The sequence below is a fragment of the Micromonospora sp. NPDC050417 genome (assembly GCF_044458865.1).
In the GTDB taxonomy this organism is placed as follows: Bacteria; Actinomycetota; Actinomycetes; order Mycobacteriales; family Micromonosporaceae; genus Micromonospora_G.
The window spans coordinates 1-57,671 of sequence record NZ_JBITIH010000030.1; the positions used below are offsets into that span (position 1 = coordinate 1).

47 protein-coding genes (1 of these 47 running past the window's edge) are annotated in these 57,671 nt (G+C 71.0%); 16 read left to right on the forward strand and 31 right to left on the reverse strand.

From position 1 onward, the window contains the following. Nucleotides 1–1,168: 1,168 nt before the first annotated feature. Entirely contained in the window at nucleotides 1,169–1,651 is a 483-nt protein-coding gene (locus ACIBF5_RS29125; RefSeq protein ID WP_396816106.1) for a hypothetical protein, read from the reverse strand. A gap of 216 nt (nucleotides 1,652–1,867) precedes the next feature. Here ACIBF5_RS29125 and ACIBF5_RS29130 point away from each other — a divergent pair, with 216 nt between their 5' ends. Next, entirely contained in the window at nucleotides 1,868–4,315 is a 2,448-nt protein-coding gene (locus tag ACIBF5_RS29130; protein ID WP_396816107.1) for a beta-glucosidase, read from the forward strand. A gap of 67 nt (nucleotides 4,316–4,382) precedes the next feature. On the opposite strand, the gene ACIBF5_RS29135 is transcribed toward ACIBF5_RS29130, so the two are convergent. After that, nucleotides 4,383–5,117 (reverse strand): 16S rRNA (uracil(1498)-N(3))-methyltransferase, encoded by a 735-nt coding sequence (locus tag ACIBF5_RS29135; RefSeq protein WP_396816108.1) that lies wholly within the window; start codon nucleotides 5,115–5,117, stop codon nucleotides 4,383–4,385. A gap of 56 nt (nucleotides 5,118–5,173) precedes the next feature. Between ACIBF5_RS29135 and ACIBF5_RS29140 the strand changes: the two genes are divergently transcribed. Then, nucleotides 5,174–8,017 (forward strand): DUF6493 family protein, encoded by a 2,844-nt coding sequence (locus ACIBF5_RS29140; RefSeq protein WP_396816110.1) that lies wholly within the window; start codon nucleotides 5,174–5,176, stop codon nucleotides 8,015–8,017. 116 nt (nucleotides 8,018–8,133) lie between these two features. Next, on the forward strand, nucleotides 8,134–8,631 hold the full coding sequence (locus tag ACIBF5_RS29145; protein ID WP_396816111.1) for a GNAT family N-acetyltransferase: 498 nt from the start codon (nucleotides 8,134–8,136) through the stop codon (nucleotides 8,629–8,631). 190 nt (nucleotides 8,632–8,821) lie between these two features. Here the strand turns inward: ACIBF5_RS29145 and dnaJ are convergent, their stop codons facing one another. Next, a complete protein-coding gene (gene dnaJ / locus ACIBF5_RS29150; RefSeq protein ID WP_396816178.1) occupies nucleotides 8,822–9,952 on the reverse strand; it encodes a molecular chaperone DnaJ in 1,131 nt (376 codons plus the stop codon). A gap of 154 nt (nucleotides 9,953–10,106) precedes the next feature. Continuing rightward, entirely contained in the window at nucleotides 10,107–11,129 is a 1,023-nt protein-coding gene (gene hrcA / locus ACIBF5_RS29155) for a heat-inducible transcriptional repressor HrcA (RefSeq protein ID WP_396816113.1), read from the reverse strand. 253 nt (nucleotides 11,130–11,382) lie between these two features. Here hrcA and ACIBF5_RS29160 point away from each other — a divergent pair, with 253 nt between their 5' ends. Next, the gene (locus tag ACIBF5_RS29160) at nucleotides 11,383–11,979 is read left to right on the forward strand and encodes a DUF4870 domain-containing protein (protein WP_396816114.1); all 597 of its coding nucleotides are present in this window, start codon (nucleotides 11,383–11,385) and stop codon (nucleotides 11,977–11,979) included. A 68-nt stretch (nucleotides 11,980–12,047) separates the two neighbouring features. Here ACIBF5_RS29160 and hemW read toward each other — a convergent pair whose 3' ends face one another. Further along, on the reverse strand, nucleotides 12,048–13,271 hold the full coding sequence (gene hemW, locus ACIBF5_RS29165) for a radical SAM family heme chaperone HemW (RefSeq protein ID WP_396816115.1): 1,224 nt from the start codon (nucleotides 13,269–13,271) through the stop codon (nucleotides 12,048–12,050). Nucleotides 13,272–13,288: 17 nt separating this feature from the next. Between hemW and ACIBF5_RS29170 the strand changes: the two genes are divergently transcribed. Beyond that, complete coding sequence (locus ACIBF5_RS29170) at nucleotides 13,289–14,074, forward strand: enoyl-CoA hydratase family protein (RefSeq protein ID WP_396816116.1); 786 nt, start codon at nucleotides 13,289–13,291, stop codon at nucleotides 14,072–14,074. Between the two features lie 180 nt (nucleotides 14,075–14,254). Continuing rightward, nucleotides 14,255–15,115, forward strand: a complete 861-nt coding sequence (locus ACIBF5_RS29175) for a hypothetical protein (protein WP_396816118.1) — start codon at nucleotides 14,255–14,257, stop codon at nucleotides 15,113–15,115. A gap of 17 nt (nucleotides 15,116–15,132) precedes the next feature. On the opposite strand, the gene ACIBF5_RS29180 is transcribed toward ACIBF5_RS29175, so the two are convergent. The 5 genes from ACIBF5_RS29180 to ACIBF5_RS29200 form a co-directional block, all read right to left on the reverse strand. Next, nucleotides 15,133–15,777 carry an MOSC domain-containing protein gene (locus tag ACIBF5_RS29180; RefSeq protein ID WP_396816119.1) on the reverse strand — a complete coding sequence of 215 codons (645 nt, stop codon included), beginning with the start codon at nucleotides 15,775–15,777 and terminating at the stop codon, nucleotides 15,133–15,135. Between the two features lie 106 nt (nucleotides 15,778–15,883). Beyond that, the gene (locus ACIBF5_RS29185; protein ID WP_396816120.1) at nucleotides 15,884–16,165 is read right to left on the reverse strand and encodes a GlsB/YeaQ/YmgE family stress response membrane protein; all 282 of its coding nucleotides are present in this window, start codon (nucleotides 16,163–16,165) and stop codon (nucleotides 15,884–15,886) included. Between the two features lie 81 nt (nucleotides 16,166–16,246). Beyond that, nucleotides 16,247–16,777 (reverse strand): NUDIX domain-containing protein, encoded by a 531-nt coding sequence (locus ACIBF5_RS29190; protein WP_396816121.1) that lies wholly within the window; start codon nucleotides 16,775–16,777, stop codon nucleotides 16,247–16,249. Next, nucleotides 16,774–18,669, reverse strand: a complete 1,896-nt coding sequence (lepA, locus tag ACIBF5_RS29195; RefSeq protein ID WP_396816122.1) for a translation elongation factor 4 — start codon at nucleotides 18,667–18,669, stop codon at nucleotides 16,774–16,776. Before lepA ends, ACIBF5_RS29190 begins: the two co-directional genes overlap by 4 nt. Before the next feature lie 293 nt (nucleotides 18,670–18,962). Beyond that, nucleotides 18,963–19,496 (reverse strand): DUF4240 domain-containing protein, encoded by a 534-nt coding sequence (locus ACIBF5_RS29200; protein WP_396816124.1) that lies wholly within the window; start codon nucleotides 19,494–19,496, stop codon nucleotides 18,963–18,965. A 140-nt stretch (nucleotides 19,497–19,636) separates the two neighbouring features. Between ACIBF5_RS29200 and ACIBF5_RS29205 the strand changes: the two genes are divergently transcribed. Both ACIBF5_RS29205 and rpsT read left to right on the forward strand, forming a co-directional pair. Further along, entirely contained in the window at nucleotides 19,637–20,623 is a 987-nt protein-coding gene (locus tag ACIBF5_RS29205; RefSeq protein WP_396816126.1) for a phosphotransferase, read from the forward strand. 145 nt (nucleotides 20,624–20,768) lie between these two features. After that, entirely contained in the window at nucleotides 20,769–21,038 is a 270-nt protein-coding gene (gene rpsT / locus ACIBF5_RS29210; RefSeq protein WP_396816128.1) for a 30S ribosomal protein S20, read from the forward strand. Between the two features lie 157 nt (nucleotides 21,039–21,195). On the opposite strand, the gene ACIBF5_RS29215 is transcribed toward rpsT, so the two are convergent. The 4 genes from ACIBF5_RS29215 to ACIBF5_RS29230 all read right to left on the reverse strand — a co-directional run bounded on the left by ACIBF5_RS29215 (nucleotide 21,196) and on the right by ACIBF5_RS29230 (nucleotide 26,465). Continuing rightward, nucleotides 21,196–22,134: a hypothetical protein gene (locus ACIBF5_RS29215; RefSeq protein WP_396816129.1), complete on the reverse strand. Its 939-nt coding sequence runs from the start codon at nucleotides 22,132–22,134 to the stop codon at nucleotides 21,196–21,198. Continuing rightward, nucleotides 22,131–23,105, reverse strand: coding sequence for a DNA polymerase III subunit delta (gene holA, locus ACIBF5_RS29220; RefSeq protein WP_396816131.1), 975 nt, complete (start codon nucleotides 23,103–23,105; stop codon nucleotides 22,131–22,133). The genes ACIBF5_RS29215 and holA overlap by 4 nt, the downstream gene beginning before the upstream one ends. Nucleotides 23,106–23,241: 136 nt before the next feature. Continuing rightward, nucleotides 23,242–25,686, reverse strand: coding sequence for a ComEC/Rec2 family competence protein (locus ACIBF5_RS29225; RefSeq protein WP_396816133.1), 2,445 nt, complete (start codon nucleotides 25,684–25,686; stop codon nucleotides 23,242–23,244). Further along, entirely contained in the window at nucleotides 25,683–26,465 is a 783-nt protein-coding gene (locus ACIBF5_RS29230; protein ID WP_396816135.1) for a helix-hairpin-helix domain-containing protein, read from the reverse strand. Before ACIBF5_RS29230 ends, ACIBF5_RS29225 begins: the two co-directional genes overlap by 4 nt. A 134-nt stretch (nucleotides 26,466–26,599) precedes the next feature. Here ACIBF5_RS29230 and ACIBF5_RS29235 point away from each other — a divergent pair, with 134 nt between their 5' ends. Next, the gene (locus ACIBF5_RS29235; protein WP_396816137.1) at nucleotides 26,600–27,286 is read left to right on the forward strand and encodes a maleylpyruvate isomerase N-terminal domain-containing protein; all 687 of its coding nucleotides are present in this window, start codon (nucleotides 26,600–26,602) and stop codon (nucleotides 27,284–27,286) included. 28 nt (nucleotides 27,287–27,314) lie between these two features. Here the strand turns inward: ACIBF5_RS29235 and ACIBF5_RS29240 are convergent, their stop codons facing one another. From ACIBF5_RS29240 to pepN, 5 genes are all read right to left on the reverse strand, one after another. Continuing rightward, nucleotides 27,315–28,157, reverse strand: coding sequence for a DegV family protein (locus tag ACIBF5_RS29240; RefSeq protein WP_396816138.1), 843 nt, complete (start codon nucleotides 28,155–28,157; stop codon nucleotides 27,315–27,317). A 151-nt stretch (nucleotides 28,158–28,308) separates the two neighbouring features. Further along, complete coding sequence (locus ACIBF5_RS29245) at nucleotides 28,309–28,938, reverse strand: histidine phosphatase family protein (RefSeq protein ID WP_396816140.1); 630 nt, start codon at nucleotides 28,936–28,938, stop codon at nucleotides 28,309–28,311. After that, the gene (gene rsfS, locus ACIBF5_RS29250) at nucleotides 28,935–29,333 is read right to left on the reverse strand and encodes a ribosome silencing factor (RefSeq protein ID WP_396816142.1); all 399 of its coding nucleotides are present in this window, start codon (nucleotides 29,331–29,333) and stop codon (nucleotides 28,935–28,937) included. The genes ACIBF5_RS29245 and rsfS overlap by 4 nt, the downstream gene beginning before the upstream one ends. A gap of 101 nt (nucleotides 29,334–29,434) precedes the next feature. After that, nucleotides 29,435–30,028: a nicotinate-nucleotide adenylyltransferase gene (gene nadD, locus ACIBF5_RS29255; RefSeq protein WP_396816143.1), complete on the reverse strand. Its 594-nt coding sequence runs from the start codon at nucleotides 30,026–30,028 to the stop codon at nucleotides 29,435–29,437. 106 nt (nucleotides 30,029–30,134) lie between these two features. Continuing rightward, on the reverse strand, nucleotides 30,135–32,672 hold the full coding sequence (gene pepN, locus ACIBF5_RS29260; protein WP_396816144.1) for an aminopeptidase N: 2,538 nt from the start codon (nucleotides 32,670–32,672) through the stop codon (nucleotides 30,135–30,137). A 69-nt stretch (nucleotides 32,673–32,741) separates the two neighbouring features. Here pepN and ACIBF5_RS29265 point away from each other — a divergent pair, with 69 nt between their 5' ends. Next, a complete protein-coding gene (locus ACIBF5_RS29265) occupies nucleotides 32,742–32,960 on the forward strand; it encodes a DUF397 domain-containing protein (protein WP_121156475.1) in 219 nt (72 codons plus the stop codon). Nucleotides 32,961–33,042: 82 nt separating this feature from the next. Here ACIBF5_RS29265 and ACIBF5_RS29270 read toward each other — a convergent pair whose 3' ends face one another. Together ACIBF5_RS29270 and ACIBF5_RS29275 are read right to left on the reverse strand one after the other, a co-directional pair. Then, on the reverse strand, nucleotides 33,043–33,924 hold the full coding sequence (locus tag ACIBF5_RS29270) for an NAD(P)-dependent oxidoreductase (RefSeq protein WP_396816145.1): 882 nt from the start codon (nucleotides 33,922–33,924) through the stop codon (nucleotides 33,043–33,045). A 158-nt stretch (nucleotides 33,925–34,082) separates the two neighbouring features. After that, nucleotides 34,083–36,329: an FUSC family protein gene (locus tag ACIBF5_RS29275; protein ID WP_396816147.1), complete on the reverse strand. Its 2,247-nt coding sequence runs from the start codon at nucleotides 36,327–36,329 to the stop codon at nucleotides 34,083–34,085. Nucleotides 36,330–36,695: 366 nt separating this feature from the next. Between ACIBF5_RS29275 and trpS the strand changes: the two genes are divergently transcribed. Then, a complete protein-coding gene (gene trpS, locus ACIBF5_RS29280; RefSeq protein WP_396816149.1) occupies nucleotides 36,696–37,709 on the forward strand; it encodes a tryptophan--tRNA ligase in 1,014 nt (337 codons plus the stop codon). Between the two features lie 70 nt (nucleotides 37,710–37,779). Here trpS and ACIBF5_RS29285 read toward each other — a convergent pair whose 3' ends face one another. The 8 genes from ACIBF5_RS29285 to ACIBF5_RS29320 all read right to left on the reverse strand — a co-directional run bounded on the left by ACIBF5_RS29285 (nucleotide 37,780) and on the right by ACIBF5_RS29320 (nucleotide 47,565). Continuing rightward, nucleotides 37,780–38,235, reverse strand: coding sequence for a GNAT family N-acetyltransferase (locus ACIBF5_RS29285; RefSeq protein ID WP_396816151.1), 456 nt, complete (start codon nucleotides 38,233–38,235; stop codon nucleotides 37,780–37,782). A 101-nt stretch (nucleotides 38,236–38,336) separates the two neighbouring features. Next, nucleotides 38,337–39,836, reverse strand: coding sequence for a GTPase ObgE (obgE, locus tag ACIBF5_RS29290; protein ID WP_396816153.1), 1,500 nt, complete (start codon nucleotides 39,834–39,836; stop codon nucleotides 38,337–38,339). 114 nt (nucleotides 39,837–39,950) lie between these two features. Next, on the reverse strand, nucleotides 39,951–40,208 hold the full coding sequence (gene rpmA / locus ACIBF5_RS29295) for a 50S ribosomal protein L27 (RefSeq protein WP_396816154.1): 258 nt from the start codon (nucleotides 40,206–40,208) through the stop codon (nucleotides 39,951–39,953). A gap of 42 nt (nucleotides 40,209–40,250) precedes the next feature. Next, on the reverse strand, nucleotides 40,251–40,565 hold the full coding sequence (gene rplU / locus ACIBF5_RS29300; RefSeq protein WP_121156480.1) for a 50S ribosomal protein L21: 315 nt from the start codon (nucleotides 40,563–40,565) through the stop codon (nucleotides 40,251–40,253). Nucleotides 40,566–40,727: 162 nt separating this feature from the next. Next, entirely contained in the window at nucleotides 40,728–41,336 is a 609-nt protein-coding gene (locus tag ACIBF5_RS29305) for a hypothetical protein (protein WP_396816155.1), read from the reverse strand. 175 nt (nucleotides 41,337–41,511) lie between these two features. Next, the gene (locus tag ACIBF5_RS29310; protein WP_396816156.1) at nucleotides 41,512–44,583 is read right to left on the reverse strand and encodes an Rne/Rng family ribonuclease; all 3,072 of its coding nucleotides are present in this window, start codon (nucleotides 44,581–44,583) and stop codon (nucleotides 41,512–41,514) included. Between the two features lie 144 nt (nucleotides 44,584–44,727). After that, nucleotides 44,728–45,441, reverse strand: coding sequence for a TIGR03936 family radical SAM-associated protein (locus tag ACIBF5_RS29315; protein WP_396816179.1), 714 nt, complete (start codon nucleotides 45,439–45,441; stop codon nucleotides 44,728–44,730). A 147-nt stretch (nucleotides 45,442–45,588) separates the two neighbouring features. Continuing rightward, on the reverse strand, nucleotides 45,589–47,565 hold the full coding sequence (locus ACIBF5_RS29320) for a TIGR03960 family B12-binding radical SAM protein (protein WP_396816158.1): 1,977 nt from the start codon (nucleotides 47,563–47,565) through the stop codon (nucleotides 45,589–45,591). Between the two features lie 178 nt (nucleotides 47,566–47,743). On the opposite strand from ACIBF5_RS29320, the gene ACIBF5_RS29325 reads away from it, so the two are divergent. Both ACIBF5_RS29325 and ACIBF5_RS29330 read left to right on the forward strand, forming a co-directional pair. Continuing rightward, nucleotides 47,744–49,078, forward strand: coding sequence for a hypothetical protein (locus ACIBF5_RS29325; protein WP_396816160.1), 1,335 nt, complete (start codon nucleotides 47,744–47,746; stop codon nucleotides 49,076–49,078). A gap of 81 nt (nucleotides 49,079–49,159) precedes the next feature. Beyond that, nucleotides 49,160–50,632: a cryptochrome/photolyase family protein gene (locus ACIBF5_RS29330; protein ID WP_396816162.1), complete on the forward strand. Its 1,473-nt coding sequence runs from the start codon at nucleotides 49,160–49,162 to the stop codon at nucleotides 50,630–50,632. Nucleotides 50,633–50,708: 76 nt separating this feature from the next. Here ACIBF5_RS29330 and ACIBF5_RS29335 read toward each other — a convergent pair whose 3' ends face one another. Beyond that, a complete protein-coding gene (locus ACIBF5_RS29335; protein WP_396816164.1) occupies nucleotides 50,709–51,401 on the reverse strand; it encodes a lysophospholipid acyltransferase family protein in 693 nt (230 codons plus the stop codon). Between the two features lie 207 nt (nucleotides 51,402–51,608). Then, on the reverse strand, nucleotides 51,609–54,782 hold the full coding sequence (gene ileS / locus ACIBF5_RS29340) for an isoleucine--tRNA ligase (protein WP_396816165.1): 3,174 nt from the start codon (nucleotides 54,780–54,782) through the stop codon (nucleotides 51,609–51,611). 434 nt (nucleotides 54,783–55,216) lie between these two features. On the opposite strand from ileS, the gene ACIBF5_RS29345 reads away from it, so the two are divergent. From ACIBF5_RS29345 to ACIBF5_RS29355, 3 genes are all read left to right on the forward strand, one after another. Beyond that, complete coding sequence (locus ACIBF5_RS29345; RefSeq protein WP_396816166.1) at nucleotides 55,217–56,248, forward strand: ArsR family transcriptional regulator; 1,032 nt, start codon at nucleotides 55,217–55,219, stop codon at nucleotides 56,246–56,248. A 130-nt stretch (nucleotides 56,249–56,378) separates the two neighbouring features. Next, nucleotides 56,379–57,521 carry an ABC transporter ATP-binding protein gene (locus tag ACIBF5_RS29350; RefSeq protein ID WP_396816167.1) on the forward strand — a complete coding sequence of 381 codons (1,143 nt, stop codon included), beginning with the start codon at nucleotides 56,379–56,381 and terminating at the stop codon, nucleotides 57,519–57,521. Next, on the forward strand, nucleotides 57,518–57,671 hold the 5' end (the start) of the coding sequence (locus tag ACIBF5_RS29355; protein WP_396816168.1) for an ABC transporter permease. 620 nt of this gene lie beyond the right edge of the window; only the first 154 of its 774 coding nucleotides appear in the window; its start codon is at nucleotides 57,518–57,520; its stop codon lies beyond the right edge, outside the window. Before ACIBF5_RS29350 ends, ACIBF5_RS29355 begins: the two co-directional genes overlap by 4 nt.

Sequence of the window (57,671 nt, forward strand, 5' to 3'; positions counted from 1 at the left end):
CGGTCTTACCCAGTGGATCTTGTCCGGTGCCCCGCTGACTCCGAAAAAGTTACCGGATGACTGGTTCAACGCCAAATCGATCAACACAACTGGGTATCGAACCCCGTGGCCCGGACGGAATCGTGGATGTACGGGTCGAAGCGACCAGCGCCGCCACGACAACGGCCAACTGTTCGGTGGCCGTCCGCGGGTGGCAGCCCGGTAGCTCTACCGGGATCCCCGAATCCGCTAAGACGGATCCCAGTGGAGTGGCAGTGATACGACCGGACGAACCGCCGCAAATTGGGTGTGCTCGTACCGGCCGCGGCAAGCAGAGCAGCCACTCGTCGCAGCCCTGCCACAGGTGAACGGCGGCGGCTCCGCCACGTACGGCCGGGGTTCGTCGCCGGTCCATGGCCGCGCGTCTGTCGACGTGCCGGCAAACCGGGGGTCCACACGTCGGCGCAGATCACGTTCGCCGACCCCATCGCCGCCAGGCCGAACGCGTTCTCCCCGGCGGCCGTCCGCGTCTCGTCGCCTCAGTTGTCGAGCACCTGATCCCTCGCCGGGTTCCCCGTCACCACGGGAGGTCAGCGTGGCGCCGCCGCCCCTCGCCGCCGCGTATTCCCACTGCGCCTCGCTGGGCAGCCGGAACGGCAACAGGTCGTCCAGGTCGTCTTCGAGCCGGGCCGTGCCGGTCTCCGCCCGGCGTACGCGTCCTCGTACTCGGGCAGCCAATGCCGGACCTGCGCCACGGTCAACGGGTGCCGGGCGGTCAGGAACGGCGTCACCCGCGTTTCGCGTACGGACTGTGCGTTTCCGACGCCAGCGAAAACGGCTCAACGGTGTCCCCGACCCCAACCGCTGCGCTCGATGGCTCGTACCGCGTTCGGCTCCGGCGTCGGACACGCCCATCCGGAACATGCCGCCTGGAACCCTCCGAGGCACCACGCCCGACCGGGCCTGCCGCCATGCCGAGCGCCCGGCCACGATCTCCCCGGTCCACATGCCCCGAACCGCTCGCAGCACGGTCGCCGCCAGCGCGGCGTCCCGATCAGGCGCTGGGACCATGGGTCGCGTGGCGGTCTTCACCGAGTGAGTCGTACCTCCCTTCTCGCCAAACCCGATCCGCCGGGGATCACCGAGCTTGACGTCTCGCCGCCCACTGGAAGCCCTTGGGACCCATGAATCAGCCGCCGATTCGGGGAGATTTTTCAATGAGTTCGGTTTGAATCGGTTCCTTGCCGTTCAGATAAAGGACGTATCCCGCGTCTTCGTCGTCGGACATCTCCACCGGAACCAGCTCTAGTACGCAATCCGGCCGAGGCAGAAACCCAAAATCGGCCGGGGGGTCAAATTTCTCGACTCCCGTCACCCTAACTTTGGTCGGCGGGATCCCCACCAGGCACAGTTCGCCCGCTTCCAGCTCCGCGGCATCGGGCTCAAGACGCCAGGGTGTATTGGACCAGTCACGACCATCTGGTTCCCGGGGGAAACCTACCGTTCCGTCCCATGAATTCTGCGAGTCTGGGTCGACTTCACGCCATGGCCACTCGACCAGCACACGCCGAAGAGTTGTTTTCACGACGAGCGCGTCGAACGCGTTGGCCCGAATCATGAGCAGGTCTCCGACTGCGTAACCCAGCACTTCGAGCAGTTTGACGCTCTCCACACCTACCAACCCCCGCCCAGAGGTACAAGATCCGTATCGGCGGCGACGTCGGTCGTGGCAAGGATCCAGCCCTGCCCGCGCACCCTCCGCCGCGCCGCACCGTCCCCAGAGGTTAATAAGGGGCCCTTCCTCTACCGAAAGCGATAACAAGGGGCCCTTCCTTACCCCGAACCTGGCTGGCAGGATCGACCGGAGTCGACTTTCGGGGGCGGTGTGATGACGGCAACGGCGACGACATCGGTGGCGGAGGCGGCGATCGAGCGGGCGTTGGGCGCGCTCGACCTGGAGAGCAAGGTACGGCTGCTCTCCGGCCAGGACTGGTGGACACTGCCGGCGCTACCGCAGATCGGGCTGGCCTCGCTGGTCATGTCCGACGGGCCGATCGGCGTACGCGGCATCGGCTGGCGGCCGGACGACCCGTCGGTGGCCCTGCCGAGCCCGACCGCGCTCGCCGCCACCTGGGACCCCGTACTGGCCCGGACCGCCGGCCGGCTCCTCGGTCAGGAGGCGCGACGCAAGGGCGTACACGTGCTGCTGGCGCCGACGGTCAACCTGCACCGCAGCCCGCTCGGCGGCCGACACTTCGAGTGCTACTCGGAGGATCCGCTGCTCACCGGCGAGATCGGCGCCGGTTACGTGACCGGGGTGCAGGAGCAGGGTGTCGGCACCACGGTCAAGCACTTCGTCGCCAACGACTCGGAGACGGACCGGTTCACCGTCGACGTACGGGTCGACGAGCGCACCCTGCACGAGCTGTACCTCGCCCCGTTCGAGCGGATCGTCGCCGCCGGCGCGTGGGGCGTGATGGCCGCGTACAACGGGGTCAACGGCTTCACCATGACCGAACACAGCGGGCTGCAACACGACCTGCTCAAGCGGGACTGGGGCTTCGACGGGTTCATCGTCTCCGACTGGACCGCCGCCCGGTCCACCGTCGGCGCGGCCAACGGCGGACTCGACGTGGTGATGCCCGCCCACGGCGACCCGTGGGGTGCGGACCTGGTCGCCGCGGTCCGCGCCGGCAACGTCGCCGAAGAGGTGATCGACGAGAAGGTACGCCGGGTGCTGCGACTCGCCGCCCGCGTCGGACTGCTGGACGGCGTACCCCCGGCTGTCGAACCCGGCGACCGGCCGGCGCCGCTGCACGGCCCGAACGTGGCCCGCGACATCGCGTCCCGCTCCTTCGTGCTGGCCCGTAACGCCGACCAGGTCCTGCCGCTGGACCCGACCGAGCTGCGCCGGGTGGTGGTCTGCGGCGCGCTCGCCGACGACGCCCGGATCCTCGGCGGCGGCAGCGCCCAGGTCACCCCGGCCCGGGTGGTCTCCCCGCTCGCCGGGCTGACCGCCGCCCTGCCCGACGTCGAGGTCACGTACGCGATCGGCGCCGACCCCCGACCGAAGCTCCCCGCGGCCACCGGTGAACAGTGGTCGCCGATCGGCGCCACCCTGCGCGACGCCGACGGGGAGGCGCTCTACCAGGCCGAACTCGGCACCGCCACCGTCCGCTGGATGGGTGACCTGCCGCCCGGAGTCGACCAGACCGCGTTGACCACGATCGAGCTGACCGCCCGCTGCACCCCGCGCGTCAGCGGCGAACACCAGCTCTCGATCAACGGCTTCGGCGTGTTCACCCTCGCCGTCGCCGGCACCGAGATCTTCGACGGGCCGGTCTTCGACGAGGACCAGGACTTCACGGTCGCGTTCCTCTCCCCGTCCGAACGACGTTTCCCGATCACCCTGGCCGAGGGCGAACCGGTCGACGTGGTGCTCACCCAGCGGGTTCCCGAGGGCATGACCGGCTTCGTCGGCTTCAGTCTCGGCCACCTCGAACCGACCGCCGACCCGGACACACTGCTCGACGCGGCGGCCCGGGCAGCCGCCGACGCGGACGTCGCGGTCGTGGTCGTCGGCACCACCGAGGAGGTCGAGTCCGAGGGCTTCGACCGGACCACCCTGGCCCTGCCCGGACGGCAGGACGAGCTGGTCACCCGGGTCGCGGCGGCCAATCCGCGTACGGTCGTCGTGGTCAACTCCGGCTCCCCGGTGCTGATGCCCTGGGTCGACCAGGTTTCGGCGATCCTGCTCACCTGGTTCCCCGGCCAGGAGGCGGGGACGGCTCTCGCCGAGGTACTGCTCGGGATGGCCGAGCCCGGCGGGCGGGTCCCCACCACCTGGCCCCGCCGGTTGGAGGACGTACCTGTGCTCTCCACCACCCCGACCGACGGGACCCTCTCGTACGACGAGGGTGTGTTCATCGGCTACCGGGGCTGGCGGGCCGAACCGCTCTTCCCGTTCGGGCACGGCCTCGGCTACACCACCTGGGCGTACGAGTCACTGCGGATCGAAGCGGCCGACGACGCCGGTGCCCCGGTGGCGGTGGTGGAGCTGTGTAACACCGGCACCCGGACCGGTCGTGAGGTGGTGCAGCTCTACGTCGGCCCGACCGAACCCGATCCGGAGCGTCCGACCCGGCAACTTGCCGGCTTCACCACCGTCACCGTCGAGCCCGGCGAGACAGTCTCCGTACGGGTGCCGTTGGCGGCGCGCGCCACCCAGATCTGGGCCGGTCAGTGGCGGACTGTTCCCGGTCGCTACACCGTCCAGGCGGCCCGGGGCGTCGCCGACGTACGCCTGACCGCCACGTTCGACGTCACCACCAACTGACACCCCTCCGGTTAGGAAGGGCCCCTTATACATCCGCAAGCGATAACAGGGGGCCCTTCCTTACACCTCACCAGCGGGCGAGGCGGGTGGAGAGGACGGCGAGGGCTGCCACGCCGGCGGTCGACGTACGCAACACCGCCGGGCCGAGCCGTACGGTCCTCGCCCCGGCGGCCTCGTACGCCGCCACCTCGTCCGAGGTGATGCCACCCTCCGGCCCCACCACCAGCACGATTTCACCGGCCGTTGGCAACTCCACGGTGGAAAGCGCCAGGGTCGCCTCCTCGTGCAGCACAAAACCGGCCGCCGCCCCGGAGATCCGCTTCGCCACCCGCGCGGTCGACTCGTCGGGTGCCCCGGCGACCACCGGCAACCACGGACGGCGGGCCTGCTTCGCCGCCTCCCTGGCGGTCGCCACCCACTTCTCTCGGGCCCGGCCGCCCCGCTCGCCCCGCCACTGCACGACCGAACGGGCCGCCGCCCAGGGCACGATCTCGTCCACCCCGACCTCGGTCATCGCCTGTACGGCCAGCTCACCCCGGTCGCCCTTGGCGATCCCCTGGACCACGACGAGACGCGGGTCGGGCGCGTCGTCGTACCCGAAGGAGGTGACCCGCAGATCCAGGGTTCCCCGGCCGACGGCGTCGACCACCGCCGTCGCCGTGCCGCCCCGCCCGTCCGCGAGCAGCAGTTCCTCGCCGACCCTCAACCGCTGCACCGTCGAGGCGTGATGCCCCTCCGGCCCGTCGAGGGTGCACGAGTCACCCGTGGGCAGGGCTTCGACCAGGAACAGTGGCAGCGACACGTGCACAGGCTAGCCGGTCGTGCAGTGCCCCGGACCGGGTCGGCTACGGTCACCGGGTGCCCGCCCCCGACCTGATCGCCGACCTGCTCGCCCTCTCCGAATCCGCGCTCGTCGACCGGCTCTGCACCCTCGACGGCGCCGAACGGGAGACCCTGCGCCGACCGGCACGGCAGGCGATCGAGGAGTACTACCGGCACCTGCACAGCGAGGGATCACACCGCTTTCGTCCGTCCGACGGCGACCGGCTGCGCCTGATCCTGGTGGCGACCGCACCCGCCGCCGATCTCTGGTGGCCACAGGCCAAGCGGTCCGCCAGCGCCAGCGCCACCGCTGCCGCTGCCACTGCCACCGCTGACGCCGACGCTGACGCTGACGCCGAATGGAAGGTCGCCCGCAGCCGGGGGCAACGTTTCCTGGACGCGCTCGCCCGCGCCGCCCTCCGGCGGATGTCCGAGTTCACCTCTCACAGCCCCGTTTTCGACGAGATCCGTGCCCAGGAGCGCGCCGGCTCGATCACCCTGGCCATGGACGACACCTACGTACTAGCCATGATCAGTGGGCTCACCGGCCGCTTCCAGAACGAACAGAGCAAGGCCGATCTGCTCCGGGCCGACCCGGAACTCGTCGACCGGGCCTTCTGGCGAATCTTCGAGGTCGAGGGAAACCGGGAGGTGAGTCTGACCAACGTCGACCGGTTCCTCGGCCCTGAAACCCAGTCCTGGCAGGAGGCGGTGCTGGAACTCGCCGCCAACGGCACCATCGACCGACAACGGGTGCTGGACGCCACCATCGCCGCCCTGGCCAAGGGCTTCCCGCAGTATCGCGCCGGCTGGTTCAGCCGGCTCCACGAGGCCCTCCGCCCCACGGTGGACGAAGCCGCCAGCCGGCAGGACGCGTACGCGGGACTGCTGCGCAGCCCGCTCGGCCCCACCGTCGCGCTGGCGCTCGGCGCACTCACGACGCTCGACAACGCCGGCCGACTCGACGACACACTCACCAACGTCGGCCTGGCCGCCGCCGTGCACGTGTCGGCCCGCACCACCGCCACGAGAGCGGTCCGGCTCGCTGGCCGGATCATGCGCCGAAACACCGCCGCCGGCCTCGACATCCTGGCCGCCGCCCTGCGCCACCCGCACGCCGACGTGCAGTCTGCCGCCCTTACGGAACTCCGCCGGCACGACAGCCCCTCGGCCCGCGCCGAGGTCGAACGTCACCTCGACCACCTGGCCCCGAGCACCGCCGCGACGGCCCGGCAGTGGCTGGGACTCGCCGGCGCCTCAGCCACACCGGAGAACACCGCACCCGCCCCGGTCCGACCGGACCCGGCACCCGCCGCCGTGGTCGCTCCGCCCTCATCGGTACGCCCATCCGGGCCGTACCCCGTCGTACCGATGCAGATCGCGCCGGAACGGGTCGCGCCAACGCAGATCGTCCCGGAGCGGATCGTGCCAATCACCGAGCCGGCGGAACTGGCCGAAGCGCTCGCCGTCCTGCTGGCCCATCCCGACGATGCCGAACTCGGTGAACGCTGCCTCGGCGCGGCGGCCCGCCTCGGCGCCGACCCGTCCCGCTACGGCCCACTGACCAAACGAGCCCACCGGCTGCACCGGGACTCCCTCGCCGTCAACATGTACGGCCACCCACTCGGCGTCACCGCCCTGGTGCTGGCCTGCGCCGGCGAGCGGCAGCGGGGCCACTGGCGTCCCACCCGCTACGACGCGATCATCGCCGGTCGGTTCGTCGAGGTCACCAATCTGCTGCTCGCCGGTGGGCGCCGCCCGCTCGCCGCCGAACCGACCCATCACGGGGGTTGGGTCGACCCGGACGTGCTGATCGAACGTCTGAGCACCACACCCGACCCGATGCCCCTGGACACCGTCGCCGCACTGCTCCGCCTCGGCCCGCACCCCGCCGAGCCGGCCACCCTCGCCGCCCGTGTCGACCACCTGCCACAGCGGCTCCGCCGGCCACTGGCGTACGCCCTCGGCGGCCAGCCCCCGACCGAGCCCGTCCCCGACGACCACCCGCTCTGGATCGCCGCCGCCCGCGCCCGCGCCCCGTACGACGACGACCCGTGGCTGCGTGGGCTGCCGACCGGCCCCGAACGGCCCGCCCTCGACGTCGGAGGAGCCGGGCAGGCACCCCGCTGGACCGTCGAGGTGACCCAACCCCGGTACGGCGGCCAACCCGCCCGCGCCTGGGTCCTGGAGGCGAAACCCACCTCCACCCCGCCCGGCGAGACCGACACCGCAGACCCACTCCGGCCGACGGTGTCACTGTCCCAACTGCACGTCAGACCGTGGGGATCCGGCCCGTACCCGGCGATTCCCCATCCCCACCCGGGCTGGGCCAGCCTGATCTGGCCGGGCAACATCGACGCGATACTCACCCTCGGTCTGGGCTCGTTGTGGAACACGGTCCACGACATTGCCACGCGGGATGCCGTACCCACGCTGGCGCTGCTCGCCGGCACCGCCGCCGCCCCGTCCGCGCTCGGCAGCGACCTGCTCGCGGCCGGCTTCGCCTCGGCCTTCCTGGACGTACGCACCGCCGCCGTCGACGCCGCTGCCGTACTGCTGCCGCAGAGGATCGCAGCGGCCGAACTCGCCGCCGCCATGGTCCGGTTCGCGCCGGCCGTACCGCTGAACCGCTGGACCAGCGCGCTGACCGACCTCTCCACGGCCCTGCCCGTTGATCAGGTCCGGGCCCTACTCACGGCACTCCTCCCCCACCTGGATCGGAGCATCCGGGGCCTGCACGGCCTGGTCGAACTACTTCGGGACGAACACCTGCGCTGGGCCGTCCCGGTGACCGACCCGCCCCTGCACGCCTGGCTCACCGCCCTGTCGAAAGGCAGCTCGAAGACCGCGAAGGCCGCCGCCACCCTGACCGCCCGCTGAGCGCCGGCGATCGCGCCAGCACCGACGCGATCGCCGCACGGCAACGAGGTCAGTCCGCCGGGCACACCCGCTCCGGCGGCCTCACGTCCGCCCCGTCACCCGTTAGGCTCTGGACGATGTGGGAGGCGGAGTCGACCGTTCGGCTGGCCAACAGGCTCGACATCCCTGCCCTGGTGGAGTTGCGCCTGGCCAACGCCGAGGCACACATCGCCCTCGATCCGCAGACGTACCGCATTCCCCGGCGCGACGCGGTGGCCCGCCATTTCACATCCCTGTTCGCCGACGACACCGGACGGCACGCCGTTCTCGTCGCCGAGACTCCCGCACATCTGGTGGTCGGCATGATCGAGGTGATCCGCCGCCCCGAACCGCCAGACCACCAGATCCTGCGTACCGACCCCTCCGCCGAGGTGCACACGGTCGTCCTGGACGGAGCCCGGGGCCGCGGGACCGGATCGGCGCTGCTGGAGGCGGCACAACGCTGGGCGACGGATCAGGGAATCCGCTATCTGTCCGCCGGCATCAACCACCGCAATGCCGGTGCGGTGCGCTTCTACAACCGGCACGGCTTGACCGAAGCCGGCCTCTCCCTGGGCCGACGCCTAACCCCCTAGCGCGCACCCCGTACCCGCTACCACCGCCAACTCCGCTCGCGCCAGCCAACAGAGCGAGTCGACCGAGCGCCGCCGCGGCGTCTGGAGCCGAGGACGACGAGGCGAAGCCTTCGTCGCCCGGAGGCGAAGACGCCGCACCGGGCGGCGCGAAGCGGAGCGAGCCGCCTCGGCGCAGCCGAGGCAAACCAACTCAGTGTCCGTTGAAGGCGTCTCGCATGCGGGAGAAGAAGCCGCCCTGCTTGCTGAGTTCGGCGACCTCCTCGCCCCGGGTCTTGGCGAAGTCGCGCAGCATCCGTTCCTGGTCGGCGTCGAGCTTGGTCGGGGTTCGCACGTCCAGGTGGACGAAGAGGTCACCTCGGCCGGTGCCGCGCAGGTGCGGTACGCCACGGGCGCGCAGCCGGATGGTGCTGCCCGGCTGGGTGCCTGGTTTGACGTCGACGGGTTCGTCGCTGTCGAGGGTCTTGATGGTGAGTCGGGTGCCGAGGGCGGCGGCCGTCATCGGCACCGTGACGCGGCAGTGCAGGTCGTCGCCCTTGCGGGAGTAGACGTCGTGGGTTCGTTCGGAGATCTCGACGTAGAGGTCGCCGGCGGTGCCGCCACCGGGGCCGACCTCGCCCTGCTGGGCGAGACGGATCCGCATGCCGTCCTCGACCCCGGCCGGGATCTTGACGGTGAGCGAGCGGCGGGTCCGGACCCGGCCGTCGCCGGCGCAGGTGGGGCAGGGGTTCGGGATGACGGTGCCGTAGCCCTGGCAGACGTTGCACGGCCGGGACGAGACGACCTGGCCGAGGAAGGTCCGCTGTACGGACTGCACCTCGCCGCGACCACCGCAGGCTTCGCAGGTGGCGAGGTGGGTTCCGGCTGCGGTGCCCGCTCCGGAACAGGTGGTGCAGAGTACGGCGGTGTCGACGGTGATCGGTGCCTCGACGCCGAAGGCGGTCTCGTCGAGGTCGAGTTCGAGTCGGAGGATCGCGTCGGCACCGGGCCGGGTACGCGGTCGGGGTCCTCGGCTGCCGCCCGCGGCACCGAAGAAGGCGTCCATGATGTCCTGGAAGCCGACGAACGGGCCGGCGCCGCCGGCTCCCGCGCCGCCACCGCCGCCGGGGGCCAGGGGGTCCCCGCCGAGGTCGACGATCTGCCGCTTCTGTGTGTCGGACAGGACCTCGTAGGCGGCGTTGATGTCCTTGAACTTCTCGTGCGCCTCCGGGTCCGGATTGACGTCCGGGTGGAACTGCCGCGCCAGCTTGCGGTAGGCGCGCTTGATTTCGTCGTCGGAGGCCTCTCGGTTGACGCCGAGAATCCCGTAGTAGTCCTTGGCCACTGTGTTCCGTGTCCCCATGTCAGTCGTGCCGTCCGCCGGTCGTCAGGTCAACTTTGTCGATCAGTTCGCGTCGGTGCTTCCCGCTACTCCGACGCATCGGTTCCTATCCCGGGCGCTCAGGTTCCGCGCCGCGCCGCCCGCCGCACCGGCACCATCAGTTCTGCGCCAGTAGATCGCCCACGTACCGGGCCACGGCGCGTACGGTCGCGATGGTGCCGGGGTAGTCCATCCGGGTTGGCCCGAGCACTCCGAGCCCGCCGAGGATGGTGTTGCCGGTGCCGTACCCGGTGCTCACGACCGAGGCGGCCCGCAGGTTGTCGATTTCGTTCTCGTCGCCGATCCGAATGCGCAGCGTACTGGGTTCGACCTCGCCGAAGAGCTTGAGCAGGATGACTTCCTCCTCCAGCGCTTCGAGGATCGGCCGCAGCGAACCCTGGAAGTCGAGCAGGCCGCCACGGGTCAGGTTGGCGGTCCCGGCGAGTGCGATCCGTTCCTCGTGCCGTTCGACGAGGGTTTCCAGCAGCACCGTCGCGAGTGTCGCCATGGCCGGGCGCAGTTCCGGGGTCACCTCGTCGACCAACGCCTGAACCAGTGGTGGGGTTTCGGAGAGGCGGGTGCCGACGAGCTTCTCGTTGACCAGCCGGCGGAGGTCGGTGACGTCGTCGGCGAGCAGTGGCGCGGGCATCTCGACCAGGCGCTGTTCGACCCGGCCGGTGTCGGCGATCATGACGAACATGAGCCGCGTGGTGGAGATCGGCACCAGTTCCAGGTGTCGTACGGAGGAGCGGGCCAGGCTCGGGTACTGGACCACGGCGACCTGCCGGGTGAGCTGGGCGAGCAGGCGTACGGTGCGGTGCACGACGTCGTCGAGGTCGACCGCACCTGCCAGGAAGCGTTCGATGGCCCGGCGCTCAGCCGGGGTGAGCGGCTTGACCCGGGAGAGGCGGTCGACGAAGAGTCGGTAGCCACGGTCGGTGGGGACCCGGCCGGCGCTGGTGTGCGGCTGCCGGATGTAGCCCTCTTCTTCGAGCACGGCCATGTCGTTGCGGACGGTGGCCGGCGAGACGCCGAGCTGGTGTCGCTCGACGAGGGCTTTGCTGCCGACGGGCTCCTGGGTGGAGACGTAGTCCTCCACGATCGCACGCAGGACGTCGAGCTTGCGGTCGTCGAGACCCATTCTCCACCTCCCTACGACCCGGGTCGGGGCAGCGCCCGGCCCCCCAGTCTGGCACTCGACTGTAACGAGTGCCAGTCTACGACGTGGGTTCGGCTGGTCGCGATGATCAACCTCGCGCCGGGCCGAAGATCTTGAATGACTGCTGGACGGTAACTGACTCTCTGTCGGCATAGCAGCTTCAGTCGGCAATTGTCCAGAGAAAGTCACCGCTGGTCAGTGGCGTCGTTTGATTGGTGCCCCTACCGTGACCTCCATGACTGAACCACCTCGCCCGCCCGGAGACAACGGCCCCGGCGGCAACCAGCCGGAACCGCCGACCACTCCGTTCACTTCCCCCGGCTCGTACTCGAGTCCCGGCGAGGCCCCATACGCCCCGCCGCCGGCCGCCCCGCAGTACGGCGCGCCGCCCACCTCCGGGGGCGGCTACCCGCCTCCCGGTGCCTACCCGCCCCCCGGTGGTTACCCCCCGGGCGGCTACTACGGCGGCCCGGCCCCGGCCGGCTTCGCCAACGGCGAGGAGCGGACCTGGGCTCTCGTCGCCCACTTCGGCGGCGCCGCGGGTGCCTTCGTCAGCGGCGGCGTGGCCGGCTGGATCGCCCCGCTGGTCGCGTTCCTGGCCAAGGGGAACACCTCCCCGACCGTACGGGCGCACTCGCTGACCGCACTGAACTTCCAGGTGCTCTGGTCGATCATCGGTGTGGTCGGGTACGTCCTCCTCTGCATCGTCGTCGGCATCGTCGGCGTACTCGCCGCCTGGGCGCTCGGAACGATCTTCGGAGTCATCGCCGGGATCAAGGCGACCAACGGGGAGTACTACAAGTACCCGATGTCACCAAGCTGGATCAAGTAACGGATCACGAGCACGGAACGGGGTCGGGCACGACCACCCGGCCCCGTTCTCCGTCATCCGGCCAGCGGCTACGGCAGCAGGTCGCGTACCACCGCGTCGGCGAGCAGACGGCCGCGCAGGGTCAGCACCGCGCGGCCGTCGGCGTACTCCGCCGGGTCGAGCAGCCCGTCGGCGAGCGCCCGCGCCGCGCCGACCCGACCCGGGTCGTCCAGCGCGGTCAGCGGCAGGCCGGACGCCAACCGCAGTCGCAACATCACGTCCTCCATGTGCTGATCGTCCCCGGTGAGCACCTCCCGGGCGTGGCCCGGAGACTCACCGGCTGCCAGCCGGGCCGCGTACGCGCTGGGGTGCTTGACGTTCCACCAGCGCACCCCACCGACGTGGCTGTGCGCCCCCGGACCGAGGCCCCACCAGTCACCGCCGGTCCAGTAGAGCAGGTTGTGCCGGCACCGACCGGCCGCCGTCCGGGACCAGTTCGAAACCTCGTACCAGGAGAAACCAGCCGCACCGAGGGCGGCCTCGGCGGCCAGGTAGCGGTCCGCCGCCACGTCGTCACTGGGGTACGGCAGCTCCCCGCGCCGCATCCGGCCGGCGAGCCGGGTGCCGTCCTCCACGATCAGGGCGTACGCGCTGACGTGGTCGACCCCGGCCTCGGTCACCGCCGCCAACGAGGCGGCGAAGTCCTCCGCGCTCTCCCCCGGCGTGCCGTAGATCAGGTCCAGGTTGACGTGGTCGAACCCGGCGTCGCGCGCCTCCAGCGCCGCCTGGACCGCCCGTCCCGGGGTGTGCTTGCGGTCCAGCAGCGCGAGCACACCGGGGGCGGCCGACTGCATACCCAGCGAGATCCGGGTGTATCCGGCGGCCCGCAGTGTCTTCAGCGACTCCGGCGTCACCGACTCCGGATTCGCCTCGGTGGTGACCTCCGCGTCGGCGGCGAGCCCCCAGGTCCGGTCGATCCCGTCCAGGATCCGGGCCAGCTCGTCGGCGGGGAGCAGGGTCGGGGTGCCGCCACCGACGAAAACGGTGTCGACCCGGGCCGGCGGTCGCTCCCCCAGCACCCGTCCGGCCAACGCCAGCTCCGCCAGGACCGAGTCGGCGTAGCCGTCCCGAGCACCCCCGCCGCCAAGCTCGGTGGCGGTGTAGGTGTTGAAGTCGCAGTACCCGCACCGGCTGGCGCAGAACGGCACGTGCACGTACACCCCGAAGCCTCGGGCGCCGACAGCGGCGAGGGCGGCAGGGGGCAGCGAACCGTCGACGGGTACGGGTTCACCTTCGGGGAGCAGACCGGGCATGCGACTAGTGTGCCGGCATGACCGCAGCCCCTGACACGCTCGTCCGGGTGTCGACGGCGTCCGGGGTGACCACGCTCACCCTGGACAGCCCGCACAACCGCAACGCGCTCTCCACACCGCTGATGAACCAGCTCCTCGCCGCGCTCACCGAGGCTGTGACGGACGACACCGTACGGGCAGTGGTCCTGACCCACACCGGGCCGGTCTTCTGCTCCGGCGCCGACCTCAAGGAGACCGCGGCGGCGTATGCCAGCGGCTCCGTACCGGCCGGCAAGCTCGGCGAGGTGCTCGCCGCCCTCTGGGAGTGCCCGAAACCGGTACTGGCCCGGGTCGCCGGTCCGGCCCGCGCCGGCGGCCTGGGGTTGATCGCCGCCGCCGACATCGCCGTCTGTACGTCGGACGCCACCTTCGCCTTCACCGAGGTACGGATCGGGGTGATCCCGGCGGTGATCTCCGCGACCGTACTGCCCCGGTTGCAGCCCCGGGCCGCCGCCGAGCTCTACCTGACCGGGGAGACCTTCGACGGCGACCGGGCCGAACGGATCGGGCTGGTCAGCCGGGCGGTGCCGGCCGACGCGCTGGACCAGACCGTGGCCGCGTACTGCGCGGCCCTGGTCCGAGGCGCTCCCGGTGCCCTGGCCGGGACGAAGGAGCTGCTGCGCCGGCCCGCCGGGACGGACCTCCGGGCCGACGTGGCCGAACTGGGCGCCATTTCGACCGGTTACTTCCTCTCCGAGGAAGGGCGGGAGGGAATCGCGGCGTTCCGCGAGAAACGGCCGGCTCGTTGGGTACCCGGGGCCTGAGCAGCGCAGAACGGCATTTCACACCGGTACGGATCAGGTGAAAAACCGATGAGCACAGGTTTACCGCAAGAACAAGGCTGGCGGTGGGTACGGACCCGGCACGTACGCTAGGCCCTGTTCCGCCGAGCACCGGCCCGTCCGGACGGCGGTAAGCGGGCCTGGCCGGTCGACAAGCGGGGGGTGCGGGTGCGGACTCGAGCGATGGTGGCCGCTGGCGTGGCGCTGGCGGCGGTCGCCGCCTTCGGGGTCTACCTCGGGTCACGCGAGATCGTCGGCAAGCTGCCGCTGCCAACGGTCCAGGGCTGCACCGTCCAGGCCGATGGCCAGGTCAACCTGAACCCGGAGCAGATGGCGAACGCGGCCACGATCGCCGCGATCGGAGTCCAGCGCAAGATGCCGGAGCAGGCCGTGGTGGTCGCCCTGGCAACCGCCTTCCAGGAGTCCAGGTTGGAGAACCTGGCCGGCGGCGACCGTGACTCGATCGGACTGTTCCAGCAACGCCCCAGCCAGGGTTGGGGCACCCCGGAGGAGATCCGGGACCCGCGCTACGCGGCGAAGAAGTTCTACGCCGCACTGAAGAAGGTGAAGGGCTGGGAGGCGATGCGGGTCACCGACGCCGCCCAGCGGGTGCAGCGGTCGGCCTTCCCCGAGGCGTACGAGAAGTGGGCCGACGAGTCGGCCGTACTCACCCGGGCGCTGCTGGGGAACGCGACCGGTGCGGTCGCCTGCACCGTCGGCTCCGAACCGCTGCTGCGCGGTGCCGCCGCGGCGGCGGCCCTGACGCACGGGCTGAACCTGGACTGGGGCAAGTTGCAGACCACGGTGCCGGCCGAGCTGACCGGCCTCGCGGTGCCGGCCGCCAACCTCCAGACCGGCTGGCGCTACGCCCACTGGCTGGTCTCACACGCCAGGGACAACGGCGTGAAGCGGGTCAGCTTCGAGAATCTGGAGTGGACCGCCGACGACGGGACGTGGGCCCCGGTCGAGAACGGTTCGGCCAACTCGGCCCTCGTCGTCGCCGAGGTCTACGCCGAGGGATGACCCGACCGGGCGTACGGTCAGCCGGAGACACCGGCGGTCCGACGGACCACCCGTTCGCGTAGGTGCTCGGGAAGTTCCGGCACGTCAAGCAGGCGCGGCAACAGCTCCGGGCTGGTGTTGAGGGCCCGGAACGCCTCACCGACGGTGACCCCGTGCGCCGGCCGGTGCACCACCGTCACCAGATCACCCGCGCCGACCTCGCCGTCGCGGAGCACCCGCAGGTACGCCCCGGGAAAGGCACGGGCGGTGAACCGTTTGATCAGGTCCTGTACGTCCCAGAAGCCGGCGAAGGTTCGACAGGGCGTACGCGGCTGGCTCACTTCGAGCAGCGCGCCGCCGACCTCCCAACGCTCGCCGATCACCGCACCGGTCACGTCGACGCCGTCGGTGGAGAGGTTCTCGCCGAACCCGCCCGGTGGGATCTCCCGCCCCAGTTCCTCCGACCACCAGGCGGCGTCCTCCCGCGCGTACGAGTAGACCGCCTTGTCCGGCCCACCGTGGACCGAGGTCTCGGCGACGAAGTCACCGGCCACGCCCTGCGCGTGCAGCCCCACCCGGCCCGGTACCGGTCGCTTGTCGATCCCGCTGCGTCCGCTCGGATCCCCAGCCCAGGGGGCCACGGTCACGACGGCCAGGTTCACCGATGCCACTCTCCCCGTCATGAAGGACAGCCTACGACGCCACCGGTGACGGCATACGGACACGGCAGGGGCGCCGGACCGGATCGGTCGGGCGCCCCTGCCGTGCGTACGGGAGTGGGTACGGGGATCAGTAGCGGCTGACGCTGCGCCGGCCGCCGACACCGGCCACGATGGCCACCGCGATCGCCGCGACGACCACCTGGACCAACAGCTCACGCCAGTCGATGCCGGCGGTCTCGGTGGCGATACCCGCGGCCCGGGCGATCACCGTACCGAGGAGGGCGGCGCCGACGCCGATCAGCATGTGCAGCCACATCGGCATGTTCTGCCGGCCCGGCACGACCAGGCGGCCGAGCGCACCGACGATGAGGCCAACAATAAGGGCGGTGATGATACCGAGAACAGTCATCGGTCGTCTCCTACTCGGATCGGTCACACCTTGTCGTGTGGTGACGGCATAGTGCCCGACCGCCGGAAAATTCAAACCGACTCAGAGCCCGAGTTGTCGCGCCGCCGCCCGAACGGCCGCATCCATCGTTTCGAAGGCCAAAGGGGGAGGATCCGCCAACGGGAACCAGGTCATGCCCGACGACTCCGCCGGGTCGAGCCGGATCTCGTCGCCGGCCCCGATCGTGGCCAGGTAGAACATGTCCAGTACGGGCAGCGTCTCGCCCTGGTAGTCGTAGCCGCCGACGTACATGCCGACAAAGGCGCCGAGCGTCACCTCGACCCCGAGTTCCTCGCGTCCCTCCCGGACCGCCGCGACCTCGGGGTGCTCCCACCCGTCGCAGAAGCCGCCCGGGGTCTCCCAGAGCCCGGACCGGGGCTCGGCGGCTCGGCGCAGGGCCAGGAACCGGGGCGTGACCGGGTCACCGTCGAGCAGGATCAGGCTGGCGGTCGGGCGGGCGTTGACAAAGAGGGCATAACCGCAGGAGCCGCAGACCGTGGGCGGGGCGCCGGCCAGCGGCGCCCCGCAACGCGGGCAGAACGAGGCGTCCGGCCCGTACGTCCGCGGTGTCACTTCTTGCCGCCGGCCGCCTTGCCGGCCTTGCCGTCGCCGGAGGACTCGTCGGAGGAGAGCGCGGCGATGAAGGCTTCCTGGGGGACCTCGACCCGGCCCACCATCTTCATCCGCTTCTTGCCTTCCTTCTGCTTCTCCAGCAGCTTGCGCTTACGGGTGATGTCACCGCCGTAGCACTTGGCGAGCACGTCCTTGCGGATCGCCCGGATCGTCTCCCGGGCGATGACCCGGTTGCCGATCGCGGCCTGGATCGGCACCTCGAACTGCTGCCGGGGAATCAGCTTCTGCAGCTTCGCGGCGATGCTGACGCCGTAGTTGTACGCCTTGTCCTTGTGCACGATCGCGCTGAACGCGTCCACCGGCTCACCGTGCAGCAGGATGTCCACCTTGACCAGGTCGGACTGTTGCTCGCCGGAGGGTTCGTAGTCGAGCGACGCGTAACCCTTGGTGCGGCTCTTGAGCTGGTCGAAGAAGTCGAAGATGATCTCGGCGAGGGGAAGCGTGTAGCGCAGCTCCACCCGGTCGGCGGAGAGGTAGTCCATCCCGAGCAGGGTGCCCCGGCGCCCCTGGCAGAGCTCCATCACCGCCCCGACGTAGTCGTTCGGGGTGAGCACGGTTGCCCGCACCACCGGCTCGTACACCTCGGCGACCTTGCCGTTCGGGTACTCGCTCGGGTTGGTGACCGTGATCTCCTTACCGTCCTCCAGCATCGCCCGGTAGACCACGTTCGGCGCGGTCGAGATCAGGTCAAGGTTGTACTCGCGTTCCAGCCTCTCCCGGATGATCTCCAGGTGGAGCAGGCCGAGGAAGCCGCAACGGAAACCGAACCCGAGCGCACCGGAGGTCTCCGGCTCGTAGTCGAGCGCGGCGTCGTTCAGCTTCAGCTTGTCGAGCGCGTCCCGGAGGTTGGGGTAGTCGGAGCCGTCGATCGGGTAGAGACCCGAGTAGACCATCGGCTTCGGGTCCTTGTAGCCACCGAGCGCCTCACGGGCCGGCCGGGAGTTGAGGGTCACGGTGTCACCGACGCGGGACTGACGTACGTCCTTCACCCCGGTGATCAGGTAACCCACCTCGCCGACGCCGAGCGCGCCGTGCTTCTCCATCTCCGGCGAGATGACGCCGATCTCCAGCAACTCGTGTACGGCGCCGGTCGACATCATCTTGATCCGCTCGCGGGCCTCGATCCGGCCGTCAATCACCCGGACGTAGGTGACCACACCCCGGTAGACGTCGTACACCGAGTCGAAGATCATCGCGCGGGCCGGGGCGTCGGCGTCGCCGACCGGCGGCTTGAACTGCCGCACGATCTCGTCGAGCAGGTGCGGCACCCCGTCGCCGGTCTTGCCGGAAACCCGGATGCAGTCGCTCGGCTCACACCCGATCAGGTGCGCCAACTCCTCGGCGTACTTGTCCGGCTGGGCGGCCGGCAAGTCGATCTTGTTCAGCACCGGGATGATGGTGAGGTTGTTCTCCATCGCCAGGTAGAGGTTCGCCAGCGTCTGCGCCTCGATCCCCTGTGCCGCGTCGACCAGCAGCACCGCACCCTCGCAGGCCGCCAACGACCGGGAGACCTCGTAGGTGAAGTCCACGTGGCCCGGGGTGTCGATCATGTTGAGCACGGCCTGCTCGCCCTGCTGCTCGCCCTCGCGCACGGTCCAGGGCATCCGGACCGCCTGGCTCTTGATGGTGATGCCGCGCTCGCGCTCGATGTCCATCCGGTCCAGGTACTGCGCCCGCATCTGCCGTGGGTCGACCACGCCGGTGAGCTGCAACATCCGGTCGGCCAGGGTCGACTTCCCGTGGTCGATGTGGGCGATGATGCCGAAGTTCCTGATCCGACCGGGGTCGGTGGAACCAGGAGTGTTCGCGCCGGGGTCGGGCGTCGGTGGCACGGCGGTCCGTTCTAATCGGGCTGGCGAGCCGGTCGGGCTGGCAAGCTGCTGCTCTTCTTCGGGCTGGGTCGGACTGGTCGGCGGTCCGCGACGGCGCGGTGGGCGGTACGCGGCGCCGACCACTCTCTATGATCCCATGCCCTCGGGGAACCCCGCCGCAGCCCGTCCGTTCACCCCGACCGGAACGCCCGCCGGAGCGGAGCGGAACGCCCGACCGACCGGAACGCCCGTCGGAACGGAACGCCCGCACGGCCGACCGGCCGACCGGCGAGATGGAGCCGGACGGCAACGGGTTACTCGGCCGGGGGTTCGACGAAGAGCGCCGCCAGCCGGGGCAACTGTCGCCGGGCGGACTCCTCGTCGTCGAAGTCCCAGAACTCGTCCAGCTTCGGATAGGCGGCGTGCTCCCGCTCGGGCATCTCGCTCGCGGTGGCCTTCCGGTACGCGTTGCGCGCGAGGGACAGGACGTCGCCGGCCTCGAACTCCGCACCGGTGACCGCCGCCTGCCGGATCGCCGGCACCCCGGCCAGCGAATCCGGGTCCTTGACCGCCTGGGCGAAGGTCGCCCTCCCCTGGAGGAGCAACCAGCAGCGGAAATACTCGAAGCCGTCATCGGAACAGCCGCCGTTGATCAGATAGGCCGCGCCCCAGAGGTCCGCCCGGTAGGAGGCGGCCAGCACCCGCCACAGGTGCTGGTCGAAGCCCTCGATCTCGGTCACGTCCCGGGCGGCCAGCAGGGCGACCAGCCGTTCCATGATCGCTGCGCTGTCACCGTCGGCACCGGTACGGGCGTCGTCGATCAGTGCCCAGAACTCGTCGGTCCTCATGTCCCGGCAGTCTGGCAGATCGCCCGGTCCGCCCCGCCACCCCTCGCCGCGTCGACGTCAACGACGCCACCGGGACCGCGTTGGGGCGGGAGGGGGCCGCGTTGGGGCGGGAGGGGGCCGCGTTGGGGCAGGATGGGGAGATGTCCGCGAGCCCGTTGCCGCTGGTGCCGTACGGTGCGACCGCCGTCCGACCGGACTGGGCCGACCTGCCGGCCGAGCTACGTACCGCGATCAGTGCCCGACTGGGGTCCAGGGTGAGCTGGGCGACGACCGCCGGTGGCGGCTTCACCAGCGGCTTCACCGGCGTGCTCGACACCACCGCCGGTGACCGGGTCTTCGTGAAGGCCGCCTGCCTGGCCGACCAGCGGCACCTGAGCGACTGGTACGCCCGGGAGGCCGCGATCATCGCCGCGCTCCCGCCCGACCTGCCCGTCGCCCGCCCCCGCTGGACCCTCACCGCCGCCGGTTACTTCGTCATCTGCCTGGACGCCGTCGACGGTCGGACACCCGCCCTGCCGTGGCACCCGGCCGACCTGACCGCGACGCTGGCCGCGTACGCCCGGGTGGCGCAGGCACTGCGGGAGCCCCCGGCCGCACTGGTCGCGCTGGGTCTGCCCCAGCTCGCCGACCTGCTCCGGTCGGATCTCTCCTGGTGGCGCGAGATCGTCGACGGGCAGGAGCCGATCCCGCCGGGGATGCCGGCCAGGCTGCGTGACCGCTTACCCGAGCTGGCGGCCCTGGAGGGGCTGATGCCGGGGTACGCCCTCGGCAGCGGCCTGATCCACTGCGACCTGCGACTGGACAACGTCCTCGTCGACCGGGCCGGGAGCGCCTGGATCTGCGACTGGAACTGGCTCTGCTTCGGCCCCGCCTGGTTCGACCTGGCGGGCCTGCTCGTCACCGTGTACGCCAGCGGGCTCGACGCCGACCGTGTCTTCGCCGCGCATCCGGCCGCCCGGGACGCCCCGGCCGACGGACTGGACGCGGCCCTCGCCGCGCTCGCCGGTTACTGGCTGGTCCGGGCCACCGCGGAGCCGGTGGCGGACTCTCCGCACCTACGGGCGCACCAGCGTTGGAGCGGCGAAACGGCACTGGCCTGGCTGGCCGCTCGTCGCGGCTGGCACTGACCGGTTTTGGTCTCACCCGGCCGACCTGGTAACCTGACTTTTCGCGTGTGGCGATGTCACTGTGTGTTGGCGCCCTAGGGGCTCCCGCCGATCGTCGCCCGTGCATCAAGCTGACCAACCCGAGCTATCAAGACGAGGCTGTCGCGTGGCGAACATTAAGTCCCAGATCAAGCGCAACCGGCAGAACGAAAAGCGCCGGCTGCGTAACAAGTCGGTCAAGTCGTCGCTGAAGACCGCCATCCGCAAGTTCAACGAGGCGACCGTTGCCGGTGACACCGAGCAGGCCACCGCGCTGATGCGGGACGCCTCGCGCAAGCTGGACAAGGCGGTCAGCAAGGGCGTCATCCACCAGAACCAGGCGGCGAACCGCAAGTCGGCCATCGCCAAGCGCCTGCAGTCGGTCACCGCCGCCTGACGGTTCCGACCGAGACTTCACCTGTTACGCCCCGAGCTTCGGCTCGGGGCGTAACTGTCGTTGGTCGGGGCGTGAATGTCCTGGCTGGGAGTGCCGGGCGCTACTTGTCGCGCCCAGAGTGCCGGGCGCTACTCGTCGCGCATAAGACGCCGGGACGCTACTCGTAGTGCCGGGCGCCGGACTGGTTCGCCCGCTGCTGTGCGGCGTCCGGCTGCTCGGACCAGTGGCCAGCCTGCTGGGCCCGCCACTGCTCGGTCCGCTCTCCCGCCGCCGGCTGGGCGTTGGTCGGCCGGCCGATCGGGGTACGACGGGTGCTGGCATGGCCCGAATTGGCCCGGAGCCGACTCGCCGCCACCCGCGCCAGCACCACCCGCGCCGCCGCCGGCAGGGCCTCTGCCGCGGCGCCACCGCCGACCCGGGTGCCGCCCGGCACCGCCCGGGACACGTCCGCCGTGCCGGCGATCCCCCACTGCTCGTGGCCGGCGAGGCCGGCACCGGTCAGAACGCCCTGGGCATCCGGGCTGATCTTCCACTTCTCGGGCACCTTGGCCCGGCCGACCGCCGGCAGCATCTCCCGCCGGAACCGCTCCTGCTCAAGGTCGGGCACCCGGGCTGCGGACCGAACCACCCCTGCGGCCACCAGATCGTTCATCTTGACCATGACCGCGACCGTCACCGGCAGGACCAGCACGCCCCACCAGTTGACGAGTTCGGCGAGGGCGAGCAGCAGGCCCAGCGCGACGGTGCCCTCAAAGAAGAGGAAGCAGAGCAGGCCGCCCGGGTCGACGTGGTGCAGCCGGAGCACCCGGGAGTAGAGCGGGCGGACCCGTTCGTCGTCGCTGACGGTGCTTTCGACGACCGGCTCAAGCAGCCGGGGATAGACCCGTACGGTGGGGTGTTCCGCGCGCGACGCCCCGTCGAGGTCGGCGCAGACCTCCGCGACCAGACCCGGATAACTCGCCGCGATGTCGCCGACCACCACCGGACCGGCCTCGTCGGGCGCCGACAGGTCGGGGTAGCCCACGTCCTGGGCCACCCGCGCCCGTCGGATCGCACGTAGCTGTCCGGGTAGCCGGAGGCGGGATGACCCGCTCATCGCGTACCACCTCCGGTGCGGGCGGCGGCGACCGCGAAGACCGCCCGCTCCAACGCGTACCCCCGGTCGTCCGCGCCGCCCTTGACCGCGGCGTTGCACTCGGCCGCCGCCTGCATGGCGTCCACCAGCCCTTCCGGGGTCCAGCCACGCCCCTGTCGCTGGGCGCGTTCGATCTTCCAGGCGGGCATGCCGAGCGTGCTCGCGAGTTGGTACGCGCTGCCCCGCCCGGCGGAACTCACCCGGGCGACGGTCCGTACGCCGTCGGCGAGGGCGTCGGCGATCGGCACCGGGTCGACGCCGACGTGCAACGCCCAGCGCAGCGCCTCCAGCGCACCGGGTACGTCACCGACCATGGCCGCGTCCGCGACGGTGAACCCGCTCACCTCGGCCCGACCCTTGTAGTAGCGGGCGACCGTGTCGGCCCCGATCCGCCCATCGGTGTCGGCGATCAACTGCGCGCAGGCGGAGGCGAGTTCCCGCAGGTCGTTGCCGACCGCGGCGACCAGAGCAGCGGCGGCGTCATCGCTGGCGCGACCCCCGGCGCGCTTGAACTCCTCGCGGACGAAGGCGATCCGCTCCCGGTCCCCCTTGAGCTTGGCCGCCGGGATCACCGTCGCCCCGGCGGTACGGAGTCCGTCGGCGAAGCCCTTGCCCTTGGCGCCACCGGCGTGCGCCACCACCAGGTGAACGTCCGGGTCGGGATTCTTCACGTATGACAGCAGGGTGGCGATCAGGTCCTTTCGGGCGTCCTGTCCACCACGTAGGAGGATCACCCGGCGACCGCCGAAGAGGGACGGGCTGAGCATCTCGGCGAGTTCGCCGGGGTTGACCGAACCGGCCTCGTACTCGCGGACGTCGGCGTCGGGTTCGATCGCCCGAACCGATTCGGCGGCCCCGGCGAGTGCCCGGGTGACGAGCAGCTCCTCGTCGCCGAGGACGAGCGTTACCGGGGAGAGGCTAACAGGGGTCACGGGGTCATCGTCGCACGTTGGGTACGCGCGTCGGGCCTGGTCACCCCAGTACCCGTAGCCGAGCCCGCACTTAGCGCAAATCCAGACATTTATCTTAATCCTGACGTACTGCTCATGGCTGGTGACCCTCCGCGTGTCATCCCGGCCGCTCGTCGGTCGGGTCGAGGCCACGTAGGACCACGGCGAGCCGCGCCTCGCGGAGCACCACCGCCAGATCACCGTCGGTGTCCGTACGCAGCACCCGGGCACCGTTGCGGGTCAACCGGGCGAGCACGGCCGGATTCGGGTGGCCGTAGTCGTTGCCGGCCCCGACCGGAACCAGCGCCACCGCCGGGTCGACCTCGTCGAGGAAAGCTCCGTCCTGGTAGGCGCTGCCGTGGTGGGCCACCTTCAACAACTCCGCCCGGAGGTCGGCGGCGGGCAGGAGGTCCAGCAACGCACGCTGTTCCTCCTCCTCGGCATCACCGGGGAGCATGATCCGCACACCACCGACCCGGGCGCGCAACACCAGGGAATTGTTGTTCGGGTCGGACCTGGTGCCCCGCATCGGGTACGGCGGGCCGAGCAGGGTCAACTCCACCGCCCCGGCGACGTACCGCCAGCCGGGCCCGATCGCCCGCACCGGCACCCCGGCGGCGGTCGCGGCCCGCTCGACCAGCACCCGACCGCCGGCCGGTTCGCCCCACTCTGGAATGACCAGTTCCCCGACGTGGCGACCGCGCAGCACCCCGTCGATCCCACCCACGTGGTCGGCGTGCAGGTGACTGAGCACGAGCAGCGGGACCGACCGTACGCCGAGCCGACGCAGGCACCGGTCGGTCGCCGACGGGTCGGGGCCGGCGTCGACCACCACCGCCTGCCCGGACCCGATCGGCAGCACCGCCGTGTCCCCCTGGCCGACCGCGCAGACCGCGAAGATCCAGCCGGACGGTGGCCAGCCGGAGGCGACCAGGCGTACCGGCAGCGCACCGACGACCACGGCGACCACGACCACCGGGATCAGTCGACGCACCAACGGGTGGCGGGCGGCGACCAGCAGCGCCACGGTGAGCGCACCAAGCAGTAAGCCGCCCCCGACCCCGTCCAGCCAGGGCAGCGTGCCGGCCGGCAGGCGTGCGCCGTACCGGGCGACCAGCACCAGCCACCAGGCCGGCCAGCTACCGAGCCAGGCCGCGAACTCCGCTCCGGCCGGCCAGACCGGTGAGACCGTGGCCGCCGCCACGCCCAGTACGGTGGCCGGCGCGATCGCCGGCACCGCCAGCAGGTTCGCCGGCACGGCGACCAGGCTGATCGTGCCGGAGAGGCCCGCCACCACCGGGGCGCAGGTCAGTTGTGCCGCCGCCGGGATGGCCAGCGCCTCTGCCAACCCGGCCGGCACGCCCCGCCCCCGCAGCCGGTCCCGCCATCTCGGCGCGATCAGCAGCAGCCCTGCGGTGGCGAGTACGGAGAGCGCGAACCCGGCGTCGCCGGCCAGTTCCGGGTCGGCCACCACCAGCACGGTGATCGCGGCACCCAGTGCCGGCAGTGCCGCCCGGGGACGGCCGACCGCGAGGGCCAGCAGCCCGACCGCCCCCATCGTCGCGGCGCGTACGACACTCGGCGACGGCCGGGCCAGGATGACGAATCCGACCAGGGCGATGGCGCAGATGACGGCGGTCGGCCACGGTCCGGCGCGTGCCCAACGGGCGCAGAGCAGCACCAACCCGACCACAATGGCCACGTTGGCGCCGGAGACAGCATTGAGGTGGGTCATGCCGGTGGTCAGGAAGTCGTCCTCGACGGCCGGCAGCAGCCGACTGGTGTCACCGACCACCAGCCCCGGCAGCAGTCCGCCCGGTTCGTCGGCCAGCGGCAGGCAGGCCCGTTGCAACCCGGCCCGCAGGGTTCCCGCCGCGCGTTGCGCCCACGACGGCTCCCCGATCCGGGCCGGCGCGCCGTTCGCGGAGAGTACGGCGGCGGTCAGGTCGCGGCCCCGTGCCGGCTGCAACCGGCCGGTGGCACTCAGCCGCTGTCCCGGCAACAGGTCGCGCCAGCCCTGGTCGCTGGCGAGTACGAGGATCCGGGCCGGGATCTCGATCCGACGCCCGTCCGGGTCGCGCAGCCAGTGGAGTTCGGCGGAGAGCAGCAGCATCGCCGGCCGACCGGGGGCTCCGGCGACCTCCCGGGGGTCGTCCCGGACGACCAGTTCCACGTCGATGGGGGCACCGGAGCGGGCCAGTTCGGCGAGGGCCGGCGCATCACGTACGCCGAGCCGGGCGGCGGTGGCGATGCTGCCGCAGACCACGCCGAGCAGGGCGGCGACGACGATCCAGCCGTACCGGGCGACAACCGGGCGATGAGGTCCACGGCCACGGGCCAGGTACGCGCTCGCCCCGAGGGCCGTGACGCCGGCCACTGCCGCGATCACGATCCCGGTCCGGGCGCAGAGGTGGAGCACGGCGAGGGCGGAGAGCCAGGCTGCCACCGCGACGCCGGCGAGCCGTAGGTCCGGTGACGTGTCCTGGGCAACGGGCGAGGCCGCCGGCCCGGCACGTTCCGGCCGGGTGGGCGTGGTGGATGCCGGGGCCAGCCGTGCGCTCATATCGTGACCAGCTCCTTGAGCTGTTCGTAGCGGGCGTCGCCGATGCCGCTGACCTGGCGCAGGTCGCCCACGGAGCGAAAGCCGCCGCGCTGGTCGCGATGGTCGAGGATGCGCTGGGCGAGCACCGGTCCGACGCCGGGCAGGGTGTCGAGCTGGGCCAGGGTCGCGGTGTTCAGGTTGACCTTGCCGCCACCGGCCGGGCCGACCGGCTGTCCCGCCGCACCGGCCGGTGGCCCGGCGACACCCGGCGGAGCGCTCACCCCGACCAGGATCAGTTCCCCGTCGATGACCTTGCGGGCCAGGTTGAGCAGGGCGACGTCGACGCCGGGCAGGGCTCCTCCGGCGGCGGTCAGCGCGTCGGCGACCCGGGCACCGGCGGGCAGCCGTACCAGCCCCGGTCTGCGTACCTTGCCGGCGACCGCCACCACCACCTCGCCGGTGCCCGCGCTGGCGCTGGCCACGGCGCTCGCCGGCCGATCGGGCGAGCCGACCCCGCCCGCCGCCACCGGTGCCGGGCCGTCCACCGGCTCGGTTCTCGGTCGCGACTGCCACGCCCAACCGGCCGCGCCGAGCACCACCAGGGCGGCGACCGCCGCGAGCGCGCGGACTCCGCGCCGGCCCGGGTCGAAGGCCCCGGGCCCGCCCAGCCGGCTCGGGACGGCCGGCGGCGGGTCGGTCGCCACCGGATCCACCGCCACCGGTACGGCGGACCGGCTCGTCCAGGCGGCACGTACCCGGGCCAGCCGCTCCCGCACCCTCGTCTCGTCCTCGTCAGACACCCGGCGGACGGTAGCCGGATCGGGCGGGTCCGACCGGCGGGCGTTCCTCTCCTGTGGACAACCCGCGCACCTGTGGAGAACGCCCTGATCATGACGGGATCTGCTATGCGAACCGGGGCTGGTAACTTCGGGTCGTGGAACAGGATCCGGTGGTGCTGGACGTTCTGCGGGGCGAGTTGGAGCAGCTCACCGAGGCGATGAGCGGGCTCTCCGAGCCGGACTGGGATCGCCCCACGGCCTGCGCCCCGTGGCTCGTACGCGACCTGCTGGCCCATGTCCGGGTGGTGCTCGCCTGGCTGCCGGAGATGCTGGCGTCCGAGCCGCCGTCCCACGCCGAGGTGTCGGCGACGGCGTACTACCGGCCGGACGAACGGTTCGCCCCGGAGACCAACGCGTCCCGGATCAGGCTGGCCCAGGAGCACGCGGCGGCCCAGGTGACCGGGGCCGGGCTGGTCGACGAGTTCGGCACCACCTGGCGTCGGGTGGACGCGCTCTGCCGGGCCGAGCCGCCCGGACGGCTGGTACGCACTCGGCACGGTGACCCGATGCTGTTGTCGGAGTTTCTGCGTACCCGGGTGGTCGAGGTCGCGGTGCACGGCCTGGACCTCGCCGCGGCCCTGCACCGCCGGCCGTGGCTGACCGTGCCCGCCGCTGAGCTGGTGGAGGATCTGCTGGTCGGCCCGGCGGGGCCGGCCTCGGTACGGCAACTCGGTTGGGACCGGCTGACCTTCCTGGGTAAGGCCACCGGGCGGGTGCCGATCACCGCTGCCGAGGGGGCGCGGATCGAACGGATCGGTCTGCGCTGGCTCACCCTGGGCTGAGTCCCCGCGCGGCGGACTCTCCGCCGGCTCACGGCCGGCGGTGGACCACCACGCAGGCCAGGCCCGGACCGGCGTGTGCCCCGACCGCCGCGCCGGCCTCGGTGACGTGGCTGTCGCAGAGCCGGTCGCCGAGGCGTACGGCGAGCGCCTCGGCGAGCGCTTCCGCGCGCTGGGGTGCGGCCAGGTGGTGGACGGCGACGTCCACCGGTGTCTCGTCGGCGGCGGCCACCGCCAGGTCGACGAGCCGGGCAAGCCCCCGACTCGCGGTACGCACCTTCTCCCGGATCGCGATGGTCCCGTCGCGTACGTGCAGGATCGGCTTGACCGACAGCGCGGTCCCGAAGAGCGCCTCGGCGGCGTTGATCCGGCCGCCCCGGCGGAGGAATTCGAGCGTGTCGACGTAGAAGAAGGTGAACGTACGCCCGATCGCGTCCCGGGTGGCCTGCGCGACCTCGGCCAGCTCGGCGCCGCCGTCGGCGACCCGTACGGCGGCCAGTGCCGGGAAACCGAGACCCATTCCGGTGGAACGGGAGTCGATCACGGTCACCCGGTCGCCGAACTCGGCCGAGGCGAGGGAGGCGGATTCCACCGTGCCGGAGAGTTCGGCGGAGAGGTGCACCGAGACGACCCCGGTGGCCCCTTGGTCGAGCAACCGGCGGTACGTCACCGCGAACTGCTCCGGCGCCGGTCGGGAGGTCTGCACCGCGATCCGGCGGCCGGTCATCGCGCGGGAGACGTCGGCGGGTGACACTTCGACGCCTTCGAGCCCCTGCACACCGCCGACGACGACGGTGAGCGGCACCACCGTCAACCGGGGCGTGAGGTCGGCCGGCAGGTAGGCGGTGGAGTCGATGACAACCGCGACGGGCATCTCGGCACGGTAGCCGATCGGCTCGGGAGCCGCCGGCGCCGAGATGCCCCGCAGTCAGGGCAAATCACGACAAACAAGCACGCAACACAGGCCAAAAGGCTTGGTCGATCCGCCAGCCGGCTGCACCCGTACCGGCGCACATCGCGGTGGTTCAGATCGCGGCGGGAATCGGCTCCCGGGCGGCCGGCCCGACGTTGTGGGCACGCAGCTGCCAGCCGCGCACCGCGTCGTAGCGCAGCTCGCTCCAGTGACAGTTCTGCAAGGACCCGAGCTGGCGCAGGATCTCCGGGGACCAGCCGAGCAGGTAACCGCAGCCCTGCCGGGCACCACCACCGTGGGTGGCGACCACGGTGGTGCCGCCGGGCGTCTCGTCCGCCGCCGCCTGGAGCGCGGCACCGACCCGCTTGCCCAGCTCGTCGAGGCTCTCCACCTCGCAGCCAGGATCCTGGTCGCCGGCCCGCCAGCGGGCGTGCTCGGCCGGGAACCGGGCAGCGACCTCGTGCATGGTGAGGCCCTGCCACTGACCGTAGTGCCGCTCACGCAGGCGGGCATCGGTGCGCACCGACAACCCGGTCAGCGCGGCCAACGCCGACGCCGTACGGGCGGCCCGCTGTAGGTCGCTTGAGACGATGGCGTCCGGCTTCAGTGCGGCGAGCATCTCCGCGGCGGCGGCTGCCTGCTCCACACCCAACTCGTTGAGAAGGGTGTCGGTCTGCCCCTGCACCCGGTTGCCGGCGTTCCAGTCGGTGTTGCCGTGCCGCCAGACGATCAGTCGGGTCATTCGCCGTGGCGGGCGTCGGCGTCCACGAGGTCGCGATCGACGAACGGGATGATGGGGCAGTCCTTCCACAACCGGTCGAGTGCGTAGAACTCACGCTCCTCGGTGTGCTGGACGTGCACCACGATGTCGACGTAGTCGAGCAGCACCCAACGGCCGGCCCGCTCGCCCTCACGACGCACCGGCTTCGCCTTTTCCGGGAGGGTGAGCAGCTGCTCTTCAATCGCGTCGACGATCGCCTGGACCTGGCGCTCACTCGGCGCCGAAGCGACCAGGAAAATGTCGGTGATGGCGAGCTGGTCGCCCACGTCGATCAGGACGATGTCCTGCGCCTTCTTGTCAGCGGCTGCCTGCGCGGCGGCCAATGCCAGCTCAAGGGCGCGATCGGAAGCTGTCACCGTACTCCTTTGGTCGACTGTGGGACTCTCCTAGCCTCTCACACGCCGCTGAGTTACGACTTGGCAGTTAGCGAACAACAGGTCGCAAACACCCCAAACCGTTACTGATACAACCGGCGTTTGGCAATGTACTGGACCACACCGTCGGGTACGAGGTACCAGACGGGCTCCCCGGCGGCGACCCTGGCCCGGCAGTCGGTGGACGAGATCGCCATCGCCGGCACCTGGACCAGGCTCACCGAGTCGGCCGGCAGGTGCCCGGCGGAGAGTTCGAAACCCGGCCGGGTCACCCCGATGAAGTGCGCCAGCTCGAACACCTGGTCCGCGTCTTTCCAGGAAAGGATCTTCTCCAGCGCGTCCGCCCCGGTGATGAAGAAGAGCTGCGCCTTCGGGCCGTACTGCTCGTGCAGGTCGCGCAACGTGTCGACGGTGTAGGTCGGACCCTCCCGGTCGATGTCGACCCGGCTGACCTGGAACCGGGGGTTCGAGGCGGTGGCGATGACGGTCATCAGGTAGCGGTCCTCGGGCGAGGAGACCGGCTCGTCGGCCTTCTGCCACGGGTGGCCGGTGGGCACGAAGATGACCTCGTCGAGCCCGAACCGGTCGGCGACCTCGCTGGCCGCGACCAGGTGACCGTGATGAATCGGGTCGAAGGTGCCACCCATGATCCCGATTCGTCGGGTATCTTCCTCCACCTCTTGATCGTATGCCGGGGCGGCCGTCCAGCCGCCCCGGCATGACGCAGATCGCACCCGATCGATCCAGGCGCCGCCACCCACCGCCGGTTTCCGGGAGCGCCGGTCACACCACCCCGAAGGAGCGCGCCTGCAGCGCCCGCCGCAGGTCGTCGTCCGCGTCGGTCAGCACCCGACGCAGCCCCGGGGTCAGGTCGTCGCGGGCCAGCAACGCCGCGGCCAGATCCCGGGTCCGCTGCTCCACCACGTACTGGGGGAAGGCGAGCTTGGCCACCTGGTCGGCGGTCCAGGCGGTACGCAACCGCGCCGCCGCCGGCATCTCGGCGAAGTACCGCTCCACATAGGAGGCGGTGAGTTCCGCCTGTTCCGGCTGCCAGAACCCGGCCGCGTTCGCCTCCACCAGTCGGTTGGACAGCGAGGTGTCACTGATCAGGATCTGCCAGGCGTGCTCCTTCGCCGCCGGGTCCGGCAACGCGGCCCGGCAGCGGGCCGCCCGTTCGGCACCGGCGGCACTCTGGTCGGCGGCGAACTCGGCGGCGATCTCCGCCTCACCGACCGCACCGAGCACCGCGAGTCGGCCGACCAGCGCCCACCGCAGGTCGGTGTCGACGGCGAGCCCGTCCGGAACCCCCTCGCCGGCCAGCCAACCGGCCAGCCGGTCCGCGTCGACGCTCGCCCCGATCAGGCCACGGGCGGCGGCGAGTTGCACCGAACCACCGGCCGGGGCGGTCCCGAGCAACCGGTCGCACGCCTGGGCGACGTGCTCCAGGGCGGCGAGCCGGCGCTCCGGATCGAGGTAGCGGTCGATCAGCGGACGGGAGAGCTTCAGCGCGTCCTCGACCACGATGACCTCGGTCTCCACGGGCAGCGCGGCGAGGATCAGCGCCACCAGGTCGGAGACCGGACGTTCGCCGTCGGTCACCGCGTCGATGGTCGCGGTCCAGAGCACGGCACGCGCCAGCGAATCGTCCAGGCCCGCCAGCACCTGGGGTACGGCGGCGGCGGACGCGTCGTCGAGACGTACCTTGGCGAAGGTCAGGTCACCGTCGTTGAGCAGCAGCACCGCGGCGGCCGGTTGACCGGCCAGCTCGGTGACGACCGTTCGTCCATTGTCGACCGTCGGGTCGAGGTCGACCTCGACCCGAGCACGTAGTACGGTCACCGGCCGCCCGGCGGCGCCGGAATCGTCGGTGTCGTAGAGGCCCACCCCGATCCGGTGCGGGCGCAGCACCGGGGGCTCCGCCGGAGCGGTCTGCACCACCGCGACCTCACGGTAGGTGCCGTCCTCGGCCACGCTCACCTCGGCCCGCAGCGTGTTCACCTGCGCCCGGCGCAACCAGAGTTCGGCCCACCCGGACAGGTCCCGTCCGCTGGCCTCGCTCATCGCGCCGAGCAGGTCGGCCAGGGTGGCGTTGCCGTACTTGTGGGCCGCGAAGTGCGCGTTCAGCCCGGCCAGGAACGCTTCGTCGCCGAGCCAGGCGACGAGCTGCCGCAACACGGAAGCGCCCTTGGCGTACGAGATGCCGTCGAAGTTGAGCAGGCCGGCGGCGGCGTCGACCACCTCCGCCGGGGCGACCGGGTGGGTCGACGGGCGCTGGTCAGCCGCGTACCCCCAGCCCTTGCGCCGTAGGCCGAACGTGGTCCAGGCACCGTCGAAGCGGGTGGCCTCGGCTGTCACCCGGGTGCCCAGGTACTCGGCGAAGGACTCGTTCAGCCACAGGTCGTCCCACCAGCGCATGGTGACCAGGTCGCCGAACCACATGTGCGCCATCTCGTGCGCGATGGTGGTGGCCCGCAGTTCCCGCTCGCTGTCGGTGACCGCCGACCGGAAAACGTAGTCGTCCCGGATCGTCACCAGGCCGGGGTTCTCCATCGCGCCGGCGTTGAACTCCGGCATGAATGCCTGGTCGTACTTGCCGAACGGGTAGCGGATCTCGAACAGCTCGTGGAACCGGTCCAGGCACTGCTTGGTCACCGTGAAGATCTCGTCGGCGTCCTGGTCGAGGTGCGCGGCGAGGGAGCGGCGGCAGTAGAGGCCGAGTGGTATGCCGTCGTGTTCGTCGTGACGGGCGTGGTAGGGGCCGGCGATCAGCGAGATGAAGTAGGTGGCGAGCGGTGCCGTCGGGGTGAACTCCCACCGCCCTCCCGTCGCCGGGCGCAGTGGTGCGCCGTTCGCGGCGACCAACCAGTTCTCGGGTGCGGTCACACTGAGCGTGACCGGCGCCTTCAGGTCCGGTTGGTTGAAGCTGGCATGGATGCTGGGGCCCTCGTCGAGGAAGGACATGGCATAGAGGTACGCCTCGCCGTCGGCCGGGTCGACGAATCGGTGCAGCCCCTCGCCGGTGTTCGAGTACGCCATTTCCGCGTCGACCGTGAGCGTGTTCTCATCGTGGAGCCCGCTCAGCGAAAGACGACCGTCGACGAGCGTCGCCGGATCGATGGTCGTGTCGTTGAGCCGTACGCTGGTCAGTCGGGCCGGCTTGACATCGACGAAGGTGGTGGCGCCGGGGGTGGCTCGGAAACGGATCGTGGTGACGGATCGGAACCACTCGTCACCCGTGGTCAGGTCAAGATCAATGTGGTACGACTCGACGGTCAGCAGCGCGGCGCGCTCGGCCGCCTCGACCCTGGTAAGGCTCGGCATCCGCATATCCTGCAACATTGAGAGTGGAAAGGTTTTCCCATGACGGATCGCGCAGTGGAGGAACCGACGATGGCGCAGCATCCGAAGGGTGACTTCGACCTGTCCCGCGCGGTGTGGCAACGCGCCGAAGGCGACACCTCCGAGGCCGCGGTGGAGGTGGCGTTCGTGGACGACCTGATCGGCATGCGCAACTCAGCCGAGCCGGACGGGCCGGTACTGGTCTTCACCCAGGCCGAGTGGGACGCGTTCGTGGCCGGCGCCCAGGACGGCGAGTTCGACCTGGAGTAGGACGACCGCCGCGGGTCATCCGGCGAGCCACGGGTGGCGGGGCCGGATGACCCGGACCGGGCGCCGCACACGACCGACGTGGTCAGGCGGCACCCGGTGTCATGGCCCGGACGACCACGGTCAGATCGTCACCCCCGAAGCCACGGTCGAGCACCCGCTGCCACTGCGCCGCCAGACAGCCCGCGACGGTGAACCGGGCCGGGTCGACGGCATCGAGGGCAAGGTAGACATCCTTGAGCGCCAACGACAGGGGAAACTCGGGTGAGTAGTCGTCCCGGGCCATCCGACCCAGCTTCGCCTCCGCCCACGGCGGCAGGATCGGATTACCCGTCAAGGCGGTCAACACGGTCTCGGTGGCGATCCCCACCGTCTGGGCCAACGCGACGGACTCGGCGACGCCCTCGGCGAGAAACGCGAGCAACATGTTGTTGACCAGCTTGAGCCGCGACCCCTGCCCCGCCGGGCCGACCCAGACCGTACGCTGACCAACCGCGTCGAACAGGGGCGCCACCCGATCCCGCGCCGATGGCGGCCCGGACGCGTAGACGGCCAACCGTCCGGCCTCCGCCGGCCCCCGGCTGCCCGCCACCGGGGCGTCGAGGAACACCACGTCCGGCCGCTCCCGTTCGACCAACGCGGCGAACCGCTCGGTCCCGGCGATGCCGATCGTGCTCATCTGCACCCAGACCGCCCCCGGCGGCAACGCGGCCAGCACGCCCTGCTCCACCGCGATCGCCTGGACCGCGTCGACGTCGGTCACCATGGTCACCGCGATCGCGGCCTGAGCCGCCGCCTCGGCCGCGCTCCCCGCGACCCGTGCGCCGAGATCACCCAGCGCCTCCGCCGACCGGGGCGTACGGTTCCACACCACGGTCGGGAGACCGGCCCGCAACGCGTTGCCGGCCATCGCGCGCCCCATACCGCCCAAACCAAGGAAGGCCACCGTCTCCTGCGCCGTACCCATCGGGCCTCCTTCCCACCGCGCCACCTCGCCGTTCGGTCTCGACCGCGACGGACTCGCTCTTCAGGCTGCGGGCGGGACCGCCATGCGGGGCGGTACCGGACAGGATCTGGTCGAACATCGGCCGGTCCTGGCCGGTCGGTGGACCCCGGTCGGAGCCGCTACCGCAGCGGAAGCTCCCGCACCTCCCCGCCGACCGGGGCCTGGACCCGGGCCAGATGGGCCTTGAGGCAGATCAACCACACCTCCAGGTCCACCAGGTCCAGCGCCAATGCCCGGTCACCACCACTGTCCACCAGAACCCGCAACCGGCCAGCCAGATTGCCGCTTGCCGACGGTGTCCGCACCGGCCGGGTCACCCGACCATGGGCCAACTGAGCCGCGACGTCCCCGTAGGCGCCGCGTATCCGAAAGGCGAAGTCGTCCAACGGGCCCAGCAGTTCCCGGCGCGGCCACGACTCAACAGGTCGCTTCAACAACCGCCGATGCTGGCCGCCCCGAACCATCCGGTGCGCGGCGATCAGCACCGCGCTCCAGTCCACACCCTCGTTCCGGCGGCTCGGGGTCTCCGACTGGTACTGGACCATCGACGCCTCGGCGAGCAACCCGACCCGGTGCGCCCGAGCCAGCTCACCCCGGTCCGGCCGCTCGCCGGTCACCACCTCGACCGTCTCCTGGACCGATGCGGCGGCCCGGTCGAGATAGTCGGCCATCGACCGGCGCAGCTCCCCGCCGCCGCCATGCGGCCAGAGCAGCAGCCCGGCGAGGATACCGACGGCCGCCCCGATCAGCACGTCCAGGAACCGGGCCTGAACGATCTGCAGGTCGGCCGGTCCGATCTGGGCGAACAGCACCGTCAGCAACAGGGTCACGAACCCCTGTCCCCAGCCCAGCCCCAGCAGCGGGCCGACCGCGAACGCCAGCACCATGGCCAGCGGCAACAGCCCCCGGTAGACCTCCGGCCCACCGGCCACCATCAGCAGGCCGCCGCCGACAGCGGCACCGGCGACCGTCCCGATCACCGCCGGACGCAGGGTGGTGCGGGTGTCCGCCGCGGAGGTACGCAACAGGGTGAGCGTGGCCAGCAGCACCCAGAAACCGTGGTCCAGGTTCAGGTACCCGGCCACGACCCGGGCCGCGGCCAGGGCCAGGGCGATCCGTACCCCGCCCTGGAAGTTCACCGACCGTCGGGTGAGATGCAACCGCAACCGCTGCGCGTAGAGCACCAGGGTCGACCGGTGGGCGTACGTGAACGGCTGGTGCTGCTGCGGCGGCCGGGGCGCGGGCAGATCGATCGGGAGTCGGGCGGCGATCCGGGAGGCCGTGGCGAGGATCGGCACCTGCTCGACGAGCCGCAGGACGATCGCGTCCAACCAGAGCTGGTTGAGACTGCCCACGCGGGACGGTCCGCCACCGGGGCCGACCCGTACCTCCTCGATCGCGTGTTGCAGCCGCAGCGGCTCCCGCTGGCCGACCGGTGGCCCCTCGCCGGAGAAGGTACGGCCGGCGGCCCGGGTCAGCTCCGCCCCCTGCCGCAGAAGCCAGTCCAGGTCGCTGTCGGGTGTTGCCGGGGCACCCGGCGGTGGTGGTGCACCCGGCGGGGCGGAGGCTCCCGGGAGGGCGGCGTCGACGGCCAACCGGTCGGCGAAGTCCAGCGCCTCGCGCAGCGCCACCGCAGCGTCACGCATCGCCCGATCACGTGCGCCTGCCGAGGTCGGACGCTCGGTCGAGGGCAACTGCTCGAACGTGAGCCGGTCCACCGCCGCGCTGGCCGCCGCCTGCCGGTCGGCGGTCTCCGGTCCCGGGTGCGCCCGCCCGGAGAGCGCGTCGGCGAGCAGGTCGAGGAAGTTCGCGACCGCCTCGGCCGCCTCAGCGAGCCGGCTCGGGTAACGGACCAGCGTGACCCGACCGGGCCAGAGCACCGACTCCACGAGGATCAGCAGCACCACGCTCAGGCTCACCCCGGCCAGCCGCTCGCCCAGGGTTCCCAGCGCGTACGGGCCGAACGAGGCGAGGATGTAGAAGAGCTGCAACCCGCTCGTCACCCCGGCCAGCCGTGGCCCACCGACGCTGACGAACGTGAGCCCGAACCCGACCACCAGCATGCCCGCCGCCGCCACCCAGGTGTTGGCGGCCATGACGGTGCCGAGGCCGACCAGCAGCCAGGCCACCGGCAGGAGGGCGAGCAGGACCCGGAACCGCTGAGGCGGCGTGGGCGGCAACTGGGCGAGCGCGCCGACGGCAAAGACGGTGAAGACCCCGTACAGCGCCATGGTGGTGCTGTTCAGGACGTAGAGGCTGCCGTAGAAGGCGGTAACGCCGACCAGCATCAGCCGAAGAGCGCGACGAGTGATCTGGTAGCCCGGGTCCCGTCGACCTAGCCAGGCCAGGGCGCCGCGGCCGCTCACGCATGCCTCCGATGCTCGCCAACCGATCAGCTCCTCACGACCAGGAAACGATCACCCAGGCAGCGGCGTTACGGCCCCACCAGCCACTGCTCCCACCAGCCACTGCTCCCCCAGCCGGTGTCGGCGACGCACGCCTTGCAGCCCGGGTGAGCCATTCACGCCTTGCCCGGGTAAGCCATTCACGTCCGCTCACGGGAGTGGGCTAAGCTGAGCGGGTGCGGATGACCACGAACGGTTGGCGGGCCCCCTAACGGGCGGCCACGCATCCGCGCACCCGAGACAGCAGAAACGGCCGCCCGACCCGGGCGGCCGTTTCTTTGCGCACCCCCGGGACGGGCGGTCGACGTACCCACGGAGGAACCCCCGATGACCGCGACCCCGACACTCACCCGGACCCTGCCGAAACGCCGGCTCACCGGCCTCAAACCCACCGGGCACCTACACCTGGGCAACCTGCTCGGCGCGATCCGCCCGGTCGTCGCGGCGCAGTACCAAGCCGAGACCATCGTCTTCCTCGCCGACCTGCACGCGCTCACCGTGGCCCACGAACCGACCCGGGTACGCGAGCTGACCCTGGAACAGGCGACCATGCTGCTCGCCGCCGGGCTCGACCCGGACCGGGCCATGCTCTACGTGCAGTCCCAACTGCCGGAGCACACCGAACTGCACTTCCTGCTGGAGTGCGCGACCGGGGTCGGCGAGGCCCAACGCATGATCCAGTTCAAGGAGAAGTCGGTCGCCCAACAGCAACACGTACGGCTCAGCCTGCTCACGTACCCGGTCCTGATGACCGCCGACATCCTGCTGCACGACGCCGAGGAGGTGCCCGTCGGCGAGGACCAGAGCCAGCACCTGGAACTCGCGCGGGACGTGGCCGTCCGGTTCAACTCGCGGTACGGCGAGACCTTCACCGTGCCCCGCGCGGTGCACCCCGAGGTCGCCACCCGGGTGATGGAGCTCAGTGACCCGACCGCCAAGATGGGCAAGACCACCAGTTCGGACCCGGGCACCATCTTCCTGCTCGATCCGCCCGAGGTCATCCGACGCAAGGTCATGCGGGCGGTCACCGACTCGGGCCGGAGCGTCGAGTACGCCCCGCAGACCCGTCCGGGCGTGGCCAACCTGTTGGAGATCCTCTCCGCCTGCGTGGACGCCCCACCGGACGCCCTCGCCACCGAGTACCCCTCCTACAGCAAGCTCAAGCGGGCGGTGGCGGAAGCCGTCGAAGGGCTCCTGCGACCGATCCAGCTTCGTCACGCCGAACTGACCCGCGACCCCGGTTTCGTCCGGCGGGTGCTCGCCGAGGGAGCCGAACGGGCCCGGGACAACGCCACCGACACCGTCCACCGGGCCAAGCGCGCCATCGGCCTGCTCACCTGAAGAGCCTTCGGTGGTGTGCGGGGTTCCCCACCGGGATCTTCCCGCACACCACCGGTCGTGGCACGAGTGATCAGGCGGAGATGAGGATCCGCTTGCCGAAGCAGGCACTCAGCGGATTGCCGACGTGCTCGCCGTAGACCGGGATCTCCGTGTAACCGGACGAGCGGTAGAGCGCGATCGCCGACGGCAGGTAGGTGCCGGTCTCCAGCCGCAACACCGAGTGACCGGCCTGGTAGGCCAGTTCCTCCAGCGCATCGAGCAGTTGGCGGCCGAGGCCGCGTTGACGGTACGCCGGACGGACGTACATCCGCGCGATCTCGGCAGTAGACCGATCGATCGACCGGATCGCGCCACACGCCACCGCACGCCCGCTGACCACGCCAACGAGGTAGCTGACGTCGTCCCGGGTCGGGAAGGAGCCGCCCACCGAGGCGAGTGGTCGGTTCGCCTCCCGCAACTCCCGCTGCTGGGCGCTAACCAGGGCCGCGAGCTCCGGGTCGGAGCATGGGCGAGACTCGATCAACATCCACTCAGGGTAATCAAACGTCGTTTCGCCGAGGTTGCTCGGAAGTGGCGGAAATAGAGAGGGATGCCGTCCAGTGGGCTGCGCCACCGGCCGCCACCGCACTACTCCTCCCAGCCGTCCCCGCCAACGGTGATCGGCCGGACCTCGTCCGGGTCGGTCGCGCCGGCCATGGACTGCGCCGACTCCAACTCGTCCTCGGGGCGCTGACGGCGGGCCTTGCGGGCGGCGAGTCGCTGCGCCGCCGACGGCCGCGTCGACTGCTCCTCCAGCCGTACGTCGGTGCCACGGTTACCCGGGGTGAACTCCACCCCGGCGAAGAGCGTCGGCTGCCAGTCGAATTCGCGTACGCCGATCCGGACCAGGCTGCCCGGCTCGGCTCCGGCCTTGGCGAGCTTCTCCTCCACGCCGAGTCGCGCCAACCGGTCGGCCAGGAAGCCGACCGCCTCGTCGTTGTCGAAGTTCGTCTGCCGGACCCAGCGTTCCGGCCGGGGGCCACGCACCACGAACGCGCCGTCCTCGGCGACCTCGATGGTGAAGCCGGCGTCGTCCACCGCCACCGGCCGGAGCACGAGCCGGGTCGGCTCCAGCACCGGCGTGGCGGCCCGGTTCCGCTCGACCAGCTCCGCCAGCGCGAAGGTCAGCTCCCGCAACCCGACCCGGGTCGCCGCCGACACCTCGTAGACCGGCAGACCCCGGGCCTCGATGTCGGCCCGGGTGATGTCGGCCAGGTCCTGCCCGTCGGGGACGTCGACCTTGTTGAGTACGACCACCCGCGGCTTGTCGGCGAGTCCGCCGTACTCGGACAGTTCAGCCTCGATGGCGTCGATGTCGGCGAGCGGGTCCCGTCCCGGTTCGAGGGTCGCGGTGTCCACCACGTGCGCCAGCACGGAGCAGCGCTCGATGTGCCGGAGGAACTCCAGTCCGAGCCCCTTGCCGCTGGCCGCCCCGGGAATCAGACCCGGTACGTCGGCGACGGTGAAGGTGTGGTTCTCCACCCGTACGACGCCGAGGTTCGGCACCAGCGTGGTGAACGGGTAGTCGGCGATCTTCGGCTTGGCGGCCGAGATCACCGAGATCAGCGACGACTTGCCGGCAGAGGGAAAGCCGACCAGGCCGACGTCGGCGACGCTCTTGAGCTCCAGCACGACGTCCATCTCGTCGCCCGGCTCGCCCAGCTCAGCGAAGCCCGGCGCCTTGCGTCGGGCGCTGGCCAGCGACGCGTTGCCGCGACCACCACGACCACCACGGGCCACCTCGAAGGTGGTGCCGGCGCCGGTCAGGTCGGCCAGCACCTCTCCGTCGGTGCTGAGCACGACCGTGCCGGCCGGCACCTTGAGGACCAGGTTGCCGCCGTTGGCGCCGTCCCGGTTCGAGCCGGCGCCGCCCTTGCCGTTGTCGGCCTTGATGTGCGGCCGGAAGTGGAAGTCGAGCAGGGTGTGCACCTGCGGGTCGACGATCAGCGAGACGCTGCCGCCGTGCCCACCGTTCCCACCGTCGGGGCCACCGAACGGCTTGAACTTCTCCCGGTGGATGGATACGCAGCCGTGCCCGCCGTCGCCGGCCCGCAGGTGCAGGACGACCCGGTCAACGAAGGTAATCACGACGCCAATCCTCTCCGCGAGGTCCATCCCCGCGACAACAAGCCTGCCACGCAAACGGCGAAGCGGGCCGGGACACTCAGGTCCGCGGCCCGCTTCGCCGAATGGAGAAGCTAACTACTGCGCCACCGGCACGATGCTGATGACCTTGCGGCCACGCTTGGTGCCGAACTGGACCGCGCCCGGGGCGAGCGCGAAGAGCGTGTCGTCACCGCCACGTCCGACGAGATCCCCGGGGTGGAACTTGGTGCCGCGCTGGCGGATCAGGATCTCGCCGGCGCTGACGACCTGGCCACCGAACCGCTTGACGCCGAGCCGCTGCGCCGCGGAGTCGCGACCGTTCCGCGAGCTGGACGCACCCTTTTTGTGAGCCATCTGAGGACGACCTTACTTTCCGCTGGGTTCTTACCGCCGAACTTACTTACCGCTGGAGATTCCGGTCACCTTGACCTGGGTCAGCGGCTGACGGTGCCCCTGACGCTTGTGGTAGCCGGTCTTGTTCTTGAACTTGTGGATCCGGATCTTCGGGCCCTTGGTGTGGGCGGCGATCTCGCCGGAAACCGCGACCTTGGCGAGCTTGGCCGCGTCGGTCACCAGGTCGGTACCGTCGACGAGAAGCACCGCGGAGAGCGTCACCGCGTCGCCAGGCTCACCGACGAGCTTCTCGACCTCGATCACGTCGCCCTCGGCGACCTTGTACTGCTTGCCGCCGGTCTTGACGATCGCGTACATCGGAGGCGGACTCCCTGTCGTTGAGGCTGCTGGAATGCTGTTCGCGGCTGCTCGCCACAACCGCACGGATGCGGGGGCGGACACGCGACAGCTTGGCGCCAAAGGTGCGCCGCAGGCAAGCGTACGCCATGCTCCGCCCGACACTCAAACCGGCCCGGCCGGTCAGACCCCGCAGAGCGTCTCGATCCGCTGGTTCAACTCGTCCAACCTGATCTCGTTGATCGAGTTCAGCTCGGGCTTCATCGAGCCGATCTGGGTGGCCAACTCGGTGAGCACGGTCTTGAGCGTGGGATCGGATGCCTTGGAGGAGTGCTCCTTCAGCGCGCTGGTCCAGTTGGCCAGGCCCCGCTCGACCCGCGTCTTGGCCGCCGTGGCGGCAGCGGTGTCGCCGTCCCCGGTCGCCTGCATCATCGCCGTCAGGTCGGTCACGAAGGCCGTACCCGAATCGGTGTTGGTCTTCAGCGCGGCGGTGCAGACCTCCTTGGCGTTGCCGCCGGCCGGTCCGGTCACCGAGGGAAGCGGGTTGGGCGGGTTGGCCGGAGCACCGGGACCGGCCGAGGGGGCTCCGGCACCGTTCGACGGCACCGGGGTCGCCGGGGTAGCGGACGGTCCCGGCACGCCGGGGGTCGACGCCCCCGGATCAGCCGACGTCGTGGCCCCCGGGGCCTGCCCCTGGGTACGGGGACGTTCGGCGGCGCAACCGGCGCCGGCCAGCAGCACGGCGGTGAGCAGGGCGGTGGTGATGACGGCGGCCGGCAGCGGGCGTCGCATCTGATCTCCTCGCAAGGGGGGTGCGGATAGTAAGGAACCCCTTCCGTCGCGATCTGGCGGGGAAGGGGCCCTTCTCAGCGCTCGGCCCTCAGTGCACCGCACCGGCGCGCGGGGCGCAACCGGTGCGGGGCACATGATCGATCAAGTTCTGCGTACGAACCGGGGTCGGAGTGGTTCAGGGACGGGTGCGGCGACGCGTACCACCCCGGCGGGACCGGCGCCGGCCACCGCCGGCACCACCCTCCAGGTCGCCGTCGGCGTCCGACTCACCGTCCTCGCCGAGCGCGTCCGGGTCGTCCGCACCGGCCAGCCGGGCCGATCCGGTTTGCAGGTTGTCGGTCTCCTCCGCCGGCTCGGGCTGGTCGACCTCGTAGCGGGAGAGGTCGTACCCCATGGTGTCGTCCTCGTCCGCCACCTCGACCACGGCCCGCTCCGGAACCGCGCTCTTGCGGGTCCGGCTGCGCCGGCTGACCGTCGGGGTCTCCGGAGCGGTCGCGCTCGGCGCGGCACTGGTCGGTACGGACGCCGAGGCGACCGCCTTGACCTTGTCACCGACGCCGGCGGTCGAGCCGGTGCCGACGCGGGGCTTCTCCGGAACCGGCTCGGTGTGGATGATCACGCCACGGCCCTTGCAGCAGTCGCAGGTCTCGCTGAACGCCTCCAGCAGCCCGGCGCCGATCCGCTTACGGGTCATCTGCACCAGACCGAGCGAGGTGATCTCGGTGACCTGGTGCTTGGTCCGGTCTCGGCCGAGGCACTCGGTGAGCCGGCGCAGCACCAGCTCACGGTTGGACTCCAGCACCATGTCGATGAAGTCGATCACGACGATGCCACCGAGGTCCCGCAACCGGAGCTGCCGCACGATCTCCTCGGCCGCCTCCAGGTTGTTCCGGGTGACGGTTTCCTCAAGGTTGCCGCCGGCGCCGGTGTACTTGCCGGTGTTGACGTCGACCACGGTCATCGCCTCGGTCCGGTCGATCACCAGGTGACCGCCGGAGGGGAGGTAGACCTTGCGGTCCAGCCCCTTGAGGATCTGCTCGTCGATCCGGCGCTCGGCGAAGACGTCCGCCGTGCCCGTGTGCCGGTGCAGCCGGGCCACCAGGTCGGGCGAGACGTGCGCGAGGTACGACTCGACCATCCCGTACGCCTCGTCGCCCTGCACGACCAGCTCGCGGAAGTCTTCGTTGAAGAGGTCCCGGACCACCCGGATGACCAGGTCGGGCTCCTCGTAGAGCAGAGCCGGGGCACCGCCCTCGGCGGCCCGCGCCTGGATGTCCTCCCACTGCGCCTGGAGCCGCTTGACGTCCCGGGCAAGCTCGTCCTCGCTCGCCCCCTCGGCGGCGGTACGGACGATCACGCCCGCACCGTCCGGGACCAGCTTCTTGAGTACGTCACGCAACCGCTTGCGCTCGGTGTCCGGCAGCTTGCGGCTGATCCCGGAGGCGTTGCCGTGCGGCACGTAGACCAGGTGCCGACCGGAGAGGGCGATGTGGCTGGTCAGCCTGGCCCCCTTGTGCCCGATCGGGTCCTTGGTGACCTGGACCAGCACCGCGTCGCCGGAGCGGAGCGCGTGCTCGATCGAGCGGGCCCGCCCCTCCAGGCCGCTCATGTCCCAGTTGACCTCACCGGCGTAGAGCACGGCGTTGCGGCCTCGGCCGACGTCGACGAACGCCGCCTCCATGCTCGGCAGGACGTTCTGCACCTTGCCCAGGTAGACGTTGCCGGCCATGGTGCCCGAGGTGGCCCGGGTGACGTAGTGCTCGACCAGCACCCCGTCCTCAAGCACGGCGATCTGGGTACGGTCGCCACGCTGGCGGACCACCATCACCCGGTCGACGGCCTCGCGGCGGGCCAGGAACTCCGACTCGCTCAGGATCGGCGGCCGGGTACGGCGCTGCTCGCGCCCGTCCCGGCGGCGCTGCCGCTTGGCTTCCAGCCGGGTCGATCCGGAGACGCCCTGCACCTCGTCGGCGGTCCGACGCGGCTCACGGATCTTGACGACGGTGTGTACGCCGTCCTCGGCGCCACCCTCCGCGGTGTCCCCGGCGCCCTTGCGCCGCCGACGACGACGCCGACGGGTCAGCCCGTCGCCCCCCTCGGCCTCGTCTTCCTCGTCCTCTTCCGCCTCGGCCTCGGCCTGCGCCGGCTCCTCGGTCTCGTCCTCGTCGAGTTCGTCGGTCGGACCCTTGCCCCGGCCCCGGCCCCGACGGCCCCGACGGCGACGACGCCGGCCACCGGCCTCGTCGTCGTCTTCCTCGTCCTCGTCTTCCAGCTCGATCGGCTCCGGCTCGCCGGTCACGGCGTCCGTGACGGTCTCGACCGGCTCGTTCGCCAGCTCCGCGGTCTCAGCGGTACGGCGGCCACGCCGCCGGCGCCGGGTCGGCTCGACCGGTTCGAGGTCGGTGTCGTCGACGTCTGCGGCCTCGGTCGGCACGACGACCACCTCGGTCGGCGCCGCGACGGGTGGGGTGGCCGGCCGGGCCGGGGGGATCTCCGGCTCCGGCGCCATGAAGAGCACGGTCGGCGCGGAGAGGGCGGCCCGGCGGCGCCGGGTACGGGGAGCCTCCTCGACCCGTTCGGCCTGCTCTGAGGTGCTCGGCTCGGTCGCGGCGTTGGGCAGGACGGTGACGCCCGGCGGCACGGACTCGCCGGTCAGGGCGGCGGTGCCGAGTTCGTCGGACTCCTCCACGGCCGGGGTGGGTGCACCCGGTTCGGTGACCGGAGCCGCCGGAGGGGTCGTCGGCTCGGCCTCGGCCGCCGGTGGCACCGCCTTGCGCCGCCGGGTGCGGGTCACCTTGACCGGTGGGGTGACTTCGGCCGGGGCGGTCTGCGCCGGCCCGGCTTCGAGCGAGGCGCTGCCCGTCTCCTGGGTCGATTCGCCGCCCGAGGCGGTGAGTTCGGGGTCGGCGGTGCCGGTGGTTCCGATTTCGCCGACCGGAGCGGTCGGTTCGTCACGCTTGTCAGCGGTTGTCGCCTTCCGGCGGCGCCGGGTGACCTTCGGGGCCGGTTCGGTGTCGGCCGCGACGGGCGCGAACACCTCCGCCTGGGGCGCCTCGTCGGAGCCGGCGCGGGCATCGGCCGGAGCCTCGACCGGGGCCCCGGTCTGGGCCGGCTCGGCGGTCGCCGCCGGGCTGCGCCGGCGGGTGGTACGGGTGCGCCGGGTAGGCGCGCTGTCAGCGGTCTCGGCGGTGTCGTCGGCCGGCTGTGCGCCGGTCCGTTCGCCGCCCTCGGGCTCGTTGTCGAGCATTGGACGTTCTCCAGTTCTGGCCGCCCCGGGCGCGGGTGAGCGCTGCCACGCAGGGTTGCCGCAAAGGTGTACCCGGCAGCGCGTCAGGTGCACGGGCTACCGAAGTCTGGCTAACTGAGCGCTGGCCGGGAAACCGGCTAACGTTCACCGATGGTTCGCCCCGTCGCGGTCCGCCTCCAACGGATCCACGATCGCCCCCTGCGCGGTCAACGTGCCCTGCGCCAGCCGGGTCGCCCTTGGCGGCACCGGCGGCTCCAGGTCGGCCACCACGCGGAGGCCGGAAAGGACGTCATCGGGTCGTACGGACGGAGTGACCTGCCGTATGACTAGGTCGAGTATCGCACACGGTACGCCCGCGACCTCGGAAGGTGCCCCAGTCTGATCGATAACATCGATTTTGTTGACTGCCTCGCGGGCATCGAAGGAGCGGCGCCCCTGCTTGGTCAACCGCTCGACCAGTACCTCGGAAGAAGCCCAAAACTTCTCCACCGCCTGTCGCGCCAACTCCGGCTCGACACCGGGCAACTCGATGCGCCAGTGCGACGCGTCGATCCGGTCGGGCAGGCTTCCGCCCTGGGCCACCACCACCTCGATCACGTCCAGACCGGGTGAGAGGGCGGCGTCGAGCGCGAGCCGGAGAGCGGTCGGGTCGACCTCGTGCTGTAGCCCGACCTCCAGGTACTCCGCCTCGCTGGCCGTACCGGTGGGGGCCGCACTGGCGTACGAGATCTTGGGGTGCGGGGTGAAACCCTGGGAGAAAGCCACCGGTACGCCGGCCCGGCGCAGGGCACGTTCGAAGGCCCGGGCGAAGTCACGGTGCGAGGTGAACCGAAGCGGCCCCCGCTTGGCGTACCTGATCCGGATCCGCTGTACGACCGGCGCCTGACCGCCCTCTGGCTGGTTCTTCTTGCTGATCGTGGTGCTCCTCGGTGTGGCGGCCGGTGGAGAAGGTCGTCCGACCGCGGCGGTTGGGTACGGCCGGAAAGCGGCCGACGGCGCCCCGGCTCAGGCGCCCGTCGGCACCCGCAGCCCGGTGTTGACCGGAGTGAGCGGCAGCAACTTCTTGCCGGTCGGCCCGATCTGGATCTCGGTGTCCATCGAGGGACAGACACCGCAGTCGAAGCACGGGGTCCACCGGCAGTCATCCTGTTCGAACTCGGACATCGAGTCCTGCCAGTCCTGCCAGAGCCAGTCCTTGTCCAGGCCGGAGTCGAGGTGGTCCCAGGGGAGTACCTCGAGTTCCTCGCGCTCACGGGTGGTGTACCAGTCGAGGTCGACGCCGAAGGTCGGCAGCACCTCGTTGGCGGCGGTGATCCAGCGCTGGTAGGAGAAGTGCTCGCTCCAGCCGTCGAACCGGCCGCCGTCCTCCCAGACCCGGCGGATGACCGCGCCGACCCGCCGGTCGCCCCGGGAGAGCAGCCCTTCGATCAGGGACGGCTCACCGTCGTGGTAGCGGAAACCGATCGCCCGGCCGAGCGACCGGTCCGAGTTGATCGCCTGCTTGAGCAGCCGGAGTCGGTTGTCGATCACCTCCGGGGTTTCCATCTTCGCCCACTGGAACGGAGTGTGCGGTTTCGGCACGAAGCCGCCGATGGAGACGGTGCAGCGAATGTCCTTCGACCCGGTCGCCGCCCGCCCGGCCTTGATCACCTCGTGCGCGAGGCGGGCGATCTGCAACACGTCCTCGTCGGTCTCGGTGGGCAGCCCGCACATGAAGTAGAGCTTCACCTGCCGCCAGCCGTTGGTGTACGCGGTGACGACGGTGCGGATCAGGTCCTCCTCCGACACCATCTTGTTGATCACCTTGCGGATCCGCTCCGAACCACCCTCCGGGGCGAAGGTCAGCCCGGTCCGCCGCCCGTTGCGGGAGAGTTCCTGGGCCAGGTCGATGTTGAACGCGTCGACCCGGGTCGAGGGCAGGGAGAGCGAGACGTTGGTACCGGCGTACTGCTCGGCCAGGCCGGAGCACATGTCGCCGATCTCCGAGTGGTCGGCCGAGGAGAGCGAGAGCAGTCCGACCTCGTGGAAGCCGGAGAACTCCAGCCCCTCCTTCACCATCTGACCGACGGTGGTGATCGAACGTTCCCGTACCGGGCGGGTGATCATGCCGGCCTGACAGAACCGGCAACCCCGGGTGCAACCCCGGAAGATCTCCACCGCGTACCGCTCGTGCACCGTCTCGGCGAGCGGGACCAGGGGCTTCTTCGGGTACGGCCAGGCGTCAAGATCCATCGTGGTGCGCTTGTGCACCCGGAACGGAACGTCCGCCCGGTTCGGCACGACCCGCTGGATGCGGCCGTCGGGCAGGTAGTCGACGTCGTAGAACCGGGGTACGTAGACGCTCTCCGTACGGGCCAGCCGCAGCAGCAGCTCGTCCCGCCCGCCGGGCGAGCCCTCGTGCTTCCACTGCCGCACGATCGCGGTGATCTCCAGTACGGCTTCCTCGCCGTCACCGAGCACCGCCGCGTCGATGAAGTCCGCGATCGGCTCCGGGTTGAACGCGGCGTGCCCACCGGCCACGATCACCGGGTCGGCGTCGGTCCGGTCGGCCGCCAACATCGGCATGCCGGCCAGGTCGATCGCGGTGAGCAGGTTGGTGTAGCCGAGCTCGGTGCTGAACGAGATACCGAAGAGGTCGAAGCTGCCGACCGGGCGGTGCGCCTCGACGGTGAACTGGGGCACCCGGTGCTCACGCATCAGCTTCTCCAGGTCCGGCCAGACCGCGTACGTCCGCTCGGCGAGCACGTCGGGCTGCTCGTTGAGCACCTCGTAGAGAATCTGTACGCCCTGGTTGGGCAGACCCACCTCGTACGCGTCCGGATACATCAGCGCCCACCGCACGGTCGCCGACTCCCACTCCTTGACCACCGCGCCCAACTCGCCACCCACGTACTGGATGGGCTTGCTGACCTGCGGGAGCAGTGGCTCAAGCTGCGGCCAGATGCTGTTGCTGTGGCCGGTGGTGGTCGTCGGGACGCTCATGACCGCCAAGGGTACGCGGCGCGACGTAAGCTCCGGTCGCCTGCCGGGCAGCCGGGCCACCGGTGTGTCAGATGGGACCGTTGATCGCAGCCGGCGCAGAGTGACTCCTGTGACCTCCGGTGCCCGAGTGGTCGGCCGGTACTAACCTCGTACGGGCGCGCGAGAGGAGAACGTCCTGATGCCGGAGCCGCAGCCGGAACACACCCCACCGGCAGGCCAGTCCCGACCTCCGGGGTCGGAACAGGATTCCGGCTCCGAACCGGATTCCGGCTCCGAACCGGAGCAGACGAAGACCGCCGCCACACCAGAGGCGGAGCCGCCGAAGACGGTGATGGCCAGGGCAGACGAACCGGTGACGAAGGTCGACGACGCGGTGGCCGGGCCGGAGGAACCATCGACCGCGCCGGTCGCACCGCGCTGGACCGGATCGGCTGCGGTGCCGCCGCCGGTTCCGAAACAGCGCCGGGGTCGGGGCCGGGGCGTACCGGTCCCGCCGGATCCGACCAGGCAACTGCCGGAGCGGGAGCGGCACGAACAGGGTCGGGACGAACGGGATCACGACCGGCAACCGGACCACGACACCCCGGTCGACCCGTGGGCCGCCGCCGATCCCGAACCGTGGGCGGCACACATGGCGTCACTGACACCGCCGGAGCCGTACCAACCGGTCTCACCGGCCGAGCCGTACCAACCGGTCCCACCGGCCGAGCCGTACCGGTCGGGATCGCCGCATCCGCCGCTGCCGCCGTACCCGGCAACCAGCCCTCTCCCGACCGACCCGACGCCGGCCCCACCGCCGCTGCCACCCCCGCCACCGCCCGCCCCGGTGGTGAAGGTTCCCGCGCAGGCCCGGCGCGGGCGCCAGAACAAGACAAGCCGACCCCCGGGGTACGGGCCGACGAGCGCGCCGCCACCGGGTTGGCGCGCCCCGCCCGGCTATGTCGCGATCACCGAGCCGCGTCGGCGGCGCTGGCCCCGGGTGATGCTCATGCTCTCGCTGCTGACCGTCGCCTGCTGCTGCGGTGCGCCGGCCTGGTTCGCCAAGCCGATGTGGGAGCAGTACCCGGTCAGCGCCACGCTCCCGGACGAACTGGCCGACCTGCGCAAGCGGGAGGACAGGGCGAGCGAGCAGGTCACGAATCAGCTCAGGGAGAGGTTGGACCCGGAGAACCTGCTCGCCGAGACCTTTGCCGGGGTCTACACCGACCCGGACGGCAAGGTGGTCACGATCTTCGGTAGCACCGGTTTCCGGTGGAATCCGGAACAGGCTCTCGACGCTGAGATGTCGCGGTTGACCGACGAGTACACGTTGCACGATGTCACCCCGGTGGAGACCGGGGTACGGGGTGAATTCCAACGTTGCGGCATCGGCGAGGCACGGGGTACGGACGTCGTCGTCTGTACCTGGGCCGACCACGGCAGCCTCGGCACCGCCCTGTTCACCCGACTGTCCGTCGAGGACAGTGCGAACCTGCTGGCCCGGCTGCGCGCGGAGATCATCAAAAAGACCTGACCATACGTCGTGTGTCTGGAGACACAGTCGATTCATGGCGTAGCTACGGGGGGAATCAGTCATGCGGCGCACAATCGGATGATGCTGCGGCGCTGGCTCTTCGCTGACCAACTCGGGCCGCACTTCCTCGACGACCGGCACCAACCGCTCCTGCTGATCGAGTCGAAAGCCGTCTTCCGCCGCCGCGCCTTCCACCGGCAGAAGGCCCACCTGGTCCTCTCCGCGCTCCGTCACCGCGCCGCCGAACTCGGCGATCAGGCCCTGCACCTGCGGGCCGAGACGTACCGGGAAGCGTTGGTCCGGGTCCGTGAACCGGTCGAGGTCAACCACCCGACCTCCCGGCGGGCCCGTGACCTGGTCCGGTCACTGGGCCGGGTCACGGTCCTGCCGCCCCGAGGATTCGTCACCGCGATCGAGGACTTCACCGCCTGGGCGGACGAACGGCGCGGCACGATACGGCTGGACGACTTCTACCGGTACGCGCGCCGCCACCACCGGGTACTGCTCGACGGCGACGAACCCGTCGGTGGCCGGTGGAGTCTCGACGCGGAGAACCGGCAGCCGCCGCCGAAGCGTTCCGGACCGCTCGACGTACCACCGCCGCCGATGCCGGAAGAGGACGACATCGACGCCGAGGTCCGGCACGACCTCGACCGCTGGGCGGCGGAGGGGATCCGCTTCGTCGGCCGGGACGGTCCCCGACTCTTCCCCGCCACCCGCACCGAGGCCACCACCCGGCTACACCACTTCCTACGCCACCGGTTGCCGAAGTTCGGGCCGTACGAGAACGCGATGGTCACCACCGACCCGTTCATGGCGCACAGCCTGCTCTCCTCCTCGTTCAACCTCGGTCTGCTCGACCCGATGGAGGCGATCCGGGGCGCCGAGGAGGCGTACCACACGGGACACGCACCGCTGCCCAGCGTGGAGGGTTTCGTCCGGCAACTGCTTGGCTGGCGGGACTTCGTCTGGCACCTCTACTGGTATTTCGAGGTTGGCCACCGCCGATCCGACGGTGTCGGCGCGCGACGGTCGGTACCCTCCTGGTTCGCCGACCTGGACGCCGATTCGGTACGTGCCCGCTGCCTCTCCGACGTCTTGGCCGGGGTCCGGGATCGCGGCTGGGTGCACCACACCCCCCGACTGATGGTGCTCAACAACTACGCGATGCAGCGCGGTTGGCGGCCGTCGGAACTGGTCGACTGGTTCCACCGCTCGTTCGTCGACGGCTACGAGTGGGCGATGACGGCCAACGTGGTCGGCATGAGCCAGTACGCCGACCTGGGTCAAATGAGCACCAAGCCGTACGCCGCCAGCGGCGAGTACGTCAACCGGGTGAGCGACTACTGCGGCGGCTGCCCGTACGACCCCAAGGGGCGGCACGGCGAGAACGCGTGCCCGTACACCGGGGGTTACTGGGTCTTCCTGGACCGCACCCGCGAGCGCCTGCCGAGCACCGCCCGGATGGCCCGCAGCCTGCGCCAACTCGACCAGCTCGACGACCTGCCCGTGATCAAGGAACAGGAGCGGAGACGCGGGTCGCAGGCACCGTGACCGCCCGCCCTGAACGCCCGTCACGGGCGGTCGTGACCGGGCGGTCACGCCTGGTCACGACACCCGTCTGTGCCGGCTACTCCGCAACCGGGTCGACGGTGGGGGCGTTGCGGGCCGGGGCGTAACGCGGCACGTACTCCTGCCCGGTGAGCCGCTGGATCTCTGCCATCAGCTCGTCGGTGACGGCACGCAGTGAGGTGCGGTCGTCTCCCCGGCCGGTGACGTCGATCGGCTTACCGAAACGCACCGTCACACCGCGTACGTACGGGCGGGGCACCCGGACGCCGATCGGCTGCACCCGGTCGGTTCCGATCATGCCGACCGGGATGATCGGGACACCGGCCGCCATCGCCAGCCGTGCCGTGCCGGTACGCCCCCGGTAGAGCCGACCGTCGGGCGATCGGGTCCCCTCGGGATAGATCGCGACCAGGTCACCGCCGCGCAGGACCGGAATCGCCCCGTCGAACGCCGAGAGCGCGGCCCGCCCACCGCCACGTTCGACCCGGATGGCGCCGAGGCCACCGATCACGGACCGGCTCAGCCAGCCCCGGAATCCGGTCCCGGTGAAGTACTCCGCCTTGGCCCAGAACGCGATGTGGCGGGGGACGACCGAGCCGAGGAAGAGTTCGTCCGCGACCGAGAGGTGGTTACCGGCGATGATCGCGCCGCCGGCCGCGGGAACGTTCTCCAGTCCTTCGACAGTGGGCCGCCAGACCACGTTCATCGCCGTGCCGACGGTAGCTTTGCCGACGGTGTAGAGCAGCGGCACGCGGCCTCCCCTGGTCAGCGCCGGGCCCACCGGTCGCGGCGGCCCTCGCCGCCGCACCGATGGTAGGCCAGACCCGCTCCGACTTCAGCATCGCCGGCGCCCGATCCCACGCGGTGTCAGCCCACGCACCCCCGCACGCCGCCTCCGGCGGTTAGGAAGGGCCCCTTCCTATACAAAAAGCGATAACAAGGGGCCCTTCCTTCACCCTCAGACGCGGGTGACGGTGACGGCTACCGGTACACCCTCGCCGACCTCGCCGGTGAAGGCGTCCGACGGCAGTTCGCCGGTCGTGGCGGTGAGCACGATCGAGTCGGCGAGCACCTCGGCGGCGACGAAGTCGCGGTACGCCTCAACTGCCGCCACCACCTCCGAGCCGGCAGCGAGCGCCACCTCGATCCGGTCCGACACGTCCAGGTCAGCCGCCCGACGGGCCTGCTGCACCACGCGTACCACGTCCCGGGCGAGTCCCTCGGCGGCGAGTTCGGCGGTGACGGTGGTGTCCAGCACCACCACCCCCTCGCCGCCCGGCAGCGGGGCCGAGTGTTCGACGTCGGCGGCGACCAGACGCAGCTCGTACTCGCCCTCCTGGAGGGTGACCCCGGCGGCGACCGGAGCACCGTCGACCAGCGCCCAGTCCCCCGCCTTCACCGCCTTGATCACCGTCTGCACCTGGCCACCGAGGCGGGGGCCGAGCGCCCGGGGCACCACCGTGAGCACCTGCTCGCAGTAGCCGGCGAGTTCGGTGGTGAAGAGCACCGTCTTGACGTTGACCTCGTCGGCGATCAGGTCGGCGAACGGCTCCAGATCGGCCGCGTTCGAGCTGGCGACGGTGAGCGACGACAACGGCAGCCGAACCCGCAGGCCCTTCGCCTTACGCAGCGACAACGCCACCGAGCAGACCGTACGGGCGTCGTCCATCGCCGCGACCAGGGCGTGGTCGGCCGGGAACTCGGCCGCGTCCGGCCAGTCGGTCAGGTGCACCGAACGCTCCCCGGTCAACCCGCGCCAGATCTCCTCCGCGGTCAGCGGCGCCAGTGGCGCGACCACCCGGCAGAGGGTTTCCAGCACCGTGTAGAGGGTGTCGAACGCCCGACGGTCACCGGACCAGAAGCGGTCCCGGGAACGGCGGACGTACCAGTTGGTGAGGGCGTCGAGGAACGACCGGACGGTGGCGCAGGCACCGGAGATGTCGTACTCGTCGAGCTGGGCCTGCACCGTGGTGACCAGTTCACCGGTCTTGGCCAGCACGTACCGGTCCAGCAGTCCACCGGCGGCGCTGCTGGCGCCCTCCTCCTCGGCGGTCAGCCGCCGCGCCTCGTAACCGTCCGCGTTGGCGTAGAGGGAGAAGAAGTACCAGACGTTCCAGAGCGGAAGCAGCACCTGGCGTACGGCGTCCCGGATGCCGACCTCGGTCACCGGCATGTCGCCGCCACGCAGCACCGGCGAGGACATCAGCATCCAGCGCATCGCGTCCGAGCCGTAGCTGTCGAAGACGCCGTACACGTCGGGGTAGTTGTTCAGACTCTTGGACATCTTGCGTCCGTCGGCGCCCTGGAGGATGCCGTGGGCCAGGCAGTTACGGAACGCGGGCCGGTCGAAGAGCGCCGTGGCCAGCACGTGCATGGTGTAGAACCAGCCCCGGGTCTGGCCGATGTACTCGACGATGAAGTCGCCCGGGTAGTGGTCCTCGAACCAGTCACGGTTCTCGAACGGGTAGTGCACCTGGGCGAACGGCATCGAGCCGGACTCGAACCAGCAGTCCAGCACCTCCGGCACCCGACGCATCATCGACTTACCGGTCGGGTCGTCCGGGTTCGGCCGGACCAGGTCGTCCACCACCGGTCGGTGCAGGTCGGTCACGCGTACGCCGAAGTCCCGCTCCAGTTCGTCGAGCGAACCGTAGACGTCGACCCGGGGGTAGTTCGGGTCGTCGGACTTCCAGACCGGGATCGGCGAGCCCCAGAACCGGTTGCGGCTGATCGACCAGTCCCGGGCGTTCGCCAGCCACTTGCCGAAGGAGCCGTCCCGGACGTGCCCGGGAGTCCAGTTGATCTCCTGGTTCAGTTCGACCATCCGGTCCCGGAACCGGGTCACCTCGACGAACCAGGAGGAGACGGCCTTGTAGATCAACGGGGTGTCGCAGCGCCAGCAGTGCGGGTACGAGTGGGTGTACGTGTCCTGCCGCAGCACCACCCCCCGCTCCTTCAGCTCGCGGATCACCGGCTTGTTCACGTCGAAGACCTGCTCGCCCTGGTACTGCGGAACGAGCGCGGTGAACCGGGCGTGGTCGTCCACCGTGACGATGGTCGGGATGCCGGCGGCGTTGCAGGTGTTCTGGTCGTCCTCGCCGAAGGCCGGAGCGAGGTGCACCACGCCGGTGCCGTCCTCGGTGGTGACGAACTCGGCGCCGAGGACCTGGAAGGCGTTCGGGCCACCAGCCTCGGCCAGGAAGTCGTAGAGCGGGGTGTAGCGGCGTCCGACCAGGTCACGGCCGTAGACCGTGCCAACCTGCGTGAACCCTTCCAGCTCCTTCGCGTACGCGCCCAGCCGCGCGGCGCCGAGGATGTACCGCTCGCCGTCGCGCTCAAGTACGGCGTACTCGATGTCGGGGCCGACGGCGAGCGCCAGGTTCGACGGCAGCGTCCACGGGGTGGTGGTCCAGACCCCGATCTTCTCGCCGGGCTGGCCGTCGGCGGTCGGGTCGAGCTGGAACCAGACGGTCAGCGTCGGGTCGTGCCGGTCCCGGTAGACGTCGTCCATCCGGGTCTCGGTGTTCGACAGCGGGGTCTCGCAGCGCATGCAGTACGCCAGCACCCGGAAGCCCTCGTAGATCAGACCCTTCTTGTGCAGGGTCTGGAAGGCCCACATGACGCTTTCCATGTAGTCCACGTCGAGGGTCTTGTAGTCGTTGCCGAAGTCGACCCAGCGCGCCTGTCGCGTGACGTACCGTTCCCAATCCTGGGTGTACTGCAACACCGAGGTACGGCAGACGTCGTTGAACTTCGCCACCCCGAGATCGAGGATCTCGGCCTTCGTGGTGATGCCGAGCTGCCGCTCGGCGACCACCTCGGCGGGCAGGCCGTGGGTGTCCCAGCCGAACCGCCGCTCGACCCGCCGGCCGCGCATCGTCTGGTAGCGCGGCACCACGTCCTTGACGTAGCCGGTGAAGAGGTGGCCGTAGTGCGGCAGGCCGTTGGCGAACGGCGGGCCGTCGTAGAAGACGTACTCGTTCGAGCCGTTGGCGCCGGCCGGCCGCTGCTCGACGCTCGCCTCGAACGTCTTGTCGGCGGTCCAGTGCTCCAACACCCGGCGCTCGACCGCGGGCAGGTCAGGGCTCGCCGGTACGCCGGTGCCGTCGGGGGCGTGCTTGGGATACGCCATCGGGGGTCGCTCTCCTCGTGCAGCTCACTCTCAGTGGACTGCGAGGACGAGCCGAACGGTACGCCGGCCAGCCGGCGCGCCGCGTGACCCGCGGTACCACCCCGCTTGACGGTCAAGGGTCGACCGCCCGCTCGTTGGTCGGCTGTGACGGGCCGGACCCGTCCGGTTCTACTCCGCCGGGCGCCCCTCACCGGAACACCCGTCGTTTCTTCCGGAGGCTCGCCGGTGATGGCCGGGTCGTCGCCTGTGCCCCCAGCCTACCCGTCCCCCCACCCCACCCGCCCCCGAGTAACCCCCGGGGGTAAGGAAGGGCCCCCTATTATCGTTTTCCGTTATATAAGGGCCCCCTCCTAACGCGGCGCGGCGGGAGCGCGGGCGGGGTGGCGGACGCGGCGGGAGCGCGGGCGGGTGGCGCGCTGGCTACCCTGGTGCGCGTGATCCGGATCGAGCTGGACGAGCCGACGCTGTCGCGTACCCGGATCGCGATCAGCCCACTCTGGGAGACGGTCTGCAGCCTGTACCTGCTCGGCCGCAATCCGGGTGACGCGCCGTGGCCGTACACCGACTGGGCCCGGCGAGCCCGCGCGGTGCTCGCGGACAACCCGGCCACCGCCCCGGTCCAGTTCTTCTTCGACTGCGGATCCCGGCTGCCGGACTGTCTCACTCCGATCCCACCCAGCGCCTGCCCCACCCTCCAGGAGGAGTTGGCGGTGCTCCGGGGGACCAGTTCGGAGGTACTCGAAGCACAGTTGCCGAACCACTTCACCGGCCCGTTGCCGCCCTGGTTGCAGCCGTTCCGGAATGATCCGGCGGGCGCGTTCGGCCGGCTGGCCGACGGCATCGAGGCGTACTGGTCGGCAGCGATCTCCCCGTACTGGCCGGCGATGCGGGCGGCGCTCGACGAGGAGGTGCTGCACCGGGCGCGGGCCCTGGCGGCTGACGGACCCGACGCGCTCCTTGCCGACCTGCACGAGCGGGTCCGTTGGCAGCGTCCGGTGCTCACCCTGGTCAAATCGTTGGAGCAGAGCTTCACGGCGGTCGACCAACGCCTGCTCCTGATCCCGTTGATCTTCTCCCGGGGGGCGTTGACCTGCAGCAGCGACGATCCAGAGGTGGTCGCGGTCTCGTACCAGGCCCGGGGGGCGGTGCTGCTCACCGACCGACCGACGACCGCGCCGGCTCTCGCCGACCAGGACACCGAAACCGACCGGCTGGCCATCCTGGTCGGTCGAGGCCGGGCCAACGTGCTGCGCGGGCTGAGCCGTCCGACCACCACCGCCGGGTTGGCCGCCGCACTGGGCCTCGCCCCGAGTACGGTCTCCGAACACCTCGCCGCACTGCATGCCGCCGGGGTGGTGCACCGCCGACGGGTCGGTCGCCGCGTGCTGTACGGCCTGGAGCCCGCCGGCCTGGCGCTGGTCAGCCTGCTCGTGTCCGACCAGCCCGAAACCGCCACAACGGCATAACCCAGACCGGACGCAGCCGAGACGGACCGGACTCGGGCGACCCGGACGGGGCTCGTTCGGGCTCGGGCGAGCATTCGGCCAGGGCCGAATTCGTTTCGCCCGATCGGCTCCCGCTCCTAGCGTTCCGCCCATGAGTGAGTACGCGATCGAGGCGATCGGGTTGCGCCGCACCTATCGCAGTCGTACCGGTTGGTTGCGCCCGCAGCGGCGGGAGGTCGAGGCGGTCCAAGGAGTGGATCTCACCGTACGCCCGGGTGAGCTCTTCGGGCTGCTCGGTCCGAACGGTGCTGGCAAGACGACCACCATCAAGCTGCTGAACACACTGCTGATCCCGACTGCCGGGGCGGCCCGGATCTGCGGCTTCGACGTGGTCCGGCAGACCCGGGAGGTACGCCGCCGGATCGGGTACGTCTTCGGCGGCGACCGGGGCCTCTACGATCGGCTCTCCGCCCGGGACAACCTGCGCTACTTCGCCGAGTTGTACGCCGTACCGGCGCGGGACCAGCGGCGCCGCATCGCCGAGTTGCTCGATCTGGTGGGGCTCACCGGACGGGAGGGCGAGCGGGTCGAGGGCTATTCGCGGGGCATGCGCCAGCGGTTGCACATCGCGCGCGGGCTGCTGCACTCCCCCGAGGTGCTCTTCCTGGACGAGCCCTCGATCGGGGTGGACCCGGTGGCCGCCCGGGAGCTGCGGCAGACCGTCGCGAACCTGGCCGCGACCGGGACCACGGTGCTGCTGACGACGCACTACATGGCCGAGGCGGACGAGCTCTGTGACCGGATCGCGGTGATCGCCGCCGGCCGGATCCAGGCACTCGGTACACCCGCAGAGCTGAAGCACCACGCGGATGGCCGCCAGGTGCTGGAGCTGGAGGCGTACGGGGTGAACGACGAGCAGCTCGCCGAGGTCCAGCGCCTGCCCGGGGTACGGCAGGCGAGTCTGGAGGTGGTCGGCGCGGCCCAGTTGCTCACCGTGCAGTCGGATTCGGCGACGGACGTACAGGCCGCCGTGCTGCGGGCGGTGGCGGGGGTACGGCTGGGTCGGGTCACGGCCCGGCAGCCGACGTTGGAGGACGCGTACGTGGCGATCGTGAACCGCGCCGCCGCGACCGAGGCACCCGCCGCACCGCCGGACGGTCCTGCGACCGACGCAGCAGACGCCACGGACAAGCCGGACACAGACGCCACGGACAAGCCGGACACAGACGCCACGGACAAGCCGGACACAGATGCCACGGACAAGGCCGATGCCGGTTCGGCGGTGTCGGCGTGAGGACGCTGCGGATGATCGGGGTCGGCACACTGCTGCACGCCAAGCACCTGAGTCGCTCCTCGCTGGAGATCACCATCGCGCTGCTGGTGCCGCTGGTGCAGGCGACGCTCGCGGTCTACCTGTTCCGGGCCGGCAGCGAGCCGCACCGGC

Coding starts and splice junctions, on each gene's coding strand:
- ACIBF5_RS29130 (WP_396816107.1), top strand. CDS start 1,868: ATGACGGCAACGGCGACGACATCGGTGGCGGAGGCGGCGATCGAGCGG.
- ACIBF5_RS29145 (WP_396816111.1), top strand. CDS start 8,134: ATGTGGGAGGCGGAGTCGACCGTTCGGCTGGCCAACAGGCTCGACATC.
- hrcA (WP_396816113.1), bottom strand. CDS start 11,129: ATGGGTCTCGACGACCGCAAGCTCGACGTCCTGCGTGCGATCGTGGAG.
- ACIBF5_RS29160 (WP_396816114.1), top strand. CDS start 11,383: ATGACTGAACCACCTCGCCCGCCCGGAGACAACGGCCCCGGCGGCAAC.
- hemW (WP_396816115.1), bottom strand. CDS start 13,271: ATGCCCGGTCTGCTCCCCGAAGGTGAACCCGTACCCGTCGACGGTTCG.
- ACIBF5_RS29170 (WP_396816116.1), top strand. CDS start 13,289: ATGACCGCAGCCCCTGACACGCTCGTCCGGGTGTCGACGGCGTCCGGG.
- ACIBF5_RS29180 (WP_396816119.1), bottom strand. CDS start 15,777: ATGACGGGGAGAGTGGCATCGGTGAACCTGGCCGTCGTGACCGTGGCC.
- ACIBF5_RS29185 (WP_396816120.1), bottom strand. CDS start 16,165: ATGACTGTTCTCGGTATCATCACCGCCCTTATTGTTGGCCTCATCGTC.
- ACIBF5_RS29200 (WP_396816124.1), bottom strand. CDS start 19,496: ATGAGGACCGACGAGTTCTGGGCACTGATCGACGACGCCCGTACCGGT.
- ACIBF5_RS29205 (WP_396816126.1), top strand. CDS start 19,637: ATGTCCGCGAGCCCGTTGCCGCTGGTGCCGTACGGTGCGACCGCCGTC.
- ACIBF5_RS29215 (WP_396816129.1), bottom strand. CDS start 22,134: ATGAGCGGGTCATCCCGCCTCCGGCTACCCGGACAGCTACGTGCGATC.
- ACIBF5_RS29225 (WP_396816133.1), bottom strand. CDS start 25,686: ATGAGCGCACGGCTGGCCCCGGCATCCACCACGCCCACCCGGCCGGAA.
- ACIBF5_RS29240 (WP_396816138.1), bottom strand. CDS start 28,157: ATGCCCGTCGCGGTTGTCATCGACTCCACCGCCTACCTGCCGGCCGAC.
- ACIBF5_RS29245 (WP_396816140.1), bottom strand. CDS start 28,938: ATGACCCGACTGATCGTCTGGCGGCACGGCAACACCGACTGGAACGCC.
- pepN (WP_396816144.1), bottom strand. CDS start 32,672: ATGCCGAGCCTTACCAGGGTCGAGGCGGCCGAGCGCGCCGCGCTGCTG.
- ACIBF5_RS29265 (WP_121156475.1), top strand. CDS start 32,742: ATGGCGCAGCATCCGAAGGGTGACTTCGACCTGTCCCGCGCGGTGTGG.
- ACIBF5_RS29270 (WP_396816145.1), bottom strand. CDS start 33,924: ATGGGTACGGCGCAGGAGACGGTGGCCTTCCTTGGTTTGGGCGGTATG.
- trpS (WP_396816149.1), top strand. CDS start 36,696: ATGACCGCGACCCCGACACTCACCCGGACCCTGCCGAAACGCCGGCTC.
- ACIBF5_RS29285 (WP_396816151.1), bottom strand. CDS start 38,235: ATGTTGATCGAGTCTCGCCCATGCTCCGACCCGGAGCTCGCGGCCCTG.
- rpmA (WP_396816154.1), bottom strand. CDS start 40,208: ATGGCTCACAAAAAGGGTGCGTCCAGCTCGCGGAACGGTCGCGACTCC.
- rplU (WP_121156480.1), bottom strand. CDS start 40,565: ATGTACGCGATCGTCAAGACCGGCGGCAAGCAGTACAAGGTCGCCGAG.
- ACIBF5_RS29305 (WP_396816155.1), bottom strand. CDS start 41,336: ATGCGACGCCCGCTGCCGGCCGCCGTCATCACCACCGCCCTGCTCACC.
- ACIBF5_RS29310 (WP_396816156.1), bottom strand. CDS start 44,583: ATGCTCGACAACGAGCCCGAGGGCGGCGAACGGACCGGCGCACAGCCG.
- ACIBF5_RS29320 (WP_396816158.1), bottom strand. CDS start 47,565: ATGAGCGTCCCGACGACCACCACCGGCCACAGCAACAGCATCTGGCCG.
- ACIBF5_RS29325 (WP_396816160.1), top strand. CDS start 47,744: ATGCCGGAGCCGCAGCCGGAACACACCCCACCGGCAGGCCAGTCCCGA.
- ACIBF5_RS29330 (WP_396816162.1), top strand. CDS start 49,160: ATGCTGCGGCGCTGGCTCTTCGCTGACCAACTCGGGCCGCACTTCCTC.
- ileS (WP_396816165.1), bottom strand. CDS start 54,782: ATGGCGTATCCCAAGCACGCCCCCGACGGCACCGGCGTACCGGCGAGC.
- ACIBF5_RS29350 (WP_396816167.1), top strand. CDS start 56,379: ATGAGTGAGTACGCGATCGAGGCGATCGGGTTGCGCCGCACCTATCGC.